This window comes from Frigoribacterium sp. Leaf415 (genome assembly GCF_001424645.1).
GTDB lineage: Bacteria > Actinomycetota > Actinomycetes > Actinomycetales > Microbacteriaceae > Frigoribacterium.
Genome location: NZ_LMQR01000001.1, coordinates 967,061 through 1,023,862, shown reverse-complemented (window position 1 = coordinate 1,023,862; position 56,802 = coordinate 967,061). Strand labels below are relative to the sequence as shown.

Below are 56,802 nucleotides of genomic sequence, written 5' to 3'. Positions count from 1 at the left end.
GCATCCCCCAGGTGCCCGCGTCGCTCGAGGGTGCGCTCGACGCACTCGAGGCCGACCACGAGTTCCTGACCAAGGGCAACGTCTTCACCGAGGACCTCATCGAGACCTGGATCGCGTACAAGCGCGAGAAGGAGATCCTGCCCATGGCGCAGCGTCCTCACCCCTTCGAGTTCGAGCTGTACTTCGGCGTCTGATCCGGTCGCACCACGAGAGGCCCGCATCCCCCAGGGGGTGCGGGCCTCTCGCATCGCCGACGCAGGGAGCCTCGGGGAGGCGACCCGCGCCTCCTCGGAGTCGTCGACGACCAGGAGGCGCGGGTGGCGGACGCAGTACGGGCCGCCTCCCGAAGGAAGCGGCCCGTCAGCCCGTGCCCGACGATCCGGTCAGGCGGGTACGGCGGTCGGCGTGAGCACGCGACGCTGGGCCAGGGTGCGACGGCCGCCCAGCGGACGGACCTCCCACCCGGCGGCCGACCAGACCTCGGCGTCGAGCACGTTGCGGGCGTCGATCACCACGGGGTTGGCGGCGAGCTCGGCGAGCCCGGCCGCGTCCGCCCCGACGAACTCGGGCCACTCGGTGAGCAGCAGCACGGCGTCGGCGTCCGTCACGGCCTCGGCGGCCGAGTCGGCGAACGACAACGTCGGGAAGCTGCGCTGGGCCGTCTGCGTGGCCTCGGGGTCGACCACGAGCACCTGGGCGCCGCGCAGGTGCAGGGCCGCCGCGACGTTCAGGGCCGGCGAGTCGCGGACGTCGTCGGTGTGCGGCTTGAACGCCGCCCCGAGCACGGCGATGCGCCGGTTGAGCACCGAGCCGCCGCAGGCGTCGATCGCCTGATCGATGACCCTCTGACGCTGGGCCATGTTGATCTCGTCGACCTGTTGCATGAGCCCGACGACGCGGTGGGCGGACAACTCGTTGGCCCGGAACATCAGGGCGCGGATGTCCTTCGGCAGGCACCCGCCGCCGAAGCCGAGGCCGGCGTTGAGGAACTTGCGTCCGATCCGGTCGTCGAAGCCAAGAGCGTCGGCGAGGGTCGACACGTTGGCGCCGGCCGCCTCGCACAACTCGCTGATCGCGTTGATGAACGAGATCTTCGTCGCCAGGAACGCGTTGGCGCTGACCTTGACCAGCTCGGCGGTCGGCAGGTCGCACGAGATGACCGGCGTGCCCGTGGCGATGGGCATCGCGTAGACCTCGCGCATCAGGGCCTCGGTGCGGACGTCGGTCCCGCCGAAGACGATGCGGTCGGGACGCAGGGTGTCCTCGACGGCGTGGCCCTCGCGGAGGAACTCGGGGTTCCAGACGAGGTCGGCCGAGACGCCGGCGGGGACGACGGCCGCCACGATCTCGCGCAGGTGCGCCGCCGTTCCGACCGGGACGGTCGACTTGCCGACGATCAGGCCGTCATGGCTCAGGGCGGCGGCGACGTTGCGGGTCGCCTCCTCGACGTACGAGAGGTTCGCGGCGTGGCTCCCCCGGCGCTGCGGCGTGCCGACGCAGATGAAGTGCACGTCCGACAGGGCGACGGCCTCGGCGAGGTCGGTCGTGAAGGTGAGCCGGCCCGAACCGACGTGCTTCAGGATCAGCTCGGGCAGGCCGGGCTCGAAGAACGGCACGCGCCCCTCGGCCAGGGCGGCGACCTTGGCGGGGTCGGTGTCGACCCCGATCACGTCGAAGCCCATCTCGGCCATGGCCGCGGCGTGCGTGGCGCCGAGGTAGCCGGTGCCGATGACGCTGATGCGGGGCTTCACGGAGGGGGTGTCGGCTGCCGTCTCGACGACGGCGGACTGGGGGCTGGTGGCGTCTTTCTTCATGATGCGCTCCTGGGGGTGAGGGAGAGGCGGGAGACGAGGACGGGAGTGGGTGTCGTCACGGCGACGGCTGGAGGTCGTAACCGACGTCGCGTCGGGTGATCCCCGCCGTGAAGGCGGCGAGGCTGTCGGACCGCGACGTGAGGCGCCAGTCGTTGGTCGACCGCACCTCGTCGACGACCGTGGTGGCCACGAGGTCGAAGTACGAGAAACCGATGATGTCCGCGTTCGCGGGATTGGCCAGCGCGTCGAACAGCGAGTTGAACCACTGCGCCTTCTCGCTCGTGGCCGTGGGATCCGACGAGCCACCCGTCTCGCTCGCGCCGATCTCGGCGAGCAGGATGTTCTTGCCCGGTGCGATGGCACGCAGCTGCTTCAGCGTGGCTCCGAAGGTGCTGTCGAACGTCGGCTGCGACTTGTCGTCGTACGGCGGCCGGTAGTAGCCCGACATGCCCACGATGTCGACGTAGTCGGCACCCGGGTAGAGGCTCGCGAGGAAGGCCTGAGTCGTGTGGTCGCTGCCGCCGGTCTTGCCGGTGGCGAGACGATCGATGCGCGTGGGCGCCCAGATCCAGGCGACCAGGTCGTTCGCCCCCTGCCGCTCGAACAGGTCGTGGACGTGCTGCCAGGCCTTCACGTAGTCCCCGGGCCCGTTGCCGTTCACGGCGCCCTTGCTGTTGCCGTAGTCGGTGCTCCAGGGGTACCAGGTGCCGTTCATCTCGTGGTCGAACCGCAGCGCCAGCGGCATGCCGTTCGCGACGATGTCGTCGGCGTAGGTCGTCAGGTACGAGTCGAAGCTGCCGTCGATGATCTTCGTCAGGCTGTAGTCGGGCTGTTCGGGCTCGTTGTTGCCGGCCTTGATCGGCTGCGACTCCCACGTCAGCACGGGCAGCTTGCCCCGCGACCAGGACGACCGGACGGCGTCGGCGCGGAACTCCTGGTCGAAGCCCTGGAAGTAGCCGACCATGTTCGCCTCGGAACCGACCGCCGCCTCCTGCGCGTCGTAGGTCGCCCAGTTGAAGGGCGCCTGGTCCGTGAAGAGCCCGAAGTAGCGCGACTCGGGATCGACGATCGAGCCGAGGGAGGGCGTCTCGACCGTGACGGGGCCCGTGGCTCCCCCACCGGTCGAACCGTTCGAGCCGGTGCCTCCCGACCCGGAGCCGCCGGACGCACCGTTCCCACGACCACCGGTCGCGGTCCCGGCGGCCCCCGAACCGGCACCGCCGCCGGCGTCCGCGGCGGACTGCGCCTGGGCCAGGGCCGACTCGGCGGAGGCGAGCTTCGCCTGCGCCGCGGTCAGCTGTCCTTCGGACGTCCAGGCCTGCTGCTGCACGTCGGCCAGGGCCGCCTTGCTCTCGGCGAGTTGCTTCTTGGCGGAGACCAGCTGGTCGAGCAGCGCGGACCGGTCGGCCTTGAGCGACGAGACGTTGATCGACGGGTCGACGCCCGTGACCTCGGTGACGGCGCTGCGGACGACGTTGTCGGACGGTGAGATCCAGATGAGCCACGAGATCATGGCGAGCAGCACCACCACGGCGGTGGCGCCGAGCGCGGTGCGGCGGGCGTTGCCGTGGGAGGTCGCCCACCAGGCTCCCGACTGCATGTGGACGGGGGTGACGAAGTCCTGCGTCGAGTCAGACAATGAAGAAGACCTCCAGGGCGATGATGGCGGCGCCGATCAGGTACGGGAATCCGGCTTTGGGGTTGAGGCGACGACGAGGAGGCGCGGTGGCGGTGGCCACGGCGGCCACCGGTGCCGGAGCGGTCGCCCCCTCGGCCTCGGCGGCCAGGGCCGCCTTGCGGCTCTTGACGAGGACCGCTCCTTGCTCGTCGGTCTCGTCGGTCGCCGAGCCGAAGTCGAAGAGCGTGTCGACCCCGGGGTCGACGCCGTCGCGGAACTGTCGTTCGAGGGCGTCGATGGGGGCCTCCTCGGCCACCTCGTCGAGCGCGCCCTGCATCTCGTCGTTCGCCGCGCCTCCTGCGTACGCCCCGGCCCGGGTGCCCCAGCCGCTGGCGTGACCCATGCGGAAGAACCCGATGACCCGGATGGGCATGAGGAAGAACGTCGACACGATGATGAACACGGGGAGGCGGAAGAAGTCCGAGGGCTTCTCGGCCAGGTGGCGCATCTGACGGATCGACATGCTGAGGACCGACGAGACCACCATGAGGACGACGATGCTGATGAGGCCCGTCTGCACGCCGTACTCCTGGAGGATGCCCCGGTACAGGTTCACGCCCTGGCCGGTGATCCCTCGGTAGATCCAGCCGCCGATGACGCCCATGAGCATGAAGGGCAGCACGATGTCCATCGCGAAGAAGAACGCGAGCAGCGGGGCGTGCCCGACCATCCACGGCATCATGCGGAGGGTGTTGTACTGGCTGCCGCGAGCCCACCGCAGCTGCTGCTTGTAGAGCTTCTTCACCTGCAGCGGGGCATCCGTGTAGACCAGGCTGGTGTGCTGGTAGACGGTGCGGTAGCCCTCCTTGAGCGTGAGGTTCGTCAGGGTGCGGTCGTCACTGACCTCGAGGAACACGCCCATGAACTTCTCCGTCATGAACTTGTCCATGACGCGCACGAGGATCTCGCGGCGGAAGGCGATCGTGCGGCCCGGCAGGCAGCCGATCTGCCCCAGCACGCTCTGCGCCGGCATCGAGTAGAGGGCGCGTGAGTTCTCGAGCCAGTCGGCCCAGCGGGTGATCCAGCTGCGCTCGGGCTCGAGGATGCGCTGGCGGGTGGTTACTCCCCCGACGTTCTCCTGGGCGAACGGGCGGAGCAGTTCGGAGAGGGTGCCCGGCGTCCAGACCGTGTCGGAGTCGACGAGGACGGTGATGTCGCCCCGGCTCAGCTCGGTGCCGATCATGACGGCGTTGCGCTTTCCGGGGATCGGCGTGTGCACCCAGCGCACGAGCGGCCCGAACTCCTCACAGACGGCCGCGAGCTCGGGGTTGGGCTTGCCGTTGATCACGACGATGATCTCGCCGGGACCCTGTTCGACCATGCGGCCGATGACGTCCCGGAAGAGGTCGAGCGGTTCGTCCACGACGGGGACGACGACGCTGGTGGTCCCGTGGAACTCGCCCGTGAAGGGGCGGTAGCGGCGGGAGAGCAGGACCTTGATGATCCAGAGCACCCAGATGAGGGCGCTGTAGGCGGCGAAGAGGTAGATCTCGGGGTATCCGCCCGCCATGGATCGGATCTGCAGGATGAAGGTCAACACGATGGCCACCTGAGGTGTGAGAAGGGATCGACTTCCGCAACGCTGGGGAATTGGTCTATCGGGTTAGGGGAATTCTCAGTCACTCACGGGCGGCTCACAAGCACCCCCCGACCGCGGGGGGCGGGATGGCCGGGTCGGGGTACGTCGAGTCCGGCAAGGTGCTGTCGACAGAAGTGCTGACACGCGCTCGACGCCGCAAGCGCCGAACCGTTCGGTTCGGCAGGGATGACGGCTGAGCACGAAGCCGTGATCACGGGTCGGCAGAAAACCCTGGTCACAGGCCCCGATTCACCGCATCACGATTGCGTTGCCCGATGGGCAACGTTTCCCGACGGGGCTCTCGACCTGGCCGCCCCCCACACGCGGGTCATCTGCCCGAAACGTGATGGACATGTGGCGAAGGGTACAAGCAGGTAAAATGGGGTACACGTAAAGAGGGCCACATCGACTCACGAGGATCGTGGGGTCTCGCGGCACCTCGGGCGTGTCGCACGGCCCGGGGACGATCAGCCGAGTGGTTCGGGTGCCTCGTCGATGCCGTAGAACTCGCGCTCGAACACGGCGCGCGAGCGGCGGGTGGCGGCGAGGTAGTCCTCTTCGAGGGTGGTGGCGGAGCCCGGGGGGTACTCCATCAAGCGTGCAACACCCTCGAGTTGGCGTCGGTCCCGCGGCAGCACGTCCTGCGTCCGGGAGGTCCAGAGGGTGACCGCCGACCGCGCCCTCGACGCCATGATCCAGGCGTCGTGCAGCCGCCGCGCGTCGTCGTCGGCGACCAGGCCCGCGTCCACGGCCGCGGCGAGGGCGTCGAGCGTCGACGGCGTCCGGAGGCCGGGCACGTCGACCCCGTGCTGGAGTTGGAGCAGTTGGACGAACCACTCGACGTCGCTGAGCGACCCGCGTCCGAGTTTCAGGTGGCGCGAGGGCTCGGCCCCCTTCGGCAGGCGCTCGGACTCGACCCGGGCCTTGATGCGCTTGACCTCGCGGACCTGCTGCTCGGTCAGCTCGGCGGGGTACCGGACCGAGTCGGCGACGACCATGAAGTCGTCGAGGAGGGCCTGGTCGCCGGCCACGGGTCGCGCGCGCAGCAACGACTGGGCCTCCCAGGTGAGCGACCAGCGCGCGTAGTAGGCACGGTACGAGGACAACGAGCGCACCACCGGCCCGTTCTTCCCCTCGGGACGCAGGCCGGTGTCGAGGTCGAACGGCACGAGGGCGTCCGAGGTGAGGCGGCTCATCTCGGCGGCCACGGTGAGGGCGCGACGGTGCGCCGTCTCGTCGCCCTCGGGAGCCCGGTAGACGTAGAGCACGTCGGCGTCCGAGCCGAACCCGAGCTCTTCTCCCCCGTACCGCCCCATGGCGATCACGGCGAACTCGAGATCGCCGGCGTCCCGGCGGGCCAGGGCCAACGCCCCGGTCACCGACGCCGTCGTCACCGCGGTCAGGCCCCGGGCGAGGGTGTCGATGTCGAGGATGCCCAGGATGCCGCCGACGGCGAGTCGCAGGATCTCGCGGCGCCGCGCCTGGCGCAGGACGGTGGCCGCCGCATCGGGCGAGCGATGTCGCGCGAGGGTGGCGGCCGTCTCGTCGAGGAGGCTCGAGAGGGGGCGGGCCCGGAGCTCGGCGTCGTTCTCGAGCCAGGCCGCGGCCTCGGGGATGCGCTCGAGGAGGTCGGCCGCGAAGGTCGACGACGACAGGACGGTCGTCAGCCGGTGGGCGGCCCCGGACGAGTCGCGCAGCATGCGGAGGAACCAGTACGACTCGCCCAGGCCGTCGCTCAGGCGCCGGAAGGCGAGCAGGCCGAGGTCGGGGTCGGTGCCGTCGGCGAACCACTGCAGCATCGCGGGCAGCAGGTGGCGTTGGATGCTCGCCCGACGCGAGACACCGGCCGTCAGGGCCGCGATGTGGCCGAGCGCGCCCTTCGGATCGGCGAAGCCGATGGCCGCGAGGCGTGCCGTCGCCTGGTCGGAACTGAGCGCGAGGTCCTCTTCGGGACGGGCCGCGACGGCCGAGAGGAGCGGACGGTAGAACAGGCGCACGTGCAACGTGCGGACCCGACGCTTGACCCCCTGCCACAGGTCGACGAGCTGTGCCGCACCCGGCGCGAGACCGGTGCCGCGGGCGAGGACCCTGAGCGCGTTCTCGTCGGTGGGCATGAGGTGCGTGCGCCGCAGTCGCGTCAGCTGGATGCGGTGCTCGAGCAACCGCAGCACGCGGTAGTCGCGGTCGAACTCGGCGGCCTCGGCACGTCCGACGTACCCCCGCGCGGCCAGGGCGCCGAGCGCGTCGAGCGTGGAGCGCTGGTGCACCCGTTCGTCGGCCTGCCCGTGCACCAGCTGCAGCAGCTGGATGGTGAACTCGATGTCGCGCAGCCCGCCGGGACCCAGCTTGAGCTGGCGGTCGACCTCGCCGACGGGGATCAGGGCCGTGACCCGTTCGCGCATGGCCTGGACCGACTCGACGAAGTTCTCGCGCGAGGCGGCCGACCAGACGAACGGGGCGACGGCGGCGACGTAGCGCTCGCCGAGGTCGACGTCGCCGGCCAGGGGCCGCGCCTTCAGCAGGGCCTGGAACTCCCACCCCTTCGCCCAGCGCTCGTAGTAGGCGACGTGCGACTCGAGCGTCCGGACCAGGGCGCCGTCCTTGCCCTCGGGGCGGAGGTTCGCGTCGACCTCCCAGAGGTCGGGTTCGACGGCGAGGTCGGAGATCGCCCGGGCGGCGTGCATGGCGAGACGGCTGCCGATCTCGACGGCCCGCCCGTTCTCGAGCCCGTCGACCCCCTCGGCGACGTAGACCACGTCGACGTCGCTGAGGTAGTTCAGTTCGCGGGCCCCGGCCTTGCCCATGCCGATGACGGCCAGACGGGTGCGCTCGACGTCGGCGGCGGGGAACGGGACCTCGCGTCGGGCGACGTCGACGGCGGCGTCGAGGGCGGCGCCCGCGAGGTCGGCGAGGGCGGCGGCCACCCGGGGCAGGACCTCGACGGGGTCGTCGGCCTCGAGGTCGTACGACGCCAGCTGCAGCAGGTGGCGTCGGTACCGGACCCGCAGCGCGACGCGGGCCTCGTCGCCGGTCAGCCCGTCGGCCGCCCGACGGACGTCGTCTCGGTACGTCGTGGCCGACGGTGGCTCGCCCAGGGGCTCGAGCAGGACGGTCGCCTCGGCGGGGCGACGCGAGACGAAGTCGGCGAGCCCCTCGGACGCACCGAGGACCCTCAGGAGGCGCGGGCCGGCCTCGCCGTCGAGCAACTCGACCACGCCGGCACGATCACGCTCGACCGACCGCTCGAGGTGCACCAGGGCCGCGTCCGGGTCGGCCACCGTGGCGAACCACGGCACGAGGTCGCGCACCTGGGGCACCTCGGCGACGAGGCGGTCGAGCCGGTCGCGTCCCGCACCGAGGTCGGAGAACCCGAGCCGCGCCAGCTCGGAGAGACCGGTCGCGGATCGGGGCATGAGGGCGGGGCGGCCGGTCGGCTAGAGGATCTCGAGGTTCGAGCGCAGCTCGAACGGCGTGACCTGTGCCCGGTACTCTTTCCACTCTTGTCGCTTGTTGAGCAGCACGTAGTTGAAGACCTGCTCGCCCAGCGTCTCGGCGACGAGTTCGCTGTTCTCCATGATCGACAGGGCGTGGTCGAGGCTGGCGGGCAGCTGACGGTAACCCAGGGCGCGACGCTCGGCGTCGCTCAGGCCCCAGACGTTGTCCTCTGCCTCGGCCGGCAGTTCGTAGCCCTCTTCGATGCCCTTGAGGCCCGCCGCCAGCATCAGCGAGAAGGCCAGGTACGGGTTCGCGGCGGAGTCGATGGCGCGGTACTCGACGCGGCTCGAGTTGCCCTTGTTCGGCTTGTAGAGCGGGACGCGCACGAGTGCCGAGCGGTTGTTGTGACCCCAGGTCACGAAGCTCGGTGCCTCGTCGCCGCCCCAGAGACGCTTGTAGCTGTTGACGAACTGGTTCGTCACGGCCGTGATCTCGGGGGCGTGCTTGAGCAGGCCGGCGATGAACTGACGACCGATGGTCGAGAGCTGGTACTCGGCGCCCGCTTCGTAGAAGGCGTTGGAGTCGCCCTCGAACAGCGACATGTGCGTGTGCATGCCGGAGCCGGGGTGCTGGCTGAACGGTTTGGGCATGAACGAGGCGAAGACGCCCTGCTCGATGGCGACCTCTTTGATGACCGTGCGGAAGGTCATGATGTTGTCGGCCGTCGTCAACGCGTCGGCGTAACGCAGGTCGATCTCGTTCTGACCGGGCCCCGCCTCGTGGTGGCTGAACTCGACCGAGATGCCCAGGTCTTCGAGCATGCGGACCGAGCGGCGACGGAAGTCGTGGGCGGTGCCGCCGGGGACGTTGTCGAAGTAGCCGGCCGAGTCGACCGGCTGGGGGCCGTCGGCGCCGAGCTGGGCGCTCTTCAGCAGGTAGAACTCGACCTCGGGGTGCGTGTAGAAGGTGAAGCCGCGCTCGCCGGCCCGGGCCAGGGTGCGCTTCAGCACGTTGCGCGGATCGGCGACGGCGGGCTGGCCGTCGGGGGTCGTGATGTCGCAGAACATGCGGGCGGTCGGATCGATCTCGCCCCGCCAGGGCAGGATCTGGAAGGTCGTCGGGTCGGGCTGCGCGAGCACGTCGGCCTCGTACGACCGAGTCAGGCCCTCGATGGCCGAGCCGTCGAAGCCGATGCCCTCGGCGAAGGCCCCCTCGACCTCGGCCGGGGCGATGGCGACGGACTTGAGGGTGCCGATCACGTCGGTGAACCAGAGGCGGATGAACTTGATGCCGCGCTCTTCGATCGTGCGGAGGACGAAGTCCCTCTGTTTGTCCATGCCACGGCCTTTCTGCTCCGCCACTACGGTAGTGGACATGCCCCGACTCCGCTTGGCGCTCGCGCAGACCAACCCCGTCGTCGGCGACCTCGCCGGCAACTCCGCCCAGATCGTCGAGGCGGCCCGTCGGGCCCGTGCCGCCGGTGCCGACCTGCTCGCCGCGGGCGAGATGAGCGTCACGGGCTATCCGATCGAAGACCTCGCCAGCCGGCCGAGTTTCTTGCAGGCCAGCCGGCACGCCGTCGAGGTCCTGGCCGAGACCCTGCAAGCCGAAGGCCTGGGTGACCTGCCGGTCGTGGTCGGCCATGCCGACGGCCCCTTCGAGCCCCGCCTGCTGGGCACGAGCAACGCCCCCACGGCCATCGCGAAGAACTGCGCGAGCGTCCTGCAGGGCGGGCGTGTCGTGACGACCACCGCCAAGTACCACCTGCCGAACTACTCGGTCTTCGACGAGTACCGCGTGTTCATCCCCGGTGACGAGCTGCTCGTCGTCCGCGTGGCCGGCGTCGACGTCGCCCTCGTGATCTGTGAGGACCTCTGGCGCGACGGCGGCCCGGTCGAGCGCGTCCTGCACGCCGACGCGGGTCTGCTCCTCGTGATCAACGCGAGCCCGTTCGTCCGCGACAAGGACGAGGTGCGCCTCCCGCTCGTCACGCGCCGGGCCGTCGAGAACGACACCCTGGTGGCCTACGTCAACATCGTCGGCGGTCAGGACGACCTGGTCTTCGACGGCGACAGCGTGGTGGTCGACGGCGACGGGACGATCCTGGCCCGGGCCCCGCAGTTCGACGAGCACCTGCTGGTCGTCGACCTCGACCCCGAGCCGGCCACGGACACCGAGCTGCCCGAGGGCATCCGCCGCGTCGAGCTCGAGGCGGCGACCGAGGCGACCGAGGCGACAGGCGGCGGTGCCGGGGGCTCCGGGTCCGACGCGGACCGCGCCTCCTCGTCCACGATCGAACGCGACGTCGCCGAGCTGCCCGACGATCGGCAGCAGCTCTGGAACGCCCTGGTGCTCGGCACCCGCGACTACGTGCGGAAGAACGGGTTCCGCAGCGTGATCCTCGGCCTCTCGGGTGGCATCGACTCGGCCGTGTGCGCGGCGATCGCCGCCGACGCCATCGGGGCCGACGCCGTGTACGGCGTGTCGATGCCGAGCCGGTGGTCGAGTGATCACAGCCGCAGCGACGCCGACGACGTCGCCGAGCGGATCGGCGTGCGGTACTCGACCGAGCCGATCGCCGACCTCGTCGCGCCGTTCGAGGACCAGTTGCACCTCACGGGCCTCGCCGCCGAGAACGTGCAGGCCCGCGCCCGGGCGCTCGTGCTGATGGGCTTGTCGAACCTGCACGGCCACCTCGTGCTGACCACCGGCAACAAGACCGAGCTGGCCGTGGGCTACTCGACGATCTACGGCGACTCGGTCGGCGGCTTCGCACCGATCAAGGACGTCCCCAAGACGATGGTCTGGGAGCTCGCCCGGTGGCGCAACGCCTACGCCGAGTCGATCGACGAGACCGCGCCGATCCCCGAGAACTCGATCACGAAGCCGCCGTCGGCCGAGCTGCGGCCGGACCAGAAGGACGAGGACTCGCTGCCGCCGTACGAGGTGCTCGACGGCATCCTCGAGGGCTACATCACGAACGCGCTCGGCGCGGCCGACGTCGTCGCGCTCGGCTACGACGCCGACACGGTGGCCGAGATCACGAAGCTGGTCGACCGGTCCGAGTGGAAGCGCCGCCAGGGGGCGATCGGCCCCAAGATCTCGGGCATGGCCTTCGGCCGCGACCGCCGCCTTCCGATCACCTACCGACCGACGACGGTCTGACGCCCGAGCGCCCCGTCGGCGATCCGCCGACGGGGCGCTCGATCCGGTCAGTCGTTCGCGGCCTCTTCGGCGTCGAGGGCGGCGTTGCGGGCCTTGATGGTCTCGATCGCCCGGGCCGCCTCGTCGCGCGTGGCGTAGGGCCCCGCCCGGTCGACGGCCGGCGAGACCTTGCCCTCTTCGACCTCGTGCGTCTTCGTGTTGAACCAGAACTCGGCCATGGTGTCGTCCTCTCGGTGCGGCTGTGGAGAACGCGAGCCCGTCGCGCTCCCCCTAAGCTTGATCGTATGCCCCGGGACTCCCACGGATTCTTGACCCCGGGCCGGATCTCAGCGCAGCGTCCGGTCCCCCCGTCGATCACCCGACCCGAGTACGTCGGCAAGGCCGCCCCCGCCGAGTACACCGACGGCGACGTGTACGACGCCGAGACCGTCGAACTCATCCGCGAGAGCGGTCGCATCGCCTCGCAGGCCATCGACGCGGTCGAGGCCGCCCTCCGCCCCGGCGTGACCACCGACGAACTCGACCGCGTCGCCCACGAGTTCGTCGTCGCGCACGACGCCTACCCCTCGACCCTGGGGTACCGCGGCTACCCCAAGTCGGTCTGCACCTCGGTGAACGAGGTCATCTGCCACGGCATCCCCGACGACACCGTCCTCGTCGACGGCGACCTGATCAACATCGACATCACCGCCTTCAAGAACGGCGTGCACGGCGACCTCAACCGCACCTTCGTCGTCGGCGAGGCCGCCCCCGAGACCGTCGAGCTCGTCGACCGCACGCGCGAGGCGCTGCGCCGCGGCATCAAGGCCGTCGCCCCGGGCCGCCAGGTCAACGTGATCGGTCGGGCCATCGAGTCGTACGCCAAGCGCTTCGGCCTCGGCGTCGTCCGCGACTACACCGGGCACGGCGTCGGACGCGCCTTCCACTCGGGCCTGATCATCCCCCACTACGACGCCCCGCAGTACGACGACGTCATCGAGGTCGGCATGGTGTTCACCATCGAGCCCATGTTGACCCTCGGCGGCATCGACGCCGACGTCTGGGACGACGACTGGACCGTCACCACCCGCGACAAGAGCCTCACGGCCCAGTTCGAGCACACCCTGGTCGTCACCGAACGCGGTGCCGACATCCTCACGCTCTCCTGAGAAAGGACCACCCATGGCACGCACCGCAGTGGGAATCGACATCGGCGGCACAGGCATCAAGGGGGCGATCGTCGACCTCGACAGCGGCGAACTCCTCTCGGACCGCATCAAGAAGAGCACCCCCGAGGGCGGCGAGCCGGACGCCATCGTCGCGGTCGTCCAGCAGATCGTCGACGAACTCGGCCTCGACGACGCCTCGGTGCCGGTCGGCGTCTGCTTCCCGGCCGCCATCATGGACGGCAAGACCCTCTCGGCCGCCAACGTGTCGAAGAAGTGGATCGGCTTCGAGGCCGAGAAGCTCTTCGAGACCACGCTCGGCCGGGGCATCCACTTCGTCAACGACGCCGACGCCGCCGGCTACGCCGAGACGCGCTTCGGGGCCGCGAAGGACGTGAAGGGCCTCGTCATCATGACGACGCTCGGCACGGGCATCGGCACCGCCCTGATCAACGACGGCGTGCTCATCGTCAACGCCGAGCTCGGGCACCTCGAGATCGGTGGCAAGGACTACGAGACCAAGGCCTCGTTCGCGGCGAAAGAGCGCGACGACCTCAGCTGGAAGCACTGGGCCAAGCGCCTGCAGAAGTACTACTCGCACCTCGAGGCGCTGCTCTACCCGCGCCTGATCATCGTCGGCGGCGGCGTCTCGAAGCACCACGACGAGTTCCTGCCGCTGCTCGACCTGCGGGCCGAGATCGTCCCCGCGAAGCTCCGCAACAACGCCGGCATCATGGGTGCCGCCGCCCTGGCCGCCGAATCGAACCCGGCGTTCTGAGGCGAGGCACGACCGACGCGAGAAGACCCCGGGTCAGGAGGCGCGCCTCCTCACCCGGGGTCTGTCTCGTATGAGGCGAATGGGCCGACTGGTACGCCGGGTTCTGTCCCGGTGCCGAAGCACCATGGACGGCCATCTCTCTCGGAACTACGTTGCCGCAGCTCTCCAGCGGTCTACCCGGGGACTCGGCGAGCAGCCTCGACGTCCCCTCTTTGACCTTGCTCCGGGCGAGGTTTACATAGCCGGCCGGTCACCCGAGCCGCTGGTGGTCTCTTACACCGCCGTTTCACCCTTACCCCGTGTCGCACCCGAAGGTGCGACCCGTGGCGGTCTGCTCTCTGTTGCACTTTCTCGCGGGTTGCCCCGGGTGGGTGTTACCCACCGCCCTGCTCTGTGGAGCCCGGACGTTCCTCGGCGGCGGATCTGCACCCGCCGACGCGACCGTCTTGTCGACCCATTCGCGACACCGAGCCTAGCGGTGCGGCGCCCGCCCGTGGTGCCGTGGGGCGAGCAGGGCACCGGCAGGGGTCAGATGCCCGACTCGTAGGTGCGGACGAGGACGGCGTTGCTGTCGGGGCAGAGCACGACGTCGTCCTCGGCCGCGGCACGCACGGCCGCCAGGTCGCTGCCCGTCAGGGCCACGCCACTGGCGCTCGACACGCCGCCGCGCAGCAGGGACGCACCCACGCCGTAGCGGTCGCGCTGACGTTCGTAGAGGGCCAGCAGGTCGGCGGGCACCGTCGCCGCGATCGTCTCGCGGTTGGCGACGACCTCGGCCCGATCGGCCTCGAGCTCGGCGAGCTTGGCGTCGCGCCCGGTCTCGGCGTCGACGCGGCGGGTGTCGAGCTGGTCGAGCTCGCCCTGCGTCACCGCGGCGACGGCGCCCAGGCTCTCGACGCGCTCCATCACCTCGAGCTCGAGGTCTTCCAGGTCGGAGCGACGCTTGGCGAGGGCGGCGAGCTCACCCTCGAGGGCGGCGACGTCCTTCGTGGACGACGACGACGCGATGCGCTGCTCGTCACGGGCGACGCGCGCCTCGACGACGGCGACGTCGGACTCGATGCGCTTGAGCTCGCTCTGCGCGTCCTCCCAGGCGCCCTGCTCGGTCGCGAGCCGGCTGCGCAGGCGCGAGCCGTCGCCCTCGAGCGACGCGAGGACGGCGATCTCGGGCAGGTTGGCGCCCTTGTGCGCGATCTGGCGCAGTGCAGTGTCGAGTTGCTGCAGGTCGAGCAGCAGGGCCTGGTGCTCGTAGCTGGCTTTCATCAGGGGCATGGGGACTCTTCTCGGGGTCGGGGGGAGGCGGGGACGGGGCGACGAGGAGGCGCGGGTCGCGAGGTCTCGCGGTTCGCCACGTGCCGTCGTCGCCGGGACGGCTCGGGGTGCTCACTGCACGACGGCGAAGTCCCACGGGTCGGTGCGCAGGTCGCTGAGGGTGACCTCGACGTCGTGCAGCTCGCGGCGGAGCTGTTCGGCCGCCGTGTCGAGCCAGAGCCACTCGGCGGCCCAGTGCGACACGTCGACGAGGGCGGGGCCGCGGCCGAGCCTCGTGAGCTCGCGGGCGTCGGAGGCGGGGTGGTGGCGCAGGTCGCTCGTCACGTACACGTCGGCGGCGAGCACCGCCGGGTCGGCCAGCAGCGAGTCGCCGGCACCGGCGCAGAGGGCGACCGTCTCGACGACGCGATCGGCGTCACCGGCCACGCGCACGCCGGACGCGGTCGGAGGCAGGACGTCGCCGAGCTGGCGGGCGAGGGCCACGAGGGTCATCGCGTGCGGCAGACGGCCGACGATGCCGAGGCCCGTGCCCTCGGTCGTGCCCGGGGTGATCGGGCGCTGCTCGACGAGGCCGAGCTGGTGGGCGAGCACGCGCGACGTGCCGGTCTCGACGACGTCGGCGTTGGTGTGGGCGGCGACGAGGCCGCACCCGGCCCGGACGAGCCGCGCGACGACGGCGCCCTTGGTGGTGTCTTCGGCGACCGTCGAGACGCCGTGGAACAACAGGGGGTGGTGGACGAGCAGCAGGTCGGCCCCCATGCCGACGGCCTCGTCGACGGTGTCGAGCACGGCGTCGACCGCGAGGTGCACGTGGGTCACGGGCTGGTCGGGGTCACCGACGACCAGGCCGGGAGAATCCCACGACGAGGCGCCCGCGAGAGGCCAGAGACGTTCGATGACGGAATTGACCGAGGCGAGGGTGGACACCTCGACAGCCTAGTCGCGAGCCGTCGAGCGGAACCCCGTGATCATCACCGCGACGATGAACGCCACGACCGCGGCGCCGAGCAGGGCGACGACGACCGAGACCGACGTCGAGAGGCCGGTCAGGCCCACGGCCCGGACGAGGAAGCCCTGCCAGGCGAACGACCCCAGGTCGCTCAGCAGCAGCCCGAAGCCCAGGACGGTGCCGACGACGACACCGGCCACGACGCCGATCGGACCGCGGCGGGCGACGCGCGTCGCGTCGTCGGGGCGGGTCGAGACCGACGCGAGCGCGGTCAGGCCGACGAGGCCGGTCGCGACGGGGACGGCGACGGTCGCGAGGACGGCCGAGGCGACGGCGAGGGCCGGCACGAAGGCCAGCACGACGGCCGCGACGACGACCAGGGCGGCCGTGGCGGCGACCACGAGCGCGAGGGGACGGCGCAGGAGGGACGGGACGGGGGCGGAGGCGACCGCCTGGGTGGCGGGGGCCGACGTGGTCGGCGCGACCAGCGCCTCCTGGTCGGCTGCGGCCTGCTCGTCGACCGGTGCCTGCTCGTCGACCGGTGCCTGCTCGTCGACTGCCGCCTGCTGGTCGCCGGGCTCGGCCGTCTCGCCCGCGTCGTCCGCGTCGCGGACGAGGGGCCGGGGGCTGGTCGACGGGACGACGACGGGGGACGAGGTCGGGGCGGAGGCCGTGGGGCGGTCGCCGTCCGAGCCGGGGGCGAGCGGGGCGTCCGGCGCGTGGCCGGCCTCGACGACGGGACGGGCCTCGCGGATCGCCCCGGGGGTCACGACGGGGACGACACCGGTGAAGCGGAGGCGCGTGGCCTCGAGTGCGCGGGCCGCCTCGTCCGTGCCCACGCGGGTGATCTCGTCCTCCCACGAGGCGAAGCGCGCGGCCTCGACCTGGCGGAGGGCGAGCTGGGCCTGGACGACGGCCATCAGGTCGATCGTCGCGGTGTCCTCGAGGCGCTTCTCGACCAGACGGGCGAGCACCTCGTCGTCGAGCGTCAGCCGCTCGGGCGGCTGGGGCAGGTCGTCGGGCACCGACACGGCGAGCACCGGCAGCGTGATCGCCGAGGTGTCGACCGAGTGGCGGGCCACGCTCGCCGGGCGGGCCTCGAAGGCCTCGGTGGGGACGACGTCGTCCAGGACGACGTCGGCGCGGTGCGAGGGGATCGAGACGGGGCGGGGTGCGTGGGTCGTCGCGGGCTCGGGGGTGACGTCGGCCTGGTCGACGGGGGCCTGGGGCACCACGGGGGCGAGGGTCTGGTTCACGGGGTGGTGCTCCTGCTGGTCCGGGCGAGCGGAGGGCTCGGGGACGGTGTCGTCGAGGGGTGCGACGAACGTCACACGGCGCCGGTGGAACGTGACGTCGTCGTCGAGGGGTGCGATGCCCCCGACGCTCGCGGTCTGCACGTTGTCGGCCATGCTCGGATGGTAGGTGACGAACGGTCTCACGCCGGGCGGACTCGCCGGTCCGACCGGCACATTCCCCGTTGCGAGCCGACCGGCCGATCGCTCGGCGTCCGCGGCGATCGGAGCGTCAGGAGGCACGGGTCAAGTGGGCGAGCACCTCGCGCGCCACCCCGCGCGACCCCAGGCCGAGGTGACCCGACCGGGGGTGCACGGCGAGCGTCGCGTCCGGCAGGCCGGCCACGGTGCGTGCCACGAGGTCGAGCGGGTAGAAGCCGTCGGCGCCCCCGGCCACGACGAGCGTCGGCGCGGTGACCTCGCCGAGGCGGTCGCCCACGTCGAACGAGTCCTCGGCGTCGAGCGTCACGACCAGGTCGTCGTGCCGGTCGCCGACGACGACGTGGTGCGCCACGCGCCCGAGGCGCCGCAGGGCGTTCGAGGCGGGGACGCCGGTGGTCGTCTGACCGAGCATGGCGGCCGAGGCGCCTCGCGCGTCGCCGGCCCGGAGGCGCTCGGCCGTGCGCCGCTGGGCCTCGCGCCCGCCGTCGCCCAGCCGGTGGGCGGCCGACACGAGGACCAGTCGCCGCACCAGCTCGGGGTGGTCGACGGCCAGCTGCAAGGCGATGCTGCCGCCCGTCGAGGTGCCGACCACGTCGATGGGCCCGTCACCTATCTCGGCCGCGGCCCGGGCCACGTCGTCGGCGAGGTCGCTCATCGTGGTGCCCTCGGGCAGCCCACGGCGACGGCCCAGCGTCCACAGGTCGACCTCGCGGACGAGCGGCGCCGTCTCGAGCCGCAGCAGGGTGCGGTCCCAGGTCGAGGGGTGGTGGCGACCCGGACCGACCCCGGGCAGCAGGATCGTGGGCGCGCCGCTCCCCCGGCGCACGAAGGGCTGGCCCGCCACGGTGCCGCGGGTCGTCGAGGCCGGGCGGGTCACGATCGACCCAGTCGGCGGAACCGCGCGGGGGCCTCGCCGCCCTCGACGAGGTCGACGAGGATCGACCCCACGAGCGGCGTGAACTTGAAGCCGTGTCCGGAGAAGCCCGCCCCCACCACGACGGGACCGACCCGGTCGAGCACGAAGTCCTCGTCGTCGGTCGTCGTGTACGTGCAGCTGATCGGGTCCGCCGTCTCGGCGTCGACGCCGGGCAGCCACTCCCGTGCGTAGCGCCGCAGCTGCTCCAATTGCTCGGGTTCGGGCTCGAAGGACCGGCGGTCGGGGTGCACGACGGGGCCGGCCCCGTGCCAGCCCGCCTTGACGCCCTCGCCCGGCGTGAGCATGCCGTAGACGACGCTCGGCCACCACGACTCGGCGGGACGGTCGGGATCGGGACGATGGTTGAAGCTCGGCCACACGGCCTCGGGGTCGGTCACGGCGAAGTGCGCGGGTTGCTCCTGCGTCACGGTGAGCCGAGGGAGACGGACGAGGCCGCCGACGACGTCCTCGGTCCAGGCACCCGCCGTCACCACCACGCGCCGGGCGACGATCTCGTCGTCGGCCGTGACGACCCGGACGTGCTCGGGCCCTTCGACGTGCAGGCCCGTGACCGGCGTCGACCAGCGCAGTCGCGCCCCGTGGGCCGTCGCCGCCCGGGCGAGGGCCGCCAGGGCGTCGGCGGCCCGGATGCGTCCGCTGCCGGGCACGTGCAGCACCTCGGTCTCGAAGCGGATGCCCCTCCACCGCTCCCCCGCGTCCTCGGCGGCGACGAGTTCGCTGGGGACGCCCGCATCGACGTGCAGAGCCCGCATGCGCCGGAGCATCGCCGGGCGACCGTGGTTGACGACCCCGACGAGGTCGAGGAGCGGGGTGCCGGTCTCGTCGGCCAGCGCGTCCCACCGCACCCGCGCCTCCTGCACGAGGGCGACGTAGTCGGCGTCGTCGTAGGCGACGTTGAGGTTGCGGGTCGCGCCGTGCGAGGCCCCCCGGTGGTGCCCCTGCTCGAACCGCTCGACGAGCACGACCTCGTGCCCCCGCGACGCAGCCTGCCAGGCCGTCGCGAGGCCCATGGCGCCTCCGCCGACGACGACCAGGTCGACGTCGGTGCGGGACGGACTCGGGTGACCGGACGACATCCCCCGAGCATAGGAGGCACGGTGCGGCCCGGCCCCGCCGGCTCGCGCCCCCGAGGCACGCCCGTCTCCTGCCCCGCCGACGGGGGCTGCTGTCGACGCGCCGGGTGCCGGTAGCATCCCTCGACGGCCGCCTCGGGATGCGGCGCGCGCAACAGCAGGGGGACCTCGTGGACCGACCGGACGACCAGACGACGACCGCGGGACCCTCGGGGGCGACACCCGTGTCCGTCGTGGCCGAGGGGCTCGTGCAGCGGTTCGGGCCACTCGAGATGCGCGTCCTTCCCAGCGACTACCCGGCCGGTGACGTCGACGTGCCGGGAGCCGGGCACGCCGAGATGCTGCGCGTCCGGCTGGGCGCCACCGAGTTCGTCGACCTCGTCCACGACGGGGCGCATTGGTTCGCGGTGCCCCTGCGCATCGACGCGTCGGGGCCCACGCCCCTCGACCAGCGGCGCCGTGACCCCCTCGGCGTCGGCGTCGGCGAGACGACGTCCGTGGTGCTCGACGCGGCCGCGGCCGTGGTGCGGCGGTGGGCCGCCCTGGTCCCGCCCGAGTCGCGGCTGGGCACGGCCTGGCCGGCCCCGCAGGCGTTCGCACCCGGTGCCGTGGCGGGCGTCCCGGCTCCGAAGCGGTCGCGAGGCGTGCTGTTCGGCGTGCTGGGCGCGGTCGGCGTCATCGCCTTCGGCGGGGTGTCCTTCGCCCTCTACCAGGCCAACGGCGGCGAGGGTGGCATCGTCGAGACCGGGTCCGAGCTCGTGAGCGAGCTGACCACCGGGGACTGCTTCGACATGACGAACGGCGTCGACGACGACATGCAGACCTTCGTCGACGTGACCGCCTGCGGCGAGGTGCACCACTTCGAGGTCTTCGCCGAGCCGAACCTCGACGACGCCGCGTTCCCCGGTGACGACGAGGTCGCGCGGCTCGGCGACGACGCCTGCTACGAGGCCTTCGACGACTACGTCGGGTCGACCTGGGAGGACTCGGCCCTCGACTACGGCTATTTCACGCCGACCGAGGACACCTGGGCCACCGGCGACCGCGAGGTCACCTGCTACCTCGCGACGGCTCCCGAGGGCGAGACGGCGAGCCTCGCGGGCAGCGGCCGCTGACCTGCCCACGGGAGCGCCCGGCCGGCAGCGCGAACGGGGGCGGCCTCGTGAGGCCCCGACCTGCGATGATCGGCGGATGACCTGGCGCAAGCTCCTCAAGGCCTTCCCCACCGTGATCCTGGTGGTCGACATCCTCATCAGGATCGTGTCGGTGGCGGTGGTGCCGCGCAACCGGCGACCGAGCTCGGCCATGGCCTGGCTGATGGCGATCTTCGTCGCCCCCATCCCGGGCAGCGTGCTCTACGGCCTGCTCGGCAGCACGAAGCTGCCGAAGGACCGCCGGGACAAGCAGCGCGAGATCAACTCGCTCATCCTCGAGAACACGCAGGGTCTCGACAACCGCGTGCCGACCGACACCCAGCCGCCGTGGTTCGGCACGGTCGTCCAGCTGAACCGCACGCTCGGTGCCATGCCCCTGATCCCCGGCAACACGACGCGGCTGCTGCCGGACTACGCCGGGTCGATCGCGGCCATGACCGAGGCGGTCGACGCGGCCGAGCGGTACGTCCACGTCGAGTTCTACATCCTGACCCGCGACGAGTCGACCTTCCTCTTCTTCGACGCCCTCAAGCGGGCCCACGACCGCGGGGTCAAGGTCCGCGTGCTCTACGATCACTGGGCGACCATCCGCAACCCGCAGGGCCGCGTCACGCGCACCTGGCTGCGTGACGCCGGCATCCGCTTCGAGGAGATGCTGCCGTTCCACCCCACGAAGGGCATGTGGCGTCGACCCGACCTCCGCAACCACCGCAAGATCGTGGTGGTCGACGGCGACGTGGCCTTCACCGGCTCGCAGAACATGACCGACCCCAGCTACAACAAGCGAGGCAACATCCGGCGGGGCCTGCAGTGGAAGGACCTCATGGTGCGCGTCGACGGGCCCGCCGCGGTCGGCCTCAACGCCCTCTTCATCACCGACTGGTACAGCGAGACCGACGAGCTGCCCACCGACGCCGAGGCCGAGCCGCTCGTCGAGCGCCGCACGGGCGACGACGCCTACGAGTGCCAGGTCGTGCCGAGCGGGCCCGGGTTCGACGGTGAGAACAACCTGCGGCTCTTCAACGCCCTGGTCTACGGGGCGCAAGAACGGTTGATCATCGCGAGCCCCTACTTCGTGCCCGACGAGTCGATGCTCTACGCCATCACCACGGCCGCCGAGCGCGGGGTCGACGTGCAGTTGTTCGCCTGCGAGGTCGCCGACCAGTTCCTCGTTTACCACGCCCAGCGCTCCTACTACGAGACGCTGCTGCGGGCAGGCGTGCGCATCTTCCTCTATGAGAAGCCGATCGTGCTGCACTCGAAGCATTTCACGGTCGACGACGACGTGGCGGTCATCGGGTCGAGCAACATGGACATGCGGTCGTTCAGCCTGAACTTCGAGGTGTCGCTCATGGTGCGGGGAGCGGGCTTCGTCGACCAGGTCCGCGAGATCGAGGCGGACTACCGCGCGAAGTCGCACGAGATCACCCTGGACGGTTGGCTGACCCGGCCCGCTCCCCTGCAGGTGCTCGACAACGTCGCGCGTCTCACCGCGGCGGTGCAGTAGCCGGCCCCGCAGTGGTGGTGGTGCAGTGGACGCTCAGCCCGGCGAACGGCAGAGTGTCGGCATGGACCACGAAGAACACCTCAGCCGGTACCTGACCCGCTCTCGCGACGACCTGGTGCACAAGCTCGACGGGCTGTCCGAGTACGACGTCCGTCGCCCGCTGGTGCCGAGCGGCACGAACCTGCTCGGGTTGGTCAAGCACGTCGCCACCGTGCAGCTCGGCTATCTCGGAGACGTCTTCGGGCGACCGAGCGGCATCGAGACGCCGTGGCTGACCGACGAGAGCGAACCCGAAGCCGACCTGTGGGCGACTCCGGACGAGAGCCGCGCCTTCGTCGTCGACCTCATGCGGCGGTCGAACGCCCACGCCGACGAGACCGTCCGGGCGTTGCCGCTGGACGCGCCCGGCGACGTCCCCTGGTGGGGACCCGACCGCCGTGCCGTCACCCTGCACCAGATCCTCGTGCACCTGACCGTCGAGACCGCGCGGCACGCCGGCCACGCCGACGTCGTCCGCGAGCTGATCGACGGGGGCCTCGGCAACGGTCCCGCCGACCCGAACGTGCCCGACCGCGACGCCGCCGGATGGCGTCGACACCACGACCGCGTCGAGGCCGCCGCCCGCGCCGCCACGGGCTGACCGTCATGCGACGGTCGTCGTCCACACGCGACGTCTCGGCAAGCTCGCAGGAGGCGCCCCTCGCCAGGTCCGGATCGGGAGCGTAGCGTCGCCGGGGTGATGCCTCCCTCCGCGATAACCGTCGGCGAACTCAGGCGCTCGGGCCACGTCCCGAAGCCCCTCCGCACCGAGATCCGAGACAACCTGCTCGACGCCCTGAGAGAGGGTCGCGACCCCTGGCCGGGACTCCACGGCTTCGGGTCGACGGTCATCCCCCAGCTCGAGCGGGCGTTGATCGCGGGTCACGACATCGTCCTGTTGGGTGAACGCGGTCAGGGCAAGACCCGCCTGCTGCGGACGCTGGCGGGTCTGCTCGACGAGTGGTCCCCGGTCATCGAGGGGTCCGAACTGGGCGAGCACCCCTTCGAGCCGATCACGAGCGAGAGCCGCCGTCGAGCCGCCGACCTCGGCGACGACCTGCCGGTGGCCTGGCGAGGGCGCGACGAGCGCTACGTCGAGAAGCTCGCGACGCCCGACACGAGCGTCGCCGACCTGATCGGCGACGTCGACCCGATGCGCGTGGCCGAGGGACGCAGCCTGGGCGACCCCGAGACGATCCACTTCGGGCTCATCCCCCGCGGCCACCGCGGCATCGTCGCGGTCAACGAGTTGCCGGACCTCGCCGAGCGCATCCAGGTGGCGATGCTCAACGTGATGGAGGAGCGCGACATCCAGATCCGCGGGTACGTCCTGCGGCTGCCCCTCGACGTGCTCGTCGTGGCCAGCGCCAACCCCGAGGACTACACCAACCGTGGTCGGATCATCACGCCCCTCAAGGACCGCTTCGGCGCCGAGATCCGGACGCACTACCCGACCGAGCTGGCCGACGAGGTCGCGGTCGTCCGCCAGGAGGCCGACCTCGTCGCCGAGGTCCCCGACCACCTCGTCGAGATCCTCGCCCGCTTCACCCGCGCCCTCCGCGAGTCGCCCTCGGTCGACCAGCGCAGCGGCGTCAGCGCCCGGTTCGCGATCGCCGGGGCCGAGACGATCGCCGCCGCCGCGCTGCACCGCGCGACCCGGCAGGGCGAGGACGAGGCCGTCGCGCGCCCGATCGACCTCGAGACGGCCGTCGACGTGCTCGGCGGCAAGATCGAGTTCGAGTCGGGCGAGGAGGACCGGGCCGAGGAGGTCCTCGAGCACCTTCTGAGGACGGCCACCGCCGAGACCGTCCGTGCCCACTTCCGCGGGCTCGACTTCGACGCACTCGTCGACGCCCTCGAGTCGGGCGTCATGGTGACCACCGGTGAGCAGGTCACCGCCCGGGACTTCCTGGCCGGCTTGCCCTCTCTCGGTGAGGACGACCTCTACGACCGCGTCGCCGAACGGCTCGGCGCGACGACCGACGGCGGGCGCGCCGGGGCGATCGAGCTGGCGCTCGAGGGCCTGTTCCTGGCCCGGCGCGTGAGCAAGGAGAGCGGCGACGGTGAAGCGGCCTACGGGTTCTGAGGTGCGACGTGGCTAGGGCGAACCGGCGGTTGCACCGGGCCGCGCGCTACCAGAGGTACGCCGACGGTCCCGACCCGCTCGCGCCTCCTGCCGACCTGTCCGAGGCGCTCGACGCCGTCGGGCGCGACGTCATGGCCGGCACGAGTGCCGAGGCGGCGCTCCGCGAGTTCCTCCGCCGTGGAGGCCGCGACCGGACCGGCCTCGACGACCTCGCCCGACAGGTCGCCGAACGTCGGCGTGCCCTCACCCGGGACCACCACCTGGACGGCACGCTCCAGGAGGTCCGCGAACTGCTCGACCGAGCCCTGCGAGCCGAACGCGCCCAGCTCGCCCGCGACGTCGACCTCGACGACGGCGACCGCGCCCTGGCCCAGCTCCAGCTCGACAGCCTGCCGCCGTCCCCGGCCGGCGCCGTGGCCGAGCTGTCGGACTACCGGTGGCAGAGCGGCGAGGCCGGTCAGGCATACGAGCAGATCAAGGACCTCCTCGGTCGCGAGATGCTCGACCAGCGGTTCGCGGGGATGAAGAGTGCCCTCGAGAACGCGAGCGAGGCCGACCGCGCAGCCGTCGCCGAGATGCTGCGCGACCTCAACGCCTTGCTCGACGCGCACGCCCGCGGCGAGGACACCCCTGAGCAGTTCGACGACTTCATGGCGAAGCATGGCGACACGTTCCCCGAGCAGCCGTCCGACGTCGACGAGCTGATCGACGCCCTCGCCGCCCGGGCCGCGGCCGCCCAGCGGCTGCGCAACTCGATGTCGGCCGAGCAGCGTGCCGAGCTGGACGGGCTGGCGCAGCAGGCCTTCGGCTCGCCCGAGCTGATGCAGTCGCTCGAGCAGCTGGACGGCACGCTGCGATCGCTCCGGCCGGGCCAGGACTGGAGCGGATCGGAAGGTCTCGACGGCGAACAGGGCCTCGGGCTCGGCGACGGCACGGGGGTCTTCCAGGACCTCGCCGACCTCGACGCGCTCGCGGAACAACTGGCCCAGCAGTCGCGTGGGTCCTCGCTCGACGACGTCGACCTGGATGCCCTGCGCCGCCAGCTGGGCGAGCAGGCCGCCGTTGACGCCGCGGCCCTGCGGCGGCTCGAGAAGGCCCTCCGCGACTCGGGTGCCCTCCGCCGTCGCGCCGACGGCACGCTGGCCCTGACGCCCCGGGCCATGAGGCAGCTCGGCAAGACACTGCTGCGCGACGTCGCCGCGAAGATGTCGGGACGAGCGGGGAGGCGCGAGTTGCGGTCCACGGGAGCCCTCGGCGATCGCTCCGGCGCGAGTCGCGAATGGGCCTTCGGCGACACCGAGCCGTGGGACGTGACCCGGACGATCACGAACGCGGTCACGCGGACCGCCGCCGAGGGCGGCCGGACCGACGGCGGGGTGCGGATCGAGATCGGCGACGTCGAGGTGCACGAGACGGACGCCCGGACGCAGGCCTGCGTCGCCCTGCTCGTCGACACGTCGTTCTCCATGGCGATGGAGGACCGCTGGGTGCCGATGAAGCGCACGGCCCTCGCCCTGCACACCCTGATCACGTCGCGCTTCCGCGGAGACGACCTGCAGCTCATCGGGTTCGGCCGGCACGCCGAGGTCATGCCGATCGAGCAGCTCGTCGCCCTCGACGCGAAGTGGGACAAGGGCACGAACCTGCATCACGCGCTGCTGCTCGCCAATCGGCACTTCCGCAAGCACCCCACGGCACAGCCCGTCCTGCTGATCGTGACCGACGGCGAGCCGACCTCGCACCTCGAGCCCGGCGGTGAGGTCTTCTTCGACTACCCGCCGCACCCCGTGACGATCCTGCGGGCCGTCGAGCAGCTCGACGTGGCCCGCCGCCTCGGCGCGCACACGACGTTCTTCCGGCTCGGTGACGACCCGGGGCTCGCCCGCTTCGTCGAGGGCATGGCGCGGCGCGTCGACGGCACAGTGACGGCCCCCGACCTGGACGACCTCGGGGCGGCCGTCGTCGGGTCGTACGTCAGAACACGGGCCACGGAACCGCCGGCATAGGGCCGTGCGGCTCGGGGAAGACGGGCGACGCGAGGAGGCGCGCGCAGCGATCGTCGAGCGCCTCGAGTTCGTCGGGGGTGAGGAGAGCAGCCAGGGTCGAGCCCAGCGAGCCCGAGAGGGCGGATCGGACGCGGCCGACCCCGTCGACCTCGTCCGCGGTCAGCGGGTCGCCGATCCACCCCCACAGCACCGTGCGCAGCTTGTGTTCGGCGTGGAAGGTGAGGCCGTGGTCGACGCCGTACCGCCGCCCGTCGGGCAGCGCGAGCACGTGGGCACCCTTGCGGTCGGCGTTGTTGGCCACGACGTCGAAGACGGCCATGCGTCGGAGGGCCGCGGTGTCCTCGTGGATCAGGGCCACCGGACCGTCGTCGCCGTCCCCCTCGAGCACGAGCCGCCATCCGTCGTCGGGCAGGTCGTCGACCGGCACGAGGTCGACGGCGTCCTGCTCCGGGTCGACGTCCTGCCAGAGCTGGACCATGCCCTCGCCGAGCGGACCGTCGCGTAGCCAGGTGCGCGGCACGACGTCCCAGCCCAGGGCCTCGGAGACGAGGTAGGCCGCGACCTCGCGGTCGGCGAGCCGTCCGTCCGGGAAGTCCCAGAGCGGCCGTTCGCCGGCCACGGGCTTGTAGATGACCGACACGTCGCCGAGGCGGGCCAGGAAGGACGCGTTCGAGGCCGTGCGGATGCGCCCGGTGAGCTCGAGCTCGACGTCGTCCGAGGGCACGGTGCCGGTCACCTCGGTCGGAGCGTCCTCAGCCGAGGCCGACGCCGACGCCGACGACATCAGACGTCGCCGGGCAGGACGCAGACGTGCCCCTCGGGGTCGATCGGCTGGCCGCAGAAGGGGCAGAGCGGCCGACCGGCCCCGACGATCTCGAGGGTGCGCGCCGCGAACGCCCGCGCCGTGCCGACGGGGATGCGCACGACCATGACCTCGTCGGGCTCGAGCTCGGTGTCGTCGGCCTCGGCGTCGTCGTCGACCTCGATCAGCGGGAACGCCTCGATGACGACCTGGGCGGTCGACGGGTCCCAGCCGAGGCTGAGCGCCCCGGCCCGGAACTCGGGTTCGACGGGTTGGTCGAGCGGCTCGTTGTCGACGAGCTCGACCGGGATGCCGGTGGGCACGCTGACCGGGTTGCCGTCGGCGGCCATCACCTGGTCGAGGATCTCGTCGATCTTCTCGGCGAGGGCGGCCGACTGCATCTTCTCGAGGCCGACGCTCGTGACGCGCGCGCCGTCACGGGCCTGGAGGTAGAACGCACGGGAACCGGGGCGACCGACGGTCCCGACGACGACTCGGTCCGGCCAGTCGAAGGTGTGGACGATGGAGGGCATGCCGCGAGTCTACGAGCGCCCCGCCGCCGACGCTCAGGTCGCGGGAGGCTCGTCGTCGGCGGCCGAGCCGCTCGCCGGACCCGCGCCTCCTCCGACGGCGGCGTCGGCCGCGGGAGCCGCCTGCCGCAGCCACGAGAGGTCGCCCGAGTCGGTGTTCGTGGCGACGACGTCGGGTCGGTTCGGCCCGTAGCGGACGATCGACACCGAGGCCGGGCCGACGTTGATGCGCTGGAAGAGGTCGAGGTGCATGCCGTAGGCATCGGCGAGGATCGACTTGATGATGTCGCCGTGGCTGACGGCGACCCACACGGCGCCCGGACCGTGTTCGGCCTCGAACGCGGCGTCGTGACGACGGACCGCGGCGACCGCCCGGGCCTGCATGGTCTGGAGCGACTCGCCACCGGGGAACACCGCGGCCGACGGCTGGTTCTGCACGACCGACCAGAGCGACTCGCCCGCGAGCTCCTTGAGGGGCCGACCCTGCCAGTCGCCGTAGTCGCACTCGGTGATGCCGCGCTCGATCGGCGTCACCGGCGTGCCGGACTGGCGGTCGAGGATCGCCCGCGCCGTCTGACGGCAGCGCTCGAGCGGGCTCGACACGACGCCGACGAGCGGCACGACCGCGAGCCGCTCGGCCGTCCGCCGCGCCTGCTCGCGTCCGACGTCGTCGAGCCGGACGCCCGCCGTCCGTCCGGCGAGCACGCCGCTCGCGTTGGCGGTGGTGCGTCCGTGTCGGACGAGGACGAGGGTTGCCATGCCCCGAGCCTAGACACCGGGACCCGACCGTCGACGCCGGGGACCGGCCCACCCGCATCGGGAAGGTATCCGACGAGGAGGCGCGGTGCCGGTCGTCCCGGCACCGCGCCTCCTGCGGTCTCCCGTCCGGCGGGCGGCGTTCCTACGCCGAGGCGGCGGCGAGGGCCTCGACGAGCGGGGTCGTCGGGCGGCCGATCAGACCGGAGAGGTCGCCGCTCGTGTCGGCGAGCAGCCCGTCGCGGATGTTGCCGTCGAGCGCGACGACGAAGCCGACCGTGCCCTCGTCCAGGCCGAAGCCGCGCAGGCGCTCGGCGTGCTGCTCGGGCGTGAGCGACTCGTAGCGGACGGGTCGGCCCGTGACGACCGAGAGCGCCTCGGCGAACTCGTCGAAGTCCCAGGCGTGGTCGCCGGACAGCTCGAAGGTGCGACCGGCGGTCGACTCGTCGAGGGCCGCGACCGCGGCGGCCTCGGCGTAGTCCCGGCGGCTGGCGCTGGCGAGACGGCCGTTCCCCACGCTCGCGGCGACCACGCCGGAGTCGCGGGCGGTGGCGATCTCGCCGACGTAGTTCTCGGTGTACCAGCCGTTCCGCAGCAGCGTGACGGGGACGCCGGAGGCGGCGAGGTGCTCCTCGGTCGCCTTGTGCTCGGGCGCGAGGATCAGGGGCGAGGTCGAGGCCGCGAGGACGCTCGTGTAGACGATGCGGGCGGCACCGGCGGCCTTCGCCGCGTCGATCACGGCGGCGTGCTGCGGGACACGCTGGCCCACCGCGTCGCTCGAGATCAGGACGACGACGTCGCCCGCGTCGACGACGGCGGCGATCGTGTCGGGTCGGGTGTAGTCGAGCTCGGCGGTGCGGACGCCGCGCTCGGCGAGGTCGGCCAGCTTCGAGACGTCGCGCGACGTGGCGACGACGCTCTCCGGGGCTGCGCCGCGGGCGAGGAGGGACTCGACGACGAGGCGGCCGAGCTGACCGGAGGCGGCGGTGACGATCGTGGACATGGTGTTCCTTTCGGTTGCGTGCCCGGGACAACGACGACGATCCACCGGGACTTCCCATCTGCAGGTACGCACCTTTTCGTAAGCTACTGACGTGGACGTCGGAATCGTGAACCCTGCCCGCCCTGCCCCCTCCGGTCGTTTCCCGGCGGAGTGCCCGAGCCGCGTGGTGCTGACCCACGTGACGAGTCGGTGGGGCGTGCTCATCCTGCTGGCGCTCGAACGCGGTCCACTGCGGTGGGGCGAGTTGAGACGCGAGATCGAGGGCGTCAGCGAGAAGATGCTCGCCTCGACCCTGAAGACCCTCGAGGCCGACGGCATCGTCCACCGCGCCGCCCAGCCGACGATCCCGCCGCGGGTCGACTACTCGCTGACCGAACGCGGCACCGACCTCGCCGCCCGCCTCGTGCCGCTGATGGACTGGATCCTCGACAACGCCGACGAGATCGTCGCGGGCCGGTGACCGGTCGCCGCCCCACCGACGCCCCGCTCGGGCCGGTCCCTCAGGCCTGCCCGGTGGACCAGAAGTAGGTCAACGGGGCGTCGTTGACGAGACGGTCGCCGATCACCCGCTGCTGCAGCACGACCGGGTTGTGCGACGAGAGGGTCCGGGCGTTCCGCCAGTGCCGGTCGAGCGCACGGTCACGATCGGTGGCGCTGGCTCCCCCGACCTCGAACAGGGTCGTCGTCGCCCGGAGCGCGACCTCGACCACCGTCACCTGCGCCCGGATGGTGACGAGCTCGGCCGCCTCGATGCGGTCGAATGCATCCGGATGTCCGGCCACCACGGCGTCGTGGGCACGGTCGATCGCCGCGGCCGCGCTCAGCACCAGGGACTCGGCCGCGAGGGCGTCCGCCGAGACCCGCCCCACGACCGACTGGACCAGCGGGTCGGCGGCGGCCGTCGCCGCGACGCCCTGACTGTAGGTGCGGGTGCGGGTGCGCACGAACTCGACGGCATCGCGTTCCGCCGCCGACGCGACGCCGGCCAGCGAGGCCAACAGCACGGTCTGCAGGAAGGCCGGCAAGGGCGTGCGACGCTCGTCGCGCTGGGGCCTGATCTGGGACGGCTCGACCCGCACGCCGTCGAAGCGCGTCGTCCCGCTGCCGGTGAGCCGCTGGCCGAACCCGTTCCAGTCGTCGCGCACGTCGACCCCGTCGTCGTCGACCCGCACCGTCACCCCGACGACCCGGCCGGCCGGCGTCGTCGCGGTCACGGTCGTCCAGTCGGCGAAGAGCGTGCCCGTGCTGTAGTGCTTCTCGCCGTGCAGCCGCCAGCCGTCACCGTCCGGCACGAGGTGCGTCACGAGCGACCCCACCCGGGCGGCACTGCGCTCGTGGCTCGCATTGCCGAACACCTCGCCCGCCGCGACCTGCTCGAGCCAGGGGCCGCGCCGCACGAGGTCGTCCGAGGTGTCGAGCAGCAACTCCTCGACGAAGGCGAAGTGCGCCCGCAGCAGCTGCGGCAGGTTCGAGTCGGCCCGCGCCAGCCGCACGAGCAGGGCGAAAAGGTCGGACGGCCGGGCGCCCGAGCCGCCGAGCTCGACCGGCACGGTGACGGCCGTGAAGCCGGACTCCGCCAGCTGCCGCACCTGCTCGAACGGCAGCTCGCGCCTCCGCTCACGGTCGACGGCGCCCTCGGCGATGCGGTCGAACACGGGCTCGAACCGGGCGAGCAGGTCCTCGCGGGTCGGCGTGGGAGTCGGTGCGACGGTGGTCGTGTCGGTCATCGGGGGCCTCCGGTGGGATCGGTGGTGGTCGTGGTGGTCGTGGTGGTGTGGGTGGTGGTGGCGGACAGGCCGCCACCGGGAACGGCGGCGAGCAGACGGCGCGTGTACTCGGCGACGGGACGCTCGAGCACCTGCTCGACCCGCCCCTCCTCGACGACCCGTCCGTCCTTCAGGACGAGCACGCGGTCGCTCACGTTCCGGATGACGCCGAGGTCGTGCGAGATGAACAGGGCCGAGGTGCCGTAGCGGGCGCGGATGTCGGCCAACAGGTCGAGCACCTGCGCCTGCACCGACACGTCGAGGGCACTCACGGCCTCGTCGAGGACGAGCACGTCCGGGTCGGTGGCCAGCGCGCGGGCGATGGCCACCCGCTGGCGCTGGCCGCCCGAGAGGGTCGACGGGTGGCGGCCGGCCAGGCCGGGGTCGAGCCCGACTCCGGCGAGCAGGTCGTCGACGCGGGCACGGGCGTCCGCCGCCGTGGCCCCCTGACCGCCCCGCGCGCTCGCCGCGGCGCGCAGGGCTCCCGTGACGAGCTGGCCGACCGACCGACGGGGGTCGAACGAGCTCAGGGGGTCCTGCGAGACCGTCGCGATGCGCGGTCGGTCGGGTCGCCGCTCCCGCTCGCGCAGGGCCGACCAGGGCCGGCCCTCGAACAGCACCTCGCCCTCGTCCGGGACCGTCAGCGCCAGGGCGATCGCGGCGGTGGTCGACTTGCCCGAGCCCGACTCGCCGACGATGCCGAGGGTCTCGCCCGCGTGCAGGGTGAACGAGACGTCGTCGACGACCGTGCGGGTGACGCGATCCGGCCCGCGGTAGCGCTTGCTGACGTGACGCACCTCGAGCACGGGGGTGCCCGGGGCGGGGACGGGCCGGTCCGCGGGACGGGCCGCGAGGGTCGCCGGAGCCGCCGACGAGAGGCGGCTGCCCCGGGCGTGCGCCGTGGGGATCGCCGCCAGCAGACGCTGCGTGTAGGGGTGGCTCGGCGCCCCGAGCACCTGGTCGGTCGGCCCCTGCTCGACCACGACGCCGTGCTGCATGACCACGACCTCGTCGGCGAGACGTTCGACCACGCCGAGGTCGTGGCTGATCAGGACGAGTCCCGCGCCGCCGGTGCGCAACTCGTCGAGCAGGGCGAGGATCTGCGCCTGGACGGTCGTGTCGAGCGCGGTGGTCGGCTCGTCGGCGATCAGGACCGCGGGCTCGAGGGCCACGGCCGCGGCGATCAGTGCACGCTGCCGGAGGCCCCCGGACAGTTGCGAGGGCAGCTGGCGGGCCCGGAGGCGCGGTTCGGGGACGCCGACCCGCTCGAGCAGCTCGATCACCCGGGCCTCGCGGGCCCGTCGATCGCCGTACCGGTGGACGCGGAGGGGCTCCGCGATCTCGGCCCCGACGCGGCGCAGCGGGTCGAGCGAAACGAGGGCGTCCTGCAGGACGTACCCGATCTCACGACCGCGCAGGCGCTGCCAGTCGCGGTCGCCGAGGTCGGTGAGGTCGCGACCGGCGAGCCGGAGGGTCGAGGCGGTCGTCGCGGCGGTGTGGCCGTTGAGTCCGAGCAGCGCCTTCGCCGTGACGCTCTTCCCCGAGCCGGACTCCCCCACGATGGCCGTGCAGCGCCCGGCCTCGACGGTGAACGAGACGTCGCGGACGACCGTGCTGCCGCCGAACGCGACCGACAGGCCCCGCACGTCGACGAGCGGGCCGGCCGTGTCGAGTCGCACGGCCTCGGGGTCGACGACGGGTTCGGGGCTCATCGCGCGCCTCCCGGGGTGGTGAGGGTCTGGATGCTCCGGCCGACGGCCGTCAGCGACAACGCGAGCAACACGATGACGACGCCGGGGAAGAAGTCGAGCCACCAGGCCTGCTGCAGGTAGTTGCGGCCGGCGTTGAGCATCGCGCCCCACTCCGGGGCCGGGGGCTGGACGCCCATGCCGAGGAAGCCCAGCGCCGACGCCCAGACGATCGCCTGGCCGATGCCCAGGGTGACCAACACGGTCAACGGCCGGAACGCGTTGGGCAGCAGGGTGTGGACGAGCACGTGGACCGGCCCGTGGCCCAGGGCGCGCTCCGCCTGGACGTACGACGAGTCCCGCACGGCGAGAACCTGGCCTCGGACCATCCGGGCGTAGCCGGGGATCGTGGCGACGCCGACGGCGAGGATCTGCGTCCCGGCCGAGTTGCCGGCGATCGCGACGAGGATGAGGGCGAGCAGGATGCCGGGGAACGCGTAGAGCACCTCGATCACGCGGGTGACGACCGCGTCGACGGCCCGACCGCCGAGTCCCCCGAGCAGGCCCAGCAACGTGGCGCCGGCCAGCCCGAGGGCGGTCGCCCCCACGCCGATCAGCACCGACTGCCCGGCCCCGTGCACGACGCGCGAGTAGACGTCGCGCCCGGACTGGTCCGTGCCGAACACGTGCTCGGCGCTCGGCGCTGCGAAGCTCTTCGCGAGGTCGATCGCGAGGGGGTCGGCCGGCGCGAGCAGACTCGGCCAGACCGCCGCGAGGAGGACGGCCGCGATGAAGGCGGCGGCCACCCAGGTCGAGACCCGGCGGAGCGGGTGGGAGGCGCGGCGCACGCGACGCGGTCCGGGCGCGGTGGCCGCCGGGTCGGCGTCGTGCAGACCGACCTCGTGCGGACCGGCGTCGTGCGGACCGGTCGGCCGGTCGGTCGCGGCGGGGACGGGGGGCGCCGCGGTGGCGGTGGACGTGGTGCTCATGCGGGTGCTCCGATCGTGGTGCGCAGCCGGGGATCGACGGCGACGTACGCGACGTCGGTGAGGACGTTCGCGACGACGTAGACGAGGGCCACGACGAAGGTGATGCCGATGACGAGAGGGAGGTCCTGCGCGTTCACCGCGGTGACGAGCACCTGGCCGACTCCCTGGCGGGCGAAGACGACCTCGACGACGACCGCTCCCGAGATCAGCGAGCCGAGGCCCCACCCCGAGAGGGTGATGCCCGGCAGAGCGGCGTGGCGGAGGAGGTGTCGTGCCCGGACGGCGGCCTCGGACAGGCCACGAGCCCGTGCCGAAAGCGCGAACGGCTGGTCCTGGGCGTCCTCGAACTCGTCGCGCGTGACCTGCCCGAGGAACCCGGCCAGCGGGATGGCGAGGGTCAGGGCCGGCAGGACGAGTCCGGGCAGTCCCGTGCCGATCACCGGGAACCAGCCGAGGCGCACCGCGAAGACGAGCAACAGGACGAGGCCGAGCCAGAACTGCGGCAGACCGGCCGCGACCGTCTCGACGACCGAGCCGATCCGGCCCAGGAGGCCGCGCCTCCCGGCGGTGAGCAGCGTGGACGTGATCGACAGCAGCCAGGCGAGACCGAGCGCGGTGGCCGTGAGGGCCAGGGTCGAGCCGAGCTGGCCGCCGATCACACTGACGACCGACTGCTTCAGCGTGTACGACTCGCCGAAGTCGAGCCGGACGAGGCCGAGCAGGAACGAGCCGTACTGCGCGAGCAGGGGGCGGTCGAACCCGTACTGGGCCGTCACGGCGGCGACGGCCTCGGGTGTCGGGTGGGCGGCCGCGCCCCCGAGGATGGCGACGGCGGGGTCGCCGGGCACGGCGTGCTCGAGGAAGAACACGATGGTGCCGACGGCCAGCAGCAGGACGACCGACTCGGCGACGCGACGAGCGATGCGGAGGGCCCAGGGGTTCATCGGTCGCCGCCGTCCACGAAGTAGGCGTCCGACAGCACCGGCTCGCCTTCGGAGGGCTCGATCCACACGTCCTTCACCCGGTTCGAGATGCCCAGCCGTGTCTGGATCGGGTAGAGCGGCAGGCTCCAGGCCTTCGAGGTGAGGATGCGCTGGGCCTCGGAGTAGAGAGCCGCCTGTTCGGTCGGATCGGTGGTGGCCGTGCCCGCGATCAGGACGCGGTCGAGTTCGTCGTCCGAGGCGAAGGCCGAGTTTTGGCCGTTGCCGACGTCCAGGGTCGCCTTCGAGTACTTGATGTACATCACGTGCGGCGTGGGGCTGTTCCAGTAGTTGCCGATGAGGTCGTACGCGTCGGGATCGCCCCAGACGGCGTTCATGCTGGCGGAGTCCAGCGCCTCGAGGTCGACCTCGATGCCGACCTCCTTCTCCATCGCCTGGATGTTCTGCAGGATCGTCAGGTCGGCGGGCGGCGTCTCGGCACCGTCCGCGTTGTAGGGCAGGCGCACGGTCAGGGTCACTCCGTCCTTGGTGCGGTGTCCGTCGGCGTCGCGGCCGGTCCACCCGGCGTCGTCGAGCAGGCGGTTCGCTTCGTCGGGGTCGTACGGGAACGGCTCGTGGTAGGTCTCGTCGTAGTGCGGCGTGCCGGACGAGACGGCGTCGCCTTCGTACGGGAAGACGCCGGCGTAGGCGCTCTCGACGGCGGCGCGGGCGTTCGAGGCGTGGACGAAGGCCTTCCGCACGCGGATGTCGTCGAACACCGGGCTGGTCGTGTTGAGGTCGAGGCTGAACGGCGAGCCCGAGTGGACGAACTCCTGCAGGCTGATCGCGGGGTCGGCCTCGGCGAGCTGCTGGCTCTCGGGCGGCACGTTGAAGATGACGTCGGCCTCGCCCGAGCCGAGCGCGCCGTACCGGGTGGTGTTGTCCTTGAGGAACCGCCAGGTGATGCCGTCGAGGTAGGCGGGGCCCTGGTGCTTCGCGTCGGCGGGGGCCGAGTCGTAGTCGTCGTTGCGCACGAGCTGCACGTCTCGGCCGTGGTTCCACGCGACGACCTCGAACGGTCCGGTGCCGACCGGCGACTCGCAGTTCTCCTCGAGGCCGCGCGCCATCGCCGTCGGCGACTCGATGCCGAAGAACGCCTGCGACAGGGCGGCGAGCAGCGGCGAGTAGGGGCGGGAGAGGTCGATCCGGACGACGTGCTCGGACAGGGCGGTCGCGCTCTCGAAGTACCCGGTCAGGTAGAGCAGGTCGGTCGACGACTGCGTGGCCGGGTCGAGGATCTGGGTGAAGTTGTCGACGACGGCCTGCGCGTCGAGCGGGGTGCCGTCGTGGAACTCGACGCCCTCCTTCAGGGTGAAGTCGTACTGCGTGCCGTCGTCCGAGATCGTCCACGAGGTGGCGAGCCAGGGCACGACGCTGCCGTCCGCCTGCAGCGAGACGAGGGAGTCGAGGTACTGCCGGGCGACGTAGGTCTGGGGCATGTCCCCGGAGTTGTGCGGGTCGAGGCAGGTGGGCTCGCGGTCGGTGGCGTAGACGAGGGTGCCGCCGCGGACGGGGCCACGGTCGACGACCTCGGCGGAGGCGGCGCCCGAGCAGCCGGCGAGCAGCGCGACGAGCGCGGCGGCGGTCGTGGCGACCACGGGGAGGCGTCGGGAAGGAGGTCGGAGCATGGGCGAACCTTTCGTCGAGGCCCGAACCTACGGACGCGTCGACCCCCCGACCAGTCGCGTGACGCCACGCGACACCCGTCGTCTCAAACCGACACACGAGCCCCCGGGACTTGCGCTCTGCGGTCCGTCGGTGACGGCCGTGATCGAGCAGCTCCCGGTCTCGAGGACTACAGATGGTCGGTGCGACCCGACCGGGTCGCCTCTCCCCGCACGCAAGGACCCCCATGCCCCTCATCCGCATCGACCTCGTCGAGGGTCGAACCGACGATCAGATCGCCGCCATCGGCGACACCCTCATGGCCACGCTCGTCGAGGTCTACGGCCTGCCCGAGCGGGACCGCTTCCAGATCGTGACCGAGCACCCCGTCGGCAGGTTGACCGCCCTCGACGTCGGTCTCGGCATCGACCGCTCCGAGCAGGTCGTCATCATCCAGATCTTCACCCAGGAAGGCCGCAGCACCGACGAGAAGCAGGCGTTCTTCGCCGCGCTCGCGTCCGGGCTCGCCGACGTCGGCGTCGCCGGAGAGGACCTCGTGATCGGCTTCGTCGAGAACACCGCCGCCGACTGGTCGTTCGGCTTCGGACGAGCCCAGTACGTGACGGGCGAGCTGGCCAAGCCCGGGATCTGAACCCTGCCGTGGCGTCGTGGGGACCCTTGAGCCCACCGGGCCCCAGACGTACGGTGGAGAGGTCGACGACGACGAGGGGGCTCCATGGATGACGAGACGACACGGGACCGAGGCCGGCTGAGGCTGCACCGGCCGACGTTCCGGGGGTCGGCGGTCGGGTGGGGCATCTCGGCCGTGGTGTGGCTGTCCTGCTTCGTGGGCTCGGGTCTCGGCATGATGCGCGAGGGATCTCCCGGTGTGCTCGGCATCCTCTTCCTCGTCGCCCTCGGGCTGGCGAGCGCGGTGTGCGTGACGGGCACGGTGTCGACCATCCGGCATCCCCGTCCGGCGCCCCCGGCCCAGGACGCTCCCTAGCCTCCGCTGTCGTCGACGGCTTCCGCCCATCCGCACCTGGTTGAGTTCGCCCAGACGACCGACGCGACGAAGGGCAGGCAGCACATGGGCATCTCGGAGAAGGACTACGACGTCGCCGTCATCGGCGCCGGTCCGGCGGGCACCGCGGCAGCCCTGCGCGCAGCCGAACTCGGGGCACGCGTCGTCGTCCTCGAAGCGGGGCTCGAGGGCGGCACCTGCGTGAACACCGGGTGCGTGCCCACGCGCGTGCTGGCCAAGACGGCCCGGCTGATCCGCGAGACCCGACATGCCGACGTCTACGGCGTCGACGTCGCTCCCCCGACGATCGACTGGGCGTCGACCGTCGCGCGCGTCCGGGAGCGCGTCGACAAGGTGCGGTCCATCAAGCGGGAGGCCGAGCGGTTCGAGGCCGCCGGCGTCGACCTGGTCCACGAAGGCCGGGCCCGGTTCGTCGACGACTCCACCCTCGTCCTCGACAGCGGTCGGACGATCTCGGCCGCGTCGATCCTGATCTGCGTCGGTGGCCACTCGCGCCGGCTGCCGATCCCGGGTAGCGAACTGGCCACGGTTCCCGAGCACGTCCTCGACCTGCCGACCCTCCCCCGTCGGGTCGCCGTGATCGGCGCGGGCAACACGGGCGCGCAGCTCGTCACCGTGTTCGACGCGTTCGGCAGTGCGGTCACGCTCCTCGACCTCGCGCCGCGGGTCCTGATGGCGTCCGACGCCTCCGTCTCCGAGGTCGTCGCCGGTGCCTTCACCGATCAGGGCATCGACGTCCGGACGGGCATCGACGGCGTCGAGAGCCTCGCCCGCGTCGACGACGGCTCGATCACCCTGACCTGGCGGCAGGACGACACGACGTCCTCGGCCGACTTCGACGTCGTCGTCATGGCCACGGGCTGGCCCGCCGACGTGGACGACCTCGGTCTCGAGAAGGCCGGCATCGACGTGGAGCGCTCGTCGATCCCCGTCGACCGGTACTTCCGGACCGTCGTGCCGCACGTGTTCGCCGTGGGCGACGCCAACGGCCGCGACATGCTCGTCCAGGCCGCCCAGTTCGAGGGCGAGGCCGCCGCCGAGAACGCCGTCCTCGGCGCCAACCGCCGCACGCCGCACCACCTCCTGCCGGCCGGAGGGTTCACCGACCCGGACTACGCCGGCGTCGGCCTCACCGAAGAACAGGCCCGTGAGGCGGACGAGTCGTGCGTGGTCGTCACGATCCCGTACTCGACCGTGGACCGGGCCGTGATCGACGACCGTGAGACGGGCTTCCTCAAGCTGATCGCCGACCGTCGGCGCGAACTCGTGCTCGGCGCCCACGCCGTCGGCGAGAACGCCGTCGAGGTGGTCCAGGCGGTCACCACCGCCATGGCCGGCGGTGTCGACGTCGCCACGCTGGCCGAGGTGCGCTTCGCCTACCCCACCTACAGCGCCGTGATCGGCATGGCGGCCCGGGCCGTGTTGGCGGATCGCACCGCGCGCTAGGAGCAGGTCGGCGGTGGTCACCGTGGCACGATGGATCAACCGCCCCGATCGAAAGCCACGATGCGCCTCCTCCTCATCCGCCACGGCGAGACCGCCGACAACGTCGCCCGCACCATCGGCTCGCGCCCCCCGGGCCCGCCGCTCTCTCCGCTCGGCCGCGAGCAGGCCGCCGACCTCGCGTCGGCCCTGACCCACGAACCGATCGCCACCGTGCACTCGTCGCGCCTGCGCCGGGCCGGCGAGACCGCTGCGATCGTCGCCGACAGCCTCGGTCTCCCTCACCAGGAGGTCGACGGCGCCCACGAGATCGACGCCGGCGATCTCGAGGGGCTGCCCTACGCCGAGGCTCTGCCCCGGTACGCGGGCACCATGCAGCAGTGGTGGACCGATCCGGAGGCGCGCATCCCCGGGGGCGAGAGCGGCACCGAGTTCACGGCCCGGTTCCACGCGGCGGTCGATCGGGTCGTCGAGGCGACGCCGGAGGACTCGATGGCGGTCCTCGTGTCGCACGAAGCCGCCATCTGCGTCTGGGCGGCCGACACCGCCCGCAACCTCGACGCCGAGTTCAGCCGCACCCACGGGCTGCGCAACACCGGCTCCGTCGTCCTCGAGGGCTCGACCGACGGCGGCTGGGTCGCCGTCTCGTGGGACGGCGAACCCCTGGCGCACTGAGCCGAGCGTCCGTCGACCAGGCCGCGGCGCGCCTCCTACGGGCCGCCGAGCCAATGGTCGATGCGGTGGTGGTCCGGGCGGAAGCCGTTCTGGACGCCCCACAGCACGGCCTGCGTCCGGCTCGTCGCGCCGATCCTCCGGTAGACCGATCGGATGTAGGACTTGACCGTGTTCGGGCTGAGGTAGGTCAGCGCCGCGACCTCGGCGTTGCTCTTACCCTGGGTGATCAGGGCCAGGATCTCGGACTCACGGTCGGTGATGCCCTCGCGGCGGCCGGGCCAGTCGAGGCCCGGCGCGCTCGGTGCGCGCCCCCGCACCTCGCTGACGACCTGCTCTCCGCGATGGACCGCTTCGAGCGCCTCCACGAGCTCGCGGGCGGCGAGGGTCTTCGACAGGTACCCGTGCACGCCCTGCGCGAGAGCCGCCTCGACGAGCTCGGGGTGGAAGTTCCAGGTGTAGACGACGACCTTGCCGGCCGCCGGGTTGGCGACCAGTTCGGCGAGCTCGTGGTGGTCGGACTCCGGCTGCGCGAACGAGTCGTAGAGGACGACGTCGACCCGGTCGGACAGGGACGTCGTGGCGTCGATCTCGGCGACGACGACCCGGTCGCGGTAGCGGTCGAACATGTGGGCGAGACCGGCGAGCACGACGTCGTAGTCGTCGACGAGTGCGACGGTGATCGACCGGGTCGGAGCGAGGGGCATGAGGACACCATCCCACCCCGAGGGGTGTGCCGCCACACCTCCAGGGGTGGTCTGCTGGGTCCTGCGACACCACGGCACCGACGGTGCCGGTCGCCCATCTCTCCCGGAAGGAGAACACCATGATCGGTCTCATCATCAGCTTGCTCGTCGTCGGCCTCATCGCAGGGTTCATCGCCCGCGCGGTCGTCCCGGGTCGCCAGAGCCTCTCGATCGCCATGACGATCCTGCTGGGCATCATCGGTTCGTTCGTCGGAGGGTTCCTCGGGTTCCTGCTGTTCCAGCACGACCCGACGGACGGCTTCTTCCAGCCCGCCGGCATCATCGGCTCGATCATCGGCGCCATCGTCGTCCTCGTGATCTGGGTCACCGTCTCGGGTCGCCGCAGCGCCGCTCGCCGCTGAGCCCCGGTCGCCGGGGTGGTCGCACGCAGCGGCCGCCCCGGCCGACGATCGACCGCCGGGCTCAGGTCGCGAGCGAGCGGCGGAGCGTGCGGACGATCTGCGCGCGGGCGGCACGACCCGATCGGGTGGGCAGCAGCGGGTAGGCGTGCACGTCGCCCTCCCCTTCGTGCCACTCGAGCTCGACGCCGGCCGCCGCGGCACGGTCGCGAAGGAGGTGCGCGTCGGGGTTCAGGACGTCTCGCGTCCCCGTGAACACCGTCACCGGGCCCAGCCCCGCGAGGTCGCCGAACAGGGGGCTGACGACGGGGTCGCGCAGGTCGAGCTCGCCCCGCCAGTGCTCGGCGAGCACGCGTCCGCCGGGCGTCCCGAGCCACGGGTCGGTCGGCTGCACCTCGGGGATGCGGGGGTTGCTCCAGGTGAGGTCGAGTGCCGGGGCGATCAGCACCGTCCGGGCGACGACGACGCCCGCGACACGCAACGACAGGGCGGCCGACAGTACGATCTGACCGCCGGCCGAGTCCCCCGCGAGGGCGACCGGACCGTCTGCCGAGGCGACCAGGTCGAGGATGCCGACCCGCGCCTCCTCAGCCGTCCCGTACGGGACCAGCGGGTAGATCGGCAGGACGACCGTCGTGCGGGCCTCGGCGGCGAGCTGGGCGACGAGGTGCCAGTGCTGCGACACGATCTCGCCCACCCAGCCGCCGCCGTGGGCGTAGACGACGGTGCCGCGCGACGCGCCGTCCCGCCGCCTGATCGTGTAGACGGGCCAGCCGCCGCGCTGCTCGACGTCGACCCGGACGTCGCCCCGGAGGACGGCAGGCGGGCCGTACGGTGCCGGGCGGAGGGACGCTCGTCGGATGCGCCGACGCGCCCCGGCCTCGGTGACGAAGGTGCGGTTCGCCCCGGTCGCCCGGAGGAACACCGGGACCGCCGCCCGTGGCAGGACGAGCCTCGCGGCGAGCGGCACCCGGACGGTGTCGCGGGAGGTGCGGGAGGCGCGGGAGAGCATCCGAGTGAGGCGCGTGGTCACGGCCGCGACGATACCCCGGCTGCCGCCCGACTGAGTGCCGATCAGCGCGCCGGCGCCCGACCGGATTCGACCGTCACGGCCCCAGGCAGATCGTCGTGATGTCGACCGTCGGCCCGGCCCGTACGTACGACCATCGCTCGAGCCAGTCGGCCTCGGGGACGATCTGGTCGAAGTCGACCAGGTCCTGCTCGGCCCCGATCCCCTCGCTCGACCAGAGCTCGCGCACGCCGTCGAGGTCGGTGCGGGTGCCCGGCAGCACGTGGACCCCGTCGGGCAGCAGTGGGTCGCCGGACGCGTCGACGAGGCCGTCCGCGGAGTACGAGTAGCTCCACACGACCCCGGGATCGTCGTTGTCGAGGAGGCACTCCTCGCTGTACGCCCGGACGGTCGAGCCGTCGGCGCGCAAGCCCTCGGTCGGATCGCCGCCGAGGGCTCGGACGGTGTCGTCACCGAGCGCGCGCAGCTCGTCGCCCGCCTCCTCGCCCGTGTACCGCTGCTCGGCCACGGACGGCGGCTGCGCCGTCCGGTACCGGTCCGCCGCCACCGAGGAGAACTGCAGGACGACGGCGAGTCCACAGGTCACGAGTCCGACCACGAGCACGAGGGTGGCCACGACGAAGGCCACGCCCGAGAGCGACGGGTCGCGGCGCCGGGCGCGCACCTGCCCGACGAACGCGACCAGCGGCACGCCGACGCCGATCGCGGCACCGACGACGAGCCACCCGGTGAGGCCGAAGCCGCCCGTCGGATCGTCGGTCGGCTCGAGGAGGCGCGACAGGACGGCCGTCAGCTGCACGATCCAGCCCACGACGAGGGCCACCGGCAACGTCAGGGCGACCGCGACGCCGCTGCCCCGACCGGTCGTCGTCGTGTGCTCGGTCGCTGCGCCCTCGACCTGCGCCCCGTCGACCGGCTCCTGTGGTCGTCCGTCCATCCCAGCCCCCTGTCGACGTCCTGGGACCATCCTGGCCCATCGGGACGCAGGACTGCGGGACGCTCCTCCTGACCGGCGTGGGTCGCGACGACCACGTCGACGTGGCCCCGGCGACAACCGGTCGGACATCCGACGACCGCCGCGACGACGACCCCCGACAGGTCACCTGACGTGCGGTGTCACTCCTCGACGTCGACGCCGTCGGTGACGGACTCGACGTCGTGGCCGCTCCATTCCTGCAGCCGCGCGGCGACGATCTCCCGTCTCCCACGAAGGAACCGTGGGACATTCGCGTCCCACAGCTCGGGCCGGGGCAGGAGCACAGCAGGCCTCCGGCCGGTCCACCGGGTCGGGAACACGTGACGGCCGCGGAACGGCACCAGGTAGGCGACGCCGTCGCTCGCCTCGGCGATGGAGTAACCGACACCGATGTGGAGGTCTCTGTCGGCCCCGGGACGGTTGCCGGCCAGCCTCGGACGCGACGGCGGTACAGGCACCGGAAGCACGCCCGGGGAGACTTTCGCGTCGGGGTTCAGCGTCGGCCGGTCGGGTGCGTTGTCCACGCGCGGGTAGCCGTCTTCCCAGCGCCGGGCGAACGGCGCCATGGGCAGGACGTGCTGGTAGATGGGGGTGCCTCGGATGGCGAGGCCCCACAGGATGGTCTCGTTCGACACTGTGCAGCGCAGGTACGTGATGATGGTGTACTTCGTGTGGCTGATCAGCAAGTCGACGATCTCGTCGACAGGGACGTCGGCGCGGATGACCTCGAACCGGCCATCGGACAGACGCTCTTCGATGGCCCGTTGCGTCGGCCCGACTTCGAGGGCGACCTGCCCGGATGGGTACGTCTGCTCGACCGTCATGACCTCCGCGTCGCAGCACGGGCATGGTTGCCGGGTGCCGCCGGTCTCCATGCCGACTAACTGCAGCGTCTCGTCGTACCAGGAGTCAGGGTCGAACACGACCGTGTGACCCGAATGCTCGATGAGCCGGCTGGTGACGATGTCGTACCGGCCGCGGAGCCACGGCGGGACGACCGCGTCCCACACCTCGGGACGTGGGACACGTACTTCCGGAGGCGACACACCCCACGCCGCCAGCAGCGACCAGCGCCGGTCGCCCTCCGAGTAAACGATGGTCTCCCGCTCCGGGTTCGACAGGGTGAACCCGTCACCGGTGAAGAACGGGTGCGCCGCCGGGACAGCCGTGTGACGGGAAGGCTCCAGCGAGACGACCGGGACCGCTTCGTCGTCGCTCGTCTTCTTCCACCACATGACTCGACTATGCCAGGCCAGAAAGTCCTCGAGCTCCGCCCCGATTCGGCCGAGGTACTCATCGAGAACACCACCGTGGCTGTGTGTGACCACGTCACGTTCGTCAGCCGCTTCCTGAAGCGCGATGCCAGTGGCCGCTTCCCGAACGTGCTCACGGTCGTCTTGCTCAGGGGGTCATTGCTGACCAGCACTTCTGAGGGTGGGCCCTACCGGGCTCGAACCGATGACATCCACGGTGTAAACGTGGCGCTCTACCAACTGAGCTAAAGGCCCTCGCGCCGGGACGAGCCGGGCGAGCGAGTACAGGTTAGCGGGTGAGCGAGCCGACCCGCGCCTCCTGGTCCGTCGCCCGAGGCCTCAGGCCGTGACGGGGACGAGCAGGTCGAGCGCGGCGCGGTAGTCGGCGAGCGAACGCTCCTGGCCGGGCTCGGTGCCGAAGTGCTCGCGGATGACGCCGTCGACGTCGATCAGGAAGGTCGTGCGGGTCGCGAAGCCCTTGTTCTCGAGGAAGACGCCGTACTCCTTCGAGACCTCGCCGTGCGGCCAGAAGTCCGCGAGCAGGGTGAAGTCGTAGCCCTTCTCCTCGGCGAAAGCGCGAAGCGTCGCCTTCGAGTCGACGGAGACGACCAGCAGTTCGACGCGGTGGTCCTGGAACATCGCGAGGTTGTCGCGCAACGTGCAGAGCTCTTTGGTGCAGGTGCTGCTGAACGCCAGGGGGAAGAACACCAGGGCCACGGGCTTGACGCCCCGGAAGTCGCTCAACCGCACTCGCTCGCCGAACTGGTTCGGCAGGTCGAAGTCGGGAGCCTGGATGGCGTTCTCCAGAGCCATGGGTGCGTTCCTTTCGCGTCGACCCGGGCGGTCGGCGACTGACACGATCGCCGATCCTACGCCTCACGCGTCGGATTTCAAGCGACGGCGTGGCCGGGCGTTCCCAGCGCGTGCCGAGCCTGTGTCGGTCGGGGCAACTAGAGTGGTCGCGTCAGGCGGAGTACGTCTCGGAACCCGGGCACGACGGGCCTGACATCTGTTTGTCCACTCCACGCGGTGGCCCTCCAAGAGACGGCTGCTCCACACAGATGATTGAGGTCAAGGGTGACGGTTAACGATCAGGACCCGTACACGGTCGACAAGGCCGATCGCGATCCCGAAGAGACCGCCGAGTGGCGCGAGTCGCTCGACGCTCTCGTGAAGGCGCAGGGTCACGAACGTGCCCGCGAGATCATGAAGAGCCTGCTCACCCGGTCGAGCGAGCTGCACCTGGGCGTGCCGATGGTCCCCAAGACGGACTACGTCAACACGATCGCCCCCGAAGACGAGCCCGAGTTCCCCGGTGACGAAGAGCTCGAGCGCCGCTACCGCAAGTGGGTCCGCTGGAACGCGGCGATCACCGTGCACCGCGCTCAGCGCCCCGGCATCTCCGTCGGCGGACACATCTCGACCTACGCCTCGTCGGCCGCTCTGTACGAGGTCGGCAACAACCACTTCTTCCGCGGTCAGGACCACTCCGGCGGCGGCGACCAGGTGTTCTTCCAGGGCCACGCCTCCCCCGGCATGTACGCGCGCGCCTACCTCGAGGGCCGTCTCGGCACCGACCAGCTCGACGGCTTCCGCCAAGAGAAGTCGCACGCCTCCGGCGGACTCAGCTCGTACCCGCACCCGCGCCTCATGCCCGAGTTCTGGCAGTTCCCGACCGTGTCGATGGGCCTCGGGCCGATCAACGCGATCTACCAGGCACAGGTCGCCAAGTACCTGACGAACCGCGGCATCAAGGACGCCAGCGACCAGCAGGTCTGGGCGTTCCTCGGCGACGGTGAGATGGACGAGGTCGAGAGCCGCGGTCAGCTGCAGGTGGCGGCCAACGAGGGCCTCGACAACCTCAACTTCATCATCAACTGCAACCTGCAGCGCCTCGACGGCCCGGTGCGCGGCAACGGCAAGATCATCCAAGAGCTCGAGTCGTTCTTCCGCGGCGCGGGCTGGAACGTCATCAAGGTCGTCTGGGGTCGCGAGTGGGACTCCCTGCTCGCGAACGACTCGAGCGGCGCGCTGCTCAACCTCATGAACACCACGCCCGACGGCGACTTCCAGACCTACAAGGCCGAGAGCGGCGGTTACGTCCGCGACAACTTCTTCGGCCGCGACCCGCGCGCCCTCGAGCTCGTCGCGGACTACTCCGACGACGACATCTGGAACCTCAAGCGCGGTGGCCACGACTACCGCAAGGTCTACGCCGCGTTCAAGGCCGCGACCGAACACAAGGGCCAACCGACGGTCATCCTCGCCAAGACGGTCAAGGGCTACGGCCTCGGGAAGTCCTTCGAGGGCCGCAACGCGACCCACCAGATGAAGAAGCTGACGCTCGACAACCTCAAGCAGTTCCGCGACGAGCTCCGCATCCCGATCAGCGACGCCCAGCTCGACGAGAACCCCTACCTGCCGCCGTACTACCACCCCGGTCAGGACGACGACGCGATCCAGTACATGCAGGAGCGTCGTCGTGCGCTCGGCGGCTACGTGCCCGAGCGCCGCAGCAAGTACACGCAGATCGCCGTCCCCGAGGCGAAGACGTACGACGTCGTCAAGAAGGGCTCGGGCAAGCAAGAGGTCGCCACCACGATGGCGTTCGCCCGCCTGCTGAAAGACCTGTTGCGCTCGCCCGACTTCGGCCACCGCATCGTGCCGATCATCCCCGACGAGGCCCGCACCTTCGGCATGGACGCCTACTTCCCGACGTCCAAGATCTACAACCCGAACGGCCAGCACTACACGTCGGTCGACCGCGAACTGCTGCTCGCCTACAAGGAGAGCCCGCAGGGCCAGATCATCCACGTCGGCATCAACGAGGCCGGCGCGTTCGCGGCCTTCACCGCCGTCGGCACCTCGTACTCCACGCAGGGCGAACCGCTCATCCCGGTCTACGTCTTCTACTCGATGTTCGGGTTCCAGCGCACCGGCGACGCCATGTGGGCCGCCGGCGACCAGATGGCCCGCGGGTTCATCATCGGTGCCACGGCCGGTCGCACGACACTGACCGGCGAAGGCCTCCAGCACGCCGACGGCCACTCGCCGCTGCTCGCCTCGACGAACCCCGCGGTCGTCTCGTTCGACCCGGCCTTCGGCTACGAGCTCGGCCACATCGTCAAGTCGGGCATGGACCGCATGTACGGCACCGACGAGCACGGCAACGCCTCGCACTCCGACCCGAACGTCATGTACTACATCACCGTCTACAACGAGCCGATGGCCCAGCCCGTCGAGCCCGAGGGCCTCGACGTCGACGGTGTGGTGCGCGGCATCTACAAGCTCAAGGACGCCGAGAACCTGGGCCCCCGTGCCCAGCTGCTCGCGTCGGGCGTCGGTGTGCCGTGGGCGCTCGAGGCCCAGCAGCTGCTCGCCGACGACTGGAACGTCGCGGCCGACGTCTGGAGCGTCACCAGCTGGACCGAACTGCGCCGCGACGGCCTGGCCGCGGAAGAGCACAACTTCCTGCACCCGAACGACGAGCCGAAGACGCCCTACGTCACCGAGAAGCTCAAGGATTCCGAGGGTCCGTTCATCGCCACCAGCGATTTCATGGCGGCAGTGCCCGACCAGATCCGCGAGTACGTGCCCGGGGACTACCTGACGCTCGGTGCCGACGGCTTCGGCTTCAGCGACACCCGTGCCGCGGCTCGCCGGTTCTTCAAGATCGACGGCCCGTCGGTCGTCGTCCGCACCCTGCAGGCCCTGGCCCGCCGGGGCGAGGTCGACCCGGGCGTCGTCCAGCAGGCCATCGATCGCTACCAGCTGCACGACGTCACCGCCGGCACCAGCGGCACCGCCGGCGGGGAGGCCTGACGACCCCGTGAGCACCGAGCGGGTGCCCACCTCGCCCCTGCAGCCGTCCGCGGCCACCAAAGAGCGCACGCTCGCGTGGTTGCGGACGGTCTCGGGCGAGTTGTCCACCGCGACCATCAAGCGCCTCGAAGAGACGCTGCCCTGGTACGGGGACATGCCTCCCGGGCGCCGCTCGGCGGTCGGGCTCGTCGCCCAGGCCGGCATCACCTCGTTCATCAGCTGGTTCGCCGACCCCCGGTCCACCCCCTGGATCGCGGCGGACGTGTTCGGCTCCGCCCCGCGTGAACTGCTGCGCTCCGTCAGCCTGACCCAGACGCTGCAGCTCATCCGCATCACCGTCGAGGTCGTCGAAGAACGCGTCAAGGACGGCGACGACTCGCTCCGCGAGGCGATCCTGCTCTACTCGCGCGAGATCGCCTTCGCCTCCGCCGACGTCTACGCCCGGGCCGCCGAGGCCCGCGGACTCTGGGACGCCCGGCTCGAAGCCCTGGTCGTCGACTCGATCCTGAGCGGCGAATACGACGACGAGCTGCCGAGCCGCATCGCCGCGCTCGGCTGGCACGGTCACGGCGAGGTCGCCGTGCTCGTCGGCACGGCTCCCCGCATGCTCGATGTCGACATGTTGCGACGCACGGCCCGGCATCGAGAGGCCGACGTGCTCATCGGCGTGCAAGGCAGTCGACTGGTGCTCGTCATCGGGCGGGCCGGACCTGTCGACGAGAGCAGCGCCTCCTCGACGCACCCCAGCTTCACCGAGATCGCGCGCGCCCTCGAACCCGGCTTCGGCGACGGGCACCTCGTGCTCGGTCACGAGGTGCCGAGCCTCGTCGACGCATCGAAGAGCGCCAAGGCCGCCCTCGCCGGCTTCGCCGTCGCTCGGGCCTGGCGCAACGCGCCCCGTCCCGTCCTCGCCGACGACCTGCTGCCCGAGCGCGCCCTCGCCGGAGACCCGGTGGCACGGTCGACCCTCGTCAACCGCATCTACAAGCCGCTCAAGACGCACTCCACCGAGCTGTTGACCACCCTGTGGTGCTACCTCGACAACGGACGCTCGCTCGAGGCCACGGCACGCGAACTCTTCGTGCACCCGAACACCGTGCGTTACCGCCTCAAGCGCGTCACGGACGTGATCGGCTGGGATGCCACCGGGGCCCGTGAAGCGCTCATCCTGCAGTCCGCGCTCGTGCTCGGATCGATCGCCGACCCCGACGGGTCAGGCGTCCGACGCAAATGACCGTCGGGCCGCTCGAGGGCCCGGCTGTGCGCTTCGACAACGTTCACGCGCATCTTTGGTCGAGTTGCTACACCGCAGACCCGCGACTCATTGGCATGATGGACCAGTGATCGTTGTCGTAGCGCCCGGTCAGGGCTCCCAAACTCCTGGTTTCCTCGAACCCTGGCTGGCCGACCCCGACCAGCGCGACCTGCTGACGTCGCTCTCCGACGCGGCCGGCGTCGATCTCGTCGGCCACGGCACGACGTCCGACGCCGACACGATCCGCGACACCGCCGTCGCCCAGCCCCTCATCGTCGCGGCCGGCATCCTGACCGCCCGTGCCCTCTTCCGCCGCGTGGATCGATCCGCGGTCGCCGGCGTCGCGGGCCACTCGGTCGGCGAGTTCACCGCTGCGGCCGTCAGCGGCGTCCTGACCGACGTCGACGCCGTCACGCTCGTCGCGGAGCGTGGCCGGGCCATGGCCGACGCCGCCGCCCTCGTCGAGACCGGCATGAGCGCCGTCCTCGGCGGTGACGAGGCCGAACTCCTCGCTCGTCTCGAGGCCCTCGGGCTCTCCCCAGCCAACTACAACGGCGGCGGCCAGATCGTCGTCGCCGGCGAGACCGCGGCCCTCGCCGAGCTGGCGGCCGACCCGCCGGCCAAGAGCCGAGTCGTGCCTCTGCAGGTCGCCGGCGCCTTCCACACGCGGTACATGCAGCCGGCCGTCGAGCGCCTCAGGACGGCTGCGGCCACCGTCACGGCCGCCGACCCCTCGCTGACGCTCTGGACCAACCACGACGGCAGCACGGTCGACTCGGGCGCCCGTTTCGTCGAGCTGCTCGTCGGCCAGGTCTCGTCCCCCGTCCGGTGGGACGCCACCATGCGGTCGTTCGCCGACGCCGGTGTGACGGGCATCGTCGAACTCGCCCCGGCCGGAGCCCTCACCGGCCTCGCCAAGCGTGCGCTGAGGGGTGTCCCCTCGGTCGCCGTCAAGACACCCGACGACCTGCAGGCCGCCGTCGACCTCATCGAGGGAGCAGCATGACCACCCCCCAGCTCAACCAGACCACCGGTGCGCAGTTCACCCGCATCTACGCACTCGGTGCGGCCCGCGGCGAGAACGTCGTGCCGAACGCCGACATCATCGAGCCGATCAACTCGAGCGACGAGTGGATCCAGCAGCGCACCGGCGTGATCACCCGTCGCCGTGCGGGCAAGGACGTCAAGGTCGTCGACCTCGCCGAGGCCGCCGCCACCGAGGCCATCGCCAAGTCGGGCATCCGGCCCGACCAGATCGGCGCCGTCCTCGTGTCGACCATCGGGGCGGGCGTCGTGACCCCCTCGGTCGCGTCGCTGCTCGCCGAGCGCGTCGGCGCGAACCCCGCCGCCGCCTACGACATCTCGGCCGCCTGCGCCGGATTCACCTACGGCATCGCGCAGGCCGACTCGTTCGTCAAGTCGGGCCTCGCCGAGTACGTCCTGGTCGTCGGCGCCGAGAAGCTCAGCGACGTCATCGACCCGACCGACCGCACCATCTCGTTCCTCCTCGCCGACGGGGCGGGCGCCGCGATCGTCGGCCCGTCCGACAGCGCGGGCATCGGCCCGACGGTCTGGGGCTCGGACGGCTCCAAGTGGGACGCCATCGGCATGACCAACACCATGAGCGAGTACCGCGAGGGCGCGGGCGAGATCCCCTGGCCCACCCTGCGCCAAGAGGGTCAGACGGTCTTCCGGTGGGCCGTCTGGGAGATGGCGAAGGTCGCGAAAGAGGCCCTCGACCGCGCGGGCGTCACCGCCGACCAGCTCTCGGCCTTCGTGCCGCACCAGGCCAACATGCGCATCATCGACGAGTTCGCCAAGCAGCTCGGTCTGCCCGAGTCCGTCGTGATCGGTCGCGACATCGCGACCACCGGCAACACCTCGGCCGCGAGCATCCCGCTCGCGACCCACCGACTGCTCGACGAGCACCCCGAGCTCAGCGGCGGTCTCGCCCTGCAGATCGGTTTCGGAGCCGGACTCGTGTTCGGCGCCCAGGTGGTCGTGCTGCCCTAGCGCGCCGCTGCCCGCCCGACCGCGGGGCGCTGTATAGGCTTTACCCCGGTCACAACGACACCCCCTCAAGGAGACAACACCATGGCACTGTCCACCGAAGAAGTCCTCGCCGGCCTCGCCGAGCTCGTCAACGACGAGACCGGGATCGCCACCGACACCGTCGAGATGGACAAGTCGTTCACCGACGACCTCGACATCGACTCGATCTCCATGATGACCATCGTCGTCAACGCCGAAGAGAAGTTCGACGTCAAGATCCCCGACGAAGAGGTCAAGAACCTCAAGACCGTCGGCGACGCCGTCACGTACATCCACAAGGCGCAGAACTAAGACGTCGGCTGCCCGGTCGCCCCTCGGGCGACCGGGCCCCGCCGCTGTGCCCTCGACGCCGTCGACCCCACGCCACCAGCCTCGGCTGCAGCCCGGGTCACGGCGTCGTTCCACATCGGCACAGCCCACCGACCGGCCCTCCCAGAAGGAACGTCAATGACCAAGAAGATCGTCGTCACCGGACTCGGCGCCACGAGCCCGCTCGGTGGCACCGCCACCGAGAGCTGGCAGAACCTGCTCGCCGGCCAGTCGGGCATCACCACGCTCGAGCAGGACTGGGTCGCCAAGTACGAGCTGCCCGTCACCTTCGCCGGACAGGCACGCACCCCCTCGGCCGACGTGCTCGATCGTCGAGAGATCAAGCGCCTCGACCCGTCGAGCCAGTTCGCGCTCACCGCCGCCCGCGAGGCCTGGGCCGACGCCGGCTCGCCCGAGGTCGTCCCCGAGCGCTTCATCGTCGACTGGGCCACCGGCATCGGCGGCGTCTGGACGCTGCTCGACGGGTGGGACACCCTGCGCGAGAAGGGCCCGCGTCGCGTCCTGCCGATGACCGTCCCCATGCTCATGCCGAACGGCCCCGCCGCCGCCATCTCGATGAGCCTGGGCGCACGCGCCGGAGCCCGCACGGTCGTCTCGGCCTGCGCCTCCAGCACCGAGTCGATCGCCATGGCCTACGAGCACCTTCAGTCCGGCCTGGCCGACATCGCCGTCGCCGGCGGTTCCGAGGCGGCCATCCACCCGATGCCCCTCGCCTCGTTCGCCGCCATGCAGGCCCTCTCGAAGCGCAACGACGACCCCGCCACGGCCTCGCGCCCCTACGACGTCACGCGCGACGGCTTCGTCCTCGCCGAAGGCGGCGCCGCGCTCGTCCTCGAGACGGAAGAGCACGCCCTCGCCCGCGGGGCCCGCATCTACGCCGAGCTCATCGGTGGGGCCGTCACGAGCGATTCGTACCACATCACCGCTCCCGACCCCGAGGGCACCGGTGCGGCCCGGGCCGTCATCGCGACGCTCGAGAACGCCGGGGTCGACCGCGACCAGGTCGTCCACGTCAACGCCCACGCGACGAGCACCCCGGTCGGCGACATCGCCGAGTACCACGCCATCAAGCGTGTGTTCGGCGACCACACCTCGAAGCTGATCGTCTCGGCGACCAAGGCGGCCACGGGCCACCTGCTCGGCGGCGCGGGCGGCATCGAAGCGCTGTTCACGGTCAAGGCGCTGCACGAGCGCGTCGCCCCGCAGACGATCAACGTCACGCAGATGGACGACGAGATCGACATGGACGTCGTCGTCGGCGAGCCCCGCCCCCTGCCCGAGGGCGAGATCGTCGCGATCAGCAACTCGTTCGGCTTCGGCGGCCACAACGCCGTCGTCGGCTTCCGCTCGGTCTGACCGAGGCGAGCAGCGCAGGAGGCGCGGGTGGCGTGATCACGCCACCCGCGCCTCCTTCGTCGTCACCTGGTGCGCCCGGGCCGCACGTCGCCGGGGCCGCGGCGGGTCAGCCGACCTTGTGCAGCCAGACGACGGGGTTGCCCTCGCCGCTGTAGCGGAACGGTTCGAGTTCGTCGTCCCAGGCCTGGCCGAGAGCGAGACGCAGCTCGCGGTGCAGCTCGAGGGTGTTCGACCCCGCGATCTCCATGGCGTAGCGGATGCGGTCCTCCGGGATGACCGTGTTGCCGGCGGTGTCGGTCTGCGCGAAGAAGACGCCGAGGTCGGGCGAGTGCATCCACCGACCACCGTCGTGGGTCTCACCCGGGTCTTCGGTCACCTCGTAGCGCAGGTGCTCCCAGCCGCGCAGGGCGGAGGCGATGCGCGCACCGGAGCCCTCGTCGCCCTGCCACGAGAACTCGGTGCGGCGGGCACCGGGCAGCACGGGCTGGTCGACCCAGGCGAAGTTCACGCCGTGCCCGAGGGCACGACCGACGGCCCACTCGACGTGTGGGCACAGTGCACGAGGGGACGAGTGCACGTAGAGCACTCCCCGAGCGGTTGCAGCAGCCACGATTCCTCCATCTGGTTCAGGTGCGACTTCCCCATCGACCTGTCAGACGTGATTCGTGTGCGTTCTTCGATTGTGCGGGCCAAGGCCCGGTGGTGCGCGGGACGATGCCCGTTCTGTGAATTATGACCGACCCACCTGAGAAATCACAACTGTGTAACACCTGCGAATGACGGCGCCGTCCCGGACGTGTCGCGCGGTCACTTCGCCTGCGAGTAGTCGTCCACGACGGCGACCGTCACCGGGAAGGTGACCGGGGCATCGCCGAACAGCAGACGACCGGCCTCGACCGCGCTCTCGGCGACCAGCGCCGCGACCTCGTCGGCCGCGGCAGCCGGTGCGTGCACGACCACCTCGTCGTGCAGGAAGAACACGAAGTGGGGAGCCGGGACGCCGGTTCCCCACCTCTCGTGCAGGCGCCGACGTAGGGCACCCATCCAACAGAGAGCCCACTCGGCGGCGGTGCCTTGGACCACGAAGTTGCGCGTGAACCGACCCCACGAACGCGCGTCGCGATCGGCCGGCCGTACGCCCATCTCGGGCGGCAGGGCGCCCGCCCCGGCACCACCGGCGGCGTCGGGGTCGTCGGACGGCCGCGGTGAGCTGCGCCCGAGCAGCGTGTCGACGACTCCCCCGGCCTCACCCGTGCGGGCCGCCGTCTCGACGAGTGCCATGGCGTCGGGGAACCGTCGGGCCAGGCGCGGCACGAGCCGGCCGCTCTCGCCCTGGGTCGCGCCGTACATCGCGCCGAGCATCGCGACCTTGGCCTCGGCGCGGGTCGCGACGGCTCCGCTGGCGACGATGCCCTCGTAGAGGTCGCCGGACCCCGCCCGCGCCATCGAGCGGTCGCCCGACAGGCCGGTGAGGATGCGCGGCTCGAGTTGCGAGGCGTCGGCGACCACGAGCTTCCAGCCCGGGTCGGCCACGACGGCGCCGCGGACCGCCCTGGGGAGCTGCAACGCGCCTCCTCCGCTCGTCGCCCAGCGACCGGTGACGACGCCGCCCGGCACGTAGTCGGGGCGGAAGCGCCCGCCGTGCACCCAGGCGTCGAGCCAGGCCCAGCCGTTGGCCACGAGCAGCCGCTGCATCTTCTTGTAGCGCAGCAGCGGCTCGATCGCGGGGTGCTCGTGCCGTTGGAGCTCCCACTGACGCGTCGACTGCACGAGCACACCGGCACGGTTCAGCGCACGGATCAACTCGGCCGGGGAGTCGGGGTTGAGGTCAGGGGCGTCGAGGGCCTGCCGCACCTCGTCGAGGGCCGCGCGCATGCGGGCCGGGCGCTCACCCGGGGAGGGCCTCGGCCCGAGCGCGGCGGTCAAGAGCTCGTCGTGCACAAGGGGCGACCACGGGATGCCCCGGTGTCGCATCTCGACCGCGATCAGGGCTCCGGTGGACTCGGCGGCGACGAGCAGTTCGAGCCGACCCCGGGTCGGCGACGCCTCGACCGCCTCGCGTTGGGCGAGGAACTCGCCCGCCGGGTCGGGCAACGAGTCGGGCACGACCTCGAACAGGCCGTCGGACTCGCCGGGCACCGCCTGGGCGACGTCCCACGGGCCGGGAGCCGCGCCTCCGGCCGGGAAGCCGGGAGCCGCCGTCGACCGCCGCAGGATCGCGTGGACGAGCCGGAGGTCGACGCAGCGGGCCACCGTGACCCCGGCGTCGAGGAGGCGCGGGTACCACCGCGGGGTGTCGTCCCAGACCCAGCGGGGCGAGGCCTCGCGCTCGAGCCCGACGACGCGCGTCGGCAGGTCGGCCGCGGCGATCGTCTCGACGCCCATCACCTCGAGACGGCCCGACGGGCCACGCTCGTACCGCGTCAGCTCGACGTCGCCGTCGGGCAGTCGACGCAGCAGGAAGAACACCGCCTGATCATCCCACCCCGCACCGACGCCGTCGGCCCGCGCCTAGTGGAGAGGCTGACCGGCGGCGTCGAGGACGTTCTTCTCGCCCGCCTCGATCGGCGACGCGAACCGGTTCTGGGCCGGCGGGATCGGGCAGTTGAAGGCGTACGAGAAGGCGCAGGGCGGCAGAACGGCCCGGTTGAAGTCGAGCGTGATGGTGCCGTCGCCGTTCGGCGTCGGGAAGAGGAACCGCCCGACGGAGTACGTGCTGTCGCCGTTGGTCGCGTCGCCGAAGACGAGCTGCAACCGGTCGCCGTCACCCGACGGGAACGCCGCGAGTTCGTGGTCGACCCCGTTGCGCTGGAACCGGATGAGACCGGGCAACGGCTTGGGGCGGCTGAGGTCGAGGTCCTTCTGGTGGCGGATGTCGATCTGGGCGTCCGGCGCGGTCGGCACGAAGTCGGCGGTGACGACCCAGTCGGGGTCGTACGGGAAGGCGTCGATCGAGCCGAAACCCGTGACGGCGTCCGACGCGGAGTCCCAGACGCGCAGGGCGTAACCCGTGTGATCGTCGTTCGCGATCACCGTGCCGGTGGTGGTCTCGGAGAACCGCAGGCTGCTCGGGGCCAGGGAGTCGTCACCCGCCACGATCACGGTGCCGTCGACCAGGTCGCCGTCGACGTGGATGCCGTCCGCGGCGGTCGCCGTCAGGGCCAGCCCCGACACGCCCTGCGGGGTCGGCGCCCAGCGGCCCGGCACACCCCAGACGGTCTGCTCGAGGTCCACCCACTGCGTACCGGTCAGGGCGAGCGGGCCCTGCGGCGACACGGCGCGGGCGCGGCGCAGGGTGTGGAAGCGGTCGAGCTCGGCCTGCGCGGCGGCGTCCTCGGGCGTGCGGGTGGCGTCAGCGGTGCCGGCGGTGCTGTCGGTGCTGTCGGTGCTGTCGGTCATCGGTCCTCCTGGGGTCTGACGGTGGGCAACGCCGAGGAGGCGCGGTTCATGCCCCGACGGGCGGGACGTGGTCGAGACCGGCACCGCGCCTCCTCGTCCGACGTCTCAGGGCTGCGGGTCGTCGCCGCCCACGGCGAGGCGTCGCAGCTGTTCGTCGAAGGGGACGACCGCCGCGAAGGGGTCGTCGAGAGCGCCTTCGTGCCGGGCGACGAGCTCGGCGAACTCCCCCGCGGCACGGGTCACGCGCTCGGGCAGCGTGGTCGAGGTGCCGTCGCCCTCTCCCCAGTCCTCGGACGCCGCGAACACCGAGGTGGGCACGACGACGGCCTGGAGGTAGGCGAACAGAGGTCGCACCGCGTACTCGAGGGCGAGCGAGTGGCGGGCCGTGCCACCGGTCGCCCCGATCAGCACGGGCGTACCGGTGAGCGCCTTGTGGTCCATCACGTCGACGAACGACTTGAACAGGCCGCTGTACGAGGACGAGAAGACGGGCGTGACCGCGATCACGCCGTCGGCGCTCGTCACCTTCTCGAGCGCCTCGGCGAGGGCAGGAGGCGCGAAGCCGGTGAGCATCGCGTCCGTCACCTCGTGAGCGAGGTCCCGCAGCTCTCCGACCTCGACCTCGACGAACGAGCCGCGGCCGACGAGGTCACGCGTGGTGGCCTCGACCAGGCGGTCGGCCAACAGACGGGTGGACGAGGGCTGGCTCAGCCCCGCGGACAGGGCGACGATCTTCTTGGTGCTCATGGCGCGCCTCCTGCGTGTCTCAGCGGGCGGACGACGCGGTGAGCGCGTCGTGCGCGGTGGGTGCGCTCGTGGTCTGCGACGCACGGGTCGCGGCCTCGACGAGCGAGGCGTGCGTGGGGGCGTCGGG

51 protein-coding genes, 1 tRNA gene and 1 other RNA gene (2 of these 53 only partly in view) are annotated in these 56,802 nt (G+C 71.6%); 21 read left to right on the top strand and 32 right to left on the bottom strand.

What is annotated here, in order from left to right; genetic code table 11:
• A protein-coding gene (gene glnA / locus ASG28_RS04695; RefSeq protein ID WP_055972570.1) for a type I glutamate--ammonia ligase crosses the window boundary here: on the top strand, window positions 1-194 show its 3' portion. The gene continues 1,231 nt to the left of window position 1, outside the view; only the last 194 of its 1,425 coding nucleotides appear in the window; its start codon lies off the left edge, out of view; the stop codon is at window positions 192-194.
• A gap of 189 nt (window positions 195-383) precedes the next feature.
• Here glnA and ASG28_RS04690 read toward each other — a convergent pair whose 3' ends face one another.
• From ASG28_RS04690 to ASG28_RS04670, 5 genes are all read right to left on the bottom strand, one after another.
• Window positions 384-1,814 carry a UDP-glucose dehydrogenase family protein gene (locus ASG28_RS04690; RefSeq protein WP_055972568.1) on the bottom strand — a complete coding sequence of 477 codons (1,431 nt, stop codon included), beginning with the start codon at window positions 1,812-1,814 and terminating at the stop codon, window positions 384-386.
• A 55-nt stretch (window positions 1,815-1,869) separates the two neighbouring features.
• Window positions 1,870-3,453: a glycoside hydrolase family 26 protein gene (locus tag ASG28_RS04685; protein ID WP_235477560.1), complete on the bottom strand. Its 1,584-nt coding sequence runs from the start codon at window positions 3,451-3,453 to the stop codon at window positions 1,870-1,872.
• Complete coding sequence (locus tag ASG28_RS04680) at window positions 3,446-5,002, bottom strand: glycosyltransferase family 2 protein (RefSeq protein ID WP_055976914.1); 1,557 nt, start codon at window positions 5,000-5,002, stop codon at window positions 3,446-3,448. The genes ASG28_RS04685 and ASG28_RS04680 overlap by 8 nt, the downstream gene beginning before the upstream one ends.
• 536 nt (window positions 5,003-5,538) lie before the next feature.
• A complete protein-coding gene (locus ASG28_RS04675; RefSeq protein ID WP_055972561.1) occupies window positions 5,539-8,484 on the bottom strand; it encodes a bifunctional [glutamine synthetase] adenylyltransferase/[glutamine synthetase]-adenylyl-L-tyrosine phosphorylase in 2,946 nt (981 codons plus the stop codon).
• 21 nt (window positions 8,485-8,505) lie between these two features.
• Window positions 8,506-9,843 carry a glutamine synthetase family protein gene (locus tag ASG28_RS04670; RefSeq protein ID WP_043592660.1) on the bottom strand — a complete coding sequence of 446 codons (1,338 nt, stop codon included), beginning with the start codon at window positions 9,841-9,843 and terminating at the stop codon, window positions 8,506-8,508.
• 37 nt (window positions 9,844-9,880) lie between these two features.
• Between ASG28_RS04670 and ASG28_RS04665 the strand changes: the two genes are divergently transcribed.
• A complete protein-coding gene (locus ASG28_RS04665) occupies window positions 9,881-11,671 on the top strand; it encodes an NAD+ synthase (protein WP_055972559.1) in 1,791 nt (596 codons plus the stop codon).
• Between the two features lie 47 nt (window positions 11,672-11,718).
• Here the strand turns inward: ASG28_RS04665 and ASG28_RS16355 are convergent, their stop codons facing one another.
• Window positions 11,719-11,889 carry an SPOR domain-containing protein gene (locus tag ASG28_RS16355; protein WP_123570143.1) on the bottom strand — a complete coding sequence of 57 codons (171 nt, stop codon included), beginning with the start codon at window positions 11,887-11,889 and terminating at the stop codon, window positions 11,719-11,721.
• A 66-nt stretch (window positions 11,890-11,955) separates the two neighbouring features.
• On the opposite strand from ASG28_RS16355, the gene map reads away from it, so the two are divergent.
• Window positions 11,956-12,819, top strand: coding sequence for a type I methionyl aminopeptidase (map, locus tag ASG28_RS04660; protein ID WP_055972556.1), 864 nt, complete (start codon window positions 11,956-11,958; stop codon window positions 12,817-12,819).
• 13 nt (window positions 12,820-12,832) lie between these two features.
• Window positions 12,833-13,594, top strand: coding sequence for a polyphosphate--glucose phosphotransferase (gene ppgK, locus ASG28_RS04655; protein ID WP_054146000.1), 762 nt, complete (start codon window positions 12,833-12,835; stop codon window positions 13,592-13,594).
• 76 nt (window positions 13,595-13,670) lie between these two features.
• Here the strand turns inward: ppgK and rnpB are convergent.
• From rnpB to ASG28_RS04630, 6 genes are all read right to left on the bottom strand, one after another.
• Window positions 13,671-14,051: RNase P RNA component class A (gene rnpB, locus ASG28_RS14655), an RNA gene on the bottom strand.
• Window positions 14,052-14,122: 71 nt separating this feature from the next.
• Entirely contained in the window at window positions 14,123-14,866 is a 744-nt protein-coding gene (locus ASG28_RS04650) for a zinc ribbon domain-containing protein (RefSeq protein WP_177174732.1), read from the bottom strand.
• 111 nt (window positions 14,867-14,977) lie between these two features.
• Window positions 14,978-15,793, bottom strand: a complete 816-nt coding sequence (locus tag ASG28_RS04645; RefSeq protein ID WP_055972553.1) for a Nif3-like dinuclear metal center hexameric protein — start codon at window positions 15,791-15,793, stop codon at window positions 14,978-14,980.
• 9 nt (window positions 15,794-15,802) lie between these two features.
• The gene (locus ASG28_RS04640) at window positions 15,803-17,224 is read right to left on the bottom strand and encodes a hypothetical protein (RefSeq protein WP_055972549.1); all 1,422 of its coding nucleotides are present in this window, start codon (window positions 17,222-17,224) and stop codon (window positions 15,803-15,805) included.
• A 115-nt stretch (window positions 17,225-17,339) separates the two neighbouring features.
• Window positions 17,340-18,146, bottom strand: a complete 807-nt coding sequence (locus ASG28_RS04635; RefSeq protein WP_055972544.1) for an alpha/beta fold hydrolase — start codon at window positions 18,144-18,146, stop codon at window positions 17,340-17,342.
• Window positions 18,143-19,282: an FAD-dependent oxidoreductase gene (locus ASG28_RS04630; protein WP_055972540.1), complete on the bottom strand. Its 1,140-nt coding sequence runs from the start codon at window positions 19,280-19,282 to the stop codon at window positions 18,143-18,145. Before ASG28_RS04630 ends, ASG28_RS04635 begins: the two co-directional genes overlap by 4 nt.
• Before the next feature lie 167 nt (window positions 19,283-19,449).
• Between ASG28_RS04630 and ASG28_RS04625 the strand changes: the two genes are divergently transcribed.
• From ASG28_RS04625 to ASG28_RS04605, 5 genes are all read left to right on the top strand, one after another.
• Window positions 19,450-20,394, top strand: a complete 945-nt coding sequence (locus ASG28_RS04625) for a septum formation family protein (protein WP_162235700.1) — start codon at window positions 19,450-19,452, stop codon at window positions 20,392-20,394.
• Window positions 20,395-20,470: 76 nt separating this feature from the next.
• Window positions 20,471-21,940 (top strand): cardiolipin synthase, encoded by a 1,470-nt coding sequence (cls, locus tag ASG28_RS04620; protein ID WP_055972532.1) that lies wholly within the window; start codon window positions 20,471-20,473, stop codon window positions 21,938-21,940.
• 61 nt (window positions 21,941-22,001) lie between these two features.
• Entirely contained in the window at window positions 22,002-22,580 is a 579-nt protein-coding gene (locus ASG28_RS04615; RefSeq protein ID WP_055972529.1) for a DinB family protein, read from the top strand.
• 99 nt (window positions 22,581-22,679) lie between these two features.
• Complete coding sequence (locus ASG28_RS04610) at window positions 22,680-24,065, top strand: hypothetical protein (protein WP_055972527.1); 1,386 nt, start codon at window positions 22,680-22,682, stop codon at window positions 24,063-24,065.
• Between the two features lie 8 nt (window positions 24,066-24,073).
• Window positions 24,074-26,071 carry a vWA domain-containing protein gene (locus tag ASG28_RS04605; RefSeq protein ID WP_055972525.1) on the top strand — a complete coding sequence of 666 codons (1,998 nt, stop codon included), beginning with the start codon at window positions 24,074-24,076 and terminating at the stop codon, window positions 26,069-26,071.
• Here ASG28_RS04605 and ASG28_RS04600 read toward each other — a convergent pair.
• The 4 genes from ASG28_RS04600 to ASG28_RS04585 all read right to left on the bottom strand — a co-directional run bounded on the left by ASG28_RS04600 (window position 26,040) and on the right by ASG28_RS04585 (window position 29,162).
• Complete coding sequence (locus ASG28_RS04600) at window positions 26,040-26,807, bottom strand: SCO1664 family protein (RefSeq protein ID WP_055976910.1); 768 nt, start codon at window positions 26,805-26,807, stop codon at window positions 26,040-26,042. The genes ASG28_RS04605 and ASG28_RS04600 overlap by 32 nt on opposite strands.
• 47 nt (window positions 26,808-26,854) lie before the next feature.
• Window positions 26,855-27,406, bottom strand: a complete 552-nt coding sequence (locus tag ASG28_RS04595) for a DUF3090 domain-containing protein (protein ID WP_055972520.1) — start codon at window positions 27,404-27,406, stop codon at window positions 26,855-26,857.
• Window positions 27,407-27,439: 33 nt separating this feature from the next.
• On the bottom strand, window positions 27,440-28,162 hold the full coding sequence (locus ASG28_RS04590; RefSeq protein WP_055972517.1) for a histidine phosphatase family protein: 723 nt from the start codon (window positions 28,160-28,162) through the stop codon (window positions 27,440-27,442).
• A 142-nt stretch (window positions 28,163-28,304) separates the two neighbouring features.
• Window positions 28,305-29,162: an NAD(P)H-binding protein gene (locus ASG28_RS04585; RefSeq protein WP_055972514.1), complete on the bottom strand. Its 858-nt coding sequence runs from the start codon at window positions 29,160-29,162 to the stop codon at window positions 28,305-28,307.
• A 91-nt stretch (window positions 29,163-29,253) separates the two neighbouring features.
• On the opposite strand from ASG28_RS04585, the gene ASG28_RS04580 reads away from it, so the two are divergent.
• Window positions 29,254-29,622, top strand: coding sequence for a winged helix-turn-helix transcriptional regulator (locus ASG28_RS04580; RefSeq protein ID WP_082454378.1), 369 nt, complete (start codon window positions 29,254-29,256; stop codon window positions 29,620-29,622).
• A 40-nt stretch (window positions 29,623-29,662) separates the two neighbouring features.
• Here the strand turns inward: ASG28_RS04580 and ASG28_RS04575 are convergent, their stop codons facing one another.
• Genes ASG28_RS04575 through ASG28_RS04555 form a run of 5 tightly spaced genes read right to left on the bottom strand, consistent with a single transcriptional unit; the run spans window position 29,663 to window position 36,213 of the window.
• A complete protein-coding gene (locus ASG28_RS04575) occupies window positions 29,663-30,889 on the bottom strand; it encodes an acyl-CoA dehydrogenase family protein (protein WP_055972510.1) in 1,227 nt (408 codons plus the stop codon).
• The gene (locus tag ASG28_RS04570; protein WP_082454376.1) at window positions 30,886-32,640 is read right to left on the bottom strand and encodes a dipeptide ABC transporter ATP-binding protein; all 1,755 of its coding nucleotides are present in this window, start codon (window positions 32,638-32,640) and stop codon (window positions 30,886-30,888) included. Before ASG28_RS04570 ends, ASG28_RS04575 begins: the two co-directional genes overlap by 4 nt.
• Window positions 32,637-33,605 (bottom strand): ABC transporter permease, encoded by a 969-nt coding sequence (locus ASG28_RS04565; protein WP_082454374.1) that lies wholly within the window; start codon window positions 33,603-33,605, stop codon window positions 32,637-32,639. Before ASG28_RS04565 ends, ASG28_RS04570 begins: the two co-directional genes overlap by 4 nt.
• Window positions 33,602-34,549: an ABC transporter permease gene (locus ASG28_RS04560; protein ID WP_055972507.1), complete on the bottom strand. Its 948-nt coding sequence runs from the start codon at window positions 34,547-34,549 to the stop codon at window positions 33,602-33,604. The genes ASG28_RS04565 and ASG28_RS04560 overlap by 4 nt, the downstream gene beginning before the upstream one ends.
• Complete coding sequence (locus ASG28_RS04555; protein ID WP_082454372.1) at window positions 34,546-36,213, bottom strand: ABC transporter substrate-binding protein; 1,668 nt, start codon at window positions 36,211-36,213, stop codon at window positions 34,546-34,548. Before ASG28_RS04555 ends, ASG28_RS04560 begins: the two co-directional genes overlap by 4 nt.
• A gap of 224 nt (window positions 36,214-36,437) precedes the next feature.
• Here ASG28_RS04555 and ASG28_RS04550 point away from each other — a divergent pair, with 224 nt between their 5' ends.
• The 4 genes from ASG28_RS04550 to ASG28_RS04535 all read left to right on the top strand — a co-directional run bounded on the left by ASG28_RS04550 (window position 36,438) and on the right by ASG28_RS04535 (window position 39,353).
• Window positions 36,438-36,842: a tautomerase family protein gene (locus ASG28_RS04550; RefSeq protein ID WP_055972504.1), complete on the top strand. Its 405-nt coding sequence runs from the start codon at window positions 36,438-36,440 to the stop codon at window positions 36,840-36,842.
• An 84-nt stretch (window positions 36,843-36,926) separates the two neighbouring features.
• Window positions 36,927-37,196 (top strand): hypothetical protein, encoded by a 270-nt coding sequence (locus tag ASG28_RS04545; protein ID WP_055972501.1) that lies wholly within the window; start codon window positions 36,927-36,929, stop codon window positions 37,194-37,196.
• 84 nt (window positions 37,197-37,280) lie between these two features.
• On the top strand, window positions 37,281-38,681 hold the full coding sequence (locus tag ASG28_RS04540) for a dihydrolipoyl dehydrogenase family protein (protein WP_055972499.1): 1,401 nt from the start codon (window positions 37,281-37,283) through the stop codon (window positions 38,679-38,681).
• Window positions 38,682-38,741: 60 nt separating this feature from the next.
• Complete coding sequence (locus ASG28_RS04535; protein WP_055972496.1) at window positions 38,742-39,353, top strand: histidine phosphatase family protein; 612 nt, start codon at window positions 38,742-38,744, stop codon at window positions 39,351-39,353.
• A gap of 35 nt (window positions 39,354-39,388) precedes the next feature.
• On the opposite strand, the gene ASG28_RS04530 is transcribed toward ASG28_RS04535, so the two are convergent.
• Window positions 39,389-40,057: a response regulator transcription factor gene (locus ASG28_RS04530; protein ID WP_055972492.1), complete on the bottom strand. Its 669-nt coding sequence runs from the start codon at window positions 40,055-40,057 to the stop codon at window positions 39,389-39,391.
• A 119-nt stretch (window positions 40,058-40,176) separates the two neighbouring features.
• On the opposite strand from ASG28_RS04530, the gene ASG28_RS04525 reads away from it, so the two are divergent.
• Complete coding sequence (locus ASG28_RS04525; RefSeq protein WP_055976902.1) at window positions 40,177-40,458, top strand: GlsB/YeaQ/YmgE family stress response membrane protein; 282 nt, start codon at window positions 40,177-40,179, stop codon at window positions 40,456-40,458.
• A 61-nt stretch (window positions 40,459-40,519) separates the two neighbouring features.
• Here ASG28_RS04525 and ASG28_RS04520 read toward each other — a convergent pair whose 3' ends face one another.
• The 5 genes from ASG28_RS04520 to ASG28_RS04500 form a co-directional block, all read right to left on the bottom strand.
• A complete protein-coding gene (locus tag ASG28_RS04520; RefSeq protein WP_235477556.1) occupies window positions 40,520-41,488 on the bottom strand; it encodes an alpha/beta hydrolase fold domain-containing protein in 969 nt (322 codons plus the stop codon).
• 73 nt (window positions 41,489-41,561) lie between these two features.
• Entirely contained in the window at window positions 41,562-42,422 is an 861-nt protein-coding gene (locus tag ASG28_RS04515; RefSeq protein ID WP_055972485.1) for a hypothetical protein, read from the bottom strand.
• Between the two features lie 179 nt (window positions 42,423-42,601).
• The gene (locus tag ASG28_RS04510; RefSeq protein WP_055972482.1) at window positions 42,602-43,789 is read right to left on the bottom strand and encodes a hypothetical protein; all 1,188 of its coding nucleotides are present in this window, start codon (window positions 43,787-43,789) and stop codon (window positions 42,602-42,604) included.
• A gap of 107 nt (window positions 43,790-43,896) precedes the next feature.
• Window positions 43,897-43,969, bottom strand: a tRNA-Val gene (locus tag ASG28_RS04505).
• A gap of 84 nt (window positions 43,970-44,053) precedes the next feature.
• A complete protein-coding gene (locus tag ASG28_RS04500) occupies window positions 44,054-44,527 on the bottom strand; it encodes a peroxiredoxin (RefSeq protein ID WP_043592615.1) in 474 nt (157 codons plus the stop codon).
• Window positions 44,528-44,791: 264 nt separating this feature from the next.
• Here ASG28_RS04500 and aceE point away from each other — a divergent pair, with 264 nt between their 5' ends.
• The 6 genes from aceE (at window position 44,792) to ASG28_RS04470 (ending at window position 52,529) form a co-directional block, all read left to right on the top strand.
• Window positions 44,792-47,536 carry a pyruvate dehydrogenase (acetyl-transferring), homodimeric type gene (gene aceE, locus ASG28_RS04495; RefSeq protein ID WP_055972479.1) on the top strand — a complete coding sequence of 915 codons (2,745 nt, stop codon included), beginning with the start codon at window positions 44,792-44,794 and terminating at the stop codon, window positions 47,534-47,536.
• A 22-nt stretch (window positions 47,537-47,558) separates the two neighbouring features.
• Window positions 47,559-48,770 carry a PucR family transcriptional regulator gene (locus ASG28_RS04490; protein WP_055976900.1) on the top strand — a complete coding sequence of 404 codons (1,212 nt, stop codon included), beginning with the start codon at window positions 47,559-47,561 and terminating at the stop codon, window positions 48,768-48,770.
• A 106-nt stretch (window positions 48,771-48,876) separates the two neighbouring features.
• On the top strand, window positions 48,877-49,797 hold the full coding sequence (locus ASG28_RS04485; protein ID WP_055972476.1) for an ACP S-malonyltransferase: 921 nt from the start codon (window positions 48,877-48,879) through the stop codon (window positions 49,795-49,797).
• Window positions 49,794-50,804 carry a beta-ketoacyl-ACP synthase III gene (locus ASG28_RS04480; RefSeq protein WP_055972473.1) on the top strand — a complete coding sequence of 337 codons (1,011 nt, stop codon included), beginning with the start codon at window positions 49,794-49,796 and terminating at the stop codon, window positions 50,802-50,804. Before ASG28_RS04485 ends, ASG28_RS04480 begins: the two co-directional genes overlap by 4 nt.
• Before the next feature lie 81 nt (window positions 50,805-50,885).
• A complete protein-coding gene (locus ASG28_RS04475) occupies window positions 50,886-51,134 on the top strand; it encodes an acyl carrier protein (protein ID WP_043592609.1) in 249 nt (82 codons plus the stop codon).
• A gap of 156 nt (window positions 51,135-51,290) precedes the next feature.
• Entirely contained in the window at window positions 51,291-52,529 is a 1,239-nt protein-coding gene (locus tag ASG28_RS04470) for a beta-ketoacyl-[acyl-carrier-protein] synthase family protein (protein ID WP_055972470.1), read from the top strand.
• Window positions 52,530-52,635: 106 nt separating this feature from the next.
• Here ASG28_RS04470 and ASG28_RS04465 read toward each other — a convergent pair whose 3' ends face one another.
• From ASG28_RS04465 to ASG28_RS04445, 5 genes are all read right to left on the bottom strand, one after another.
• Entirely contained in the window at window positions 52,636-53,139 is a 504-nt protein-coding gene (locus ASG28_RS04465) for a DUF3145 domain-containing protein (protein ID WP_055972467.1), read from the bottom strand.
• A gap of 197 nt (window positions 53,140-53,336) precedes the next feature.
• Window positions 53,337-54,998, bottom strand: a complete 1,662-nt coding sequence (locus ASG28_RS04460; RefSeq protein ID WP_268761771.1) for a bifunctional 3'-5' exonuclease/DNA polymerase — start codon at window positions 54,996-54,998, stop codon at window positions 53,337-53,339.
• 42 nt (window positions 54,999-55,040) lie between these two features.
• Complete coding sequence (locus ASG28_RS04455; RefSeq protein ID WP_055972464.1) at window positions 55,041-55,928, bottom strand: DUF1684 domain-containing protein; 888 nt, start codon at window positions 55,926-55,928, stop codon at window positions 55,041-55,043.
• A 105-nt stretch (window positions 55,929-56,033) separates the two neighbouring features.
• Complete coding sequence (locus tag ASG28_RS04450) at window positions 56,034-56,675, bottom strand: FMN reductase (RefSeq protein WP_055972461.1); 642 nt, start codon at window positions 56,673-56,675, stop codon at window positions 56,034-56,036.
• Between the two features lie 19 nt (window positions 56,676-56,694).
• A protein-coding gene (locus ASG28_RS04445; protein ID WP_055972458.1) for an LLM class flavin-dependent oxidoreductase crosses the window boundary here: on the bottom strand, window positions 56,695-56,802 show its final stretch. The gene runs 1,029 nt beyond the window's last position; 108 of the gene's 1,137 nt are visible here — the last part of the coding sequence; the start codon falls outside the window, past its right edge — the gene reads right to left on this strand; the stop codon is at window positions 56,695-56,697.

What these genes read in the sequence shown, in the direction of transcription:
- ASG28_RS04630 (WP_055972540.1), bottom strand. Translation starts at nt 19,282, where the DNA reads ATGTCGTCCGGTCACCCGAGTCCGTCCCGCACCGACGTCGACCTGGTC.
- ASG28_RS04615 (WP_055972529.1), top strand. Translation starts at nt 22,002, where the DNA reads ATGGACCACGAAGAACACCTCAGCCGGTACCTGACCCGCTCTCGCGAC.
- ASG28_RS16355 (WP_123570143.1), bottom strand. Translation starts at nt 11,889, where the DNA reads ATGGCCGAGTTCTGGTTCAACACGAAGACGCACGAGGTCGAAGAGGGC.
- ASG28_RS04575 (WP_055972510.1), bottom strand. Translation starts at nt 30,889, where the DNA reads ATGACCGACACGACCACCGTCGCACCGACTCCCACGCCGACCCGCGAG.
- ASG28_RS04560 (WP_055972507.1), bottom strand. Translation starts at nt 34,549, where the DNA reads ATGAACCCCTGGGCCCTCCGCATCGCTCGTCGCGTCGCCGAGTCGGTC.
- ASG28_RS04680 (WP_055976914.1), bottom strand. Translation starts at nt 5,002, where the DNA reads ATGGCGGGCGGATACCCCGAGATCTACCTCTTCGCCGCCTACAGCGCC.
- ASG28_RS04585 (WP_055972514.1), bottom strand. Translation starts at nt 29,162, where the DNA reads ATGTCCACGATCGTCACCGCCGCCTCCGGTCAGCTCGGCCGCCTCGTC.
- ASG28_RS04595 (WP_055972520.1), bottom strand. Translation starts at nt 27,406, where the DNA reads ATGCCCTCCATCGTCCACACCTTCGACTGGCCGGACCGAGTCGTCGTC.
- ASG28_RS04545 (WP_055972501.1), top strand. Translation starts at nt 36,927, where the DNA reads ATGGATGACGAGACGACACGGGACCGAGGCCGGCTGAGGCTGCACCGG.
- ASG28_RS04530 (WP_055972492.1), bottom strand. Translation starts at nt 40,057, where the DNA reads ATGCCCCTCGCTCCGACCCGGTCGATCACCGTCGCACTCGTCGACGAC.
- ASG28_RS04540 (WP_055972499.1), top strand. Translation starts at nt 37,281, where the DNA reads ATGGGCATCTCGGAGAAGGACTACGACGTCGCCGTCATCGGCGCCGGT.
- ASG28_RS04500 (WP_043592615.1), bottom strand. Translation starts at nt 44,527, where the DNA reads ATGGCTCTGGAGAACGCCATCCAGGCTCCCGACTTCGACCTGCCGAAC.
- ASG28_RS04650 (WP_177174732.1), bottom strand. Translation starts at nt 14,866, where the DNA reads ATGCCCCTGATGAAAGCCAGCTACGAGCACCAGGCCCTGCTGCTCGAC.
- ASG28_RS04690 (WP_055972568.1), bottom strand. Translation starts at nt 1,814, where the DNA reads ATGAAGAAAGACGCCACCAGCCCCCAGTCCGCCGTCGTCGAGACGGCA.
- ppgK (WP_054146000.1), top strand. Translation starts at nt 12,833, where the DNA reads ATGGCACGCACCGCAGTGGGAATCGACATCGGCGGCACAGGCATCAAG.
- ASG28_RS04535 (WP_055972496.1), top strand. Translation starts at nt 38,742, where the DNA reads ATGCGCCTCCTCCTCATCCGCCACGGCGAGACCGCCGACAACGTCGCC.
- ASG28_RS04570 (WP_082454376.1), bottom strand. Translation starts at nt 32,640, where the DNA reads ATGAGCCCCGAACCCGTCGTCGACCCCGAGGCCGTGCGACTCGACACG.
- ASG28_RS04590 (WP_055972517.1), bottom strand. Translation starts at nt 28,162, where the DNA reads ATGGCAACCCTCGTCCTCGTCCGACACGGACGCACCACCGCCAACGCG.
- ASG28_RS04450 (WP_055972461.1), bottom strand. Translation starts at nt 56,675, where the DNA reads ATGAGCACCAAGAAGATCGTCGCCCTGTCCGCGGGGCTGAGCCAGCCC.
- ASG28_RS04640 (WP_055972549.1), bottom strand. Translation starts at nt 17,224, where the DNA reads ATGGCCGACAACGTGCAGACCGCGAGCGTCGGGGGCATCGCACCCCTC.
- ASG28_RS04515 (WP_055972485.1), bottom strand. Translation starts at nt 42,422, where the DNA reads ATGGACGGACGACCACAGGAGCCGGTCGACGGGGCGCAGGTCGAGGGC.
- ASG28_RS04475 (WP_043592609.1), top strand. Translation starts at nt 50,886, where the DNA reads ATGGCACTGTCCACCGAAGAAGTCCTCGCCGGCCTCGCCGAGCTCGTC.
- map (WP_055972556.1), top strand. Translation starts at nt 11,956, where the DNA reads ATGCCCCGGGACTCCCACGGATTCTTGACCCCGGGCCGGATCTCAGCG.
- cls (WP_055972532.1), top strand. Translation starts at nt 20,471, where the DNA reads ATGACCTGGCGCAAGCTCCTCAAGGCCTTCCCCACCGTGATCCTGGTG.
- ASG28_RS04555 (WP_082454372.1), bottom strand. Translation starts at nt 36,213, where the DNA reads ATGCTCCGACCTCCTTCCCGACGCCTCCCCGTGGTCGCCACGACCGCC.
- ASG28_RS04525 (WP_055976902.1), top strand. Translation starts at nt 40,177, where the DNA reads ATGATCGGTCTCATCATCAGCTTGCTCGTCGTCGGCCTCATCGCAGGG.
- ASG28_RS04675 (WP_055972561.1), bottom strand. Translation starts at nt 8,484, where the DNA reads ATGCCCCGATCCGCGACCGGTCTCTCCGAGCTGGCGCGGCTCGGGTTC.
- ASG28_RS04610 (WP_055972527.1), top strand. Translation starts at nt 22,680, where the DNA reads ATGCCTCCCTCCGCGATAACCGTCGGCGAACTCAGGCGCTCGGGCCAC.
- ASG28_RS04455 (WP_055972464.1), bottom strand. Translation starts at nt 55,928, where the DNA reads ATGACCGACAGCACCGACAGCACCGACAGCACCGCCGGCACCGCTGAC.
- ASG28_RS04670 (WP_043592660.1), bottom strand. Translation starts at nt 9,843, where the DNA reads ATGGACAAACAGAGGGACTTCGTCCTCCGCACGATCGAAGAGCGCGGC.
- ASG28_RS04480 (WP_055972473.1), top strand. Translation starts at nt 49,794, where the DNA reads ATGACCACCCCCCAGCTCAACCAGACCACCGGTGCGCAGTTCACCCGC.
- ASG28_RS04550 (WP_055972504.1), top strand. Translation starts at nt 36,438, where the DNA reads ATGCCCCTCATCCGCATCGACCTCGTCGAGGGTCGAACCGACGATCAG.
- ASG28_RS04565 (WP_082454374.1), bottom strand. Translation starts at nt 33,605, where the DNA reads ATGAGCACCACGTCCACCGCCACCGCGGCGCCCCCCGTCCCCGCCGCG.
- ASG28_RS04665 (WP_055972559.1), top strand. Translation starts at nt 9,881, where the DNA reads ATGCCCCGACTCCGCTTGGCGCTCGCGCAGACCAACCCCGTCGTCGGC.
- ASG28_RS04470 (WP_055972470.1), top strand. Translation starts at nt 51,291, where the DNA reads ATGACCAAGAAGATCGTCGTCACCGGACTCGGCGCCACGAGCCCGCTC.